Source organism: Streptomyces sp. V3I7 (genome assembly GCF_030817495.1).
GTDB lineage: Bacteria > Actinomycetota > Actinomycetes > Streptomycetales > Streptomycetaceae > Streptomyces.
In genome coordinates, this window is sequence record NZ_JAUSZK010000001.1 from 3,011,333 (window position 1) to 3,066,861 (window position 55,529).

A 55,529-nucleotide genomic window follows, 5' to 3' on the forward strand; every position below is an offset into this window, starting at 1 on the left:
CCGTCGCGGAGGGTGAGGCGCAGCCGGCCGGGGACATGGGCGCGGGCGGCGGCGTCGGCGGCGTTCTGGGCGAGCTCCACGACGAGGCGGTCGCGGTAGCCGCCGAGGACCAGGTCCTCCTCGGCGTTGGCGTCCTCGCGGAAGCGGGCGGGGCTGGTGGCCCAGGCGTCGAGGACCCCGCGACGCAGACGTGCCGTTCCGAAGGGGTCGGCTCCTTCGGCCGCGGGCCGCACGAACTTGCTCACGTTCACCTCTTCATGGTCGCGTGTCGATGACCGTACCGTGCCACTGCGCTCGGCCCACCCACCCGGCCGGTCGGCCGTGCGGTGCCCCCCTGGGGCTGCGCCCCAGACCCCGGACCTTTCTTGCCCACCCACCCGACTCGGCCGGCTGAACAGGAACCACCCCAGGGCTCGGCCCCAGACCCCGCCTCGCCTCGCCCACCCACGACTCGGTTGGCTCGGCAGGAACCCTCCCGGGGCTCCGCCCCCTGCACCGCGCCCCTGGGGGCTTGCCCGACTCGGTGACTGAACGCGAACCCCTCGGTACCCCTGCGGGTTGGGGCGCTCGACTCGGTTGGCCGGATGGGGGACCTTCCCGGGGCTTCGCCTCCAGCACCCGCCGGGATCCCAGGACTCCGCATCCAACAGCCCTGCGGGGTGGGTGCCCACGGTTGGCCGATGCGAACCGCCCCGCGGGCCCCGTCCCGAACCTCGGCGGAGGCCCTGCCTCGAACGCCTGTGCGGGATGGGTGACCACGCTTGGCCGGATGCGAACCCCCAGGGCTCCGCCCCCGATCCCTGCGAGGGCTCCGCCCCCTCACCTGCGGGATGAGCCCCAACTCGGTCAGCCGGGTGCAATCCGCCCGGGCCTCGCCCCTACCCCGGCGCAGGCCCCACCCCCAGCGCCCTCTAACGGGATGGGTGCCCGATTCGGTTGACCGGATGGGAACCCTCCCGGGCTCCGCCCCGAACGCCCCCACCCTGCGGGGCAGGCCGCCCGCCTCAGTCAGCCGGATGCAAACCCCCAGGGCTCCGCCCCCTGCACCCCGAGGCGTGGGTTGCTCGCCTCGGTTCACCCACCCCCCGGCTGCCGACAGAGCGGGCGTCACCCACCCCCCTCCAGCCCGTCCGGCGTTTGAGGACGAGGCCGTTCAGGCCGATGGGCGGGGGCTGAGGGCGGCAGCCCCGGGGGGTAGGGGGGCCAAGCCGCACAAGTAACCGCTCAGCCCGCGGAGCGCTACGCGTGGCCCAGTTCCGCCGTGTCGTCGTCGCTCGTCGTCGGTACCGAGCCCGAGTCCTGGGACGGGCGGAGGGGGAAGGGGTCGAGCCTGGTCTCGTCGATGACCGGGGCCGGGGGCTGGGGCGGCTTGGGCATGACGGCGGCCTCGGAGTGGGCGCCGCAGCCGTAGGCGAGGGAGACCACGCGGCCGTCCGCCGGGGAGAACTCGTTGGCGCAGATGCCGAAGGCCTGGCCGATGGAGCCGCCGAGGGGGACCAGGAAGGCGCAGCTCACGCAGGGCGCGGGGGCCGCCTGGGCCATGGGCGTCGTGGGGCCGAACGCGTCCTCCCAGCGGTCGGCGGCGATGCGCAGGCCGTAGCGGGACAGGACCCGGGCCCGGCGCATGCCGAGTTCCTCCGCCACCGACGCGATCGAGCCGCGGGCCGGCAGCGCCGGGAGCGTGGCCGGGGCACCCGGCGTGACCTCGGCGTCCTCCGCCTCCGCCAGCTCGGTCATCTCGCGCGACACCACGGCGTTCGGCGGCGGCTCGTCCTCGCCGGTGTAGCCGGGCTCCAGGCGCAGGTCCTCCGCCTGGGTGGGCAGCAGGTCGCCGGGGCCGAGGTCGCCGGGGCGCAGACGCTCGCTCCACGGCACCCATTCGGGGGCGAGGAGGGCGTCGGGGCCGGGCAGCAGGACGACCTCGTCGAGCGTCACGATCTTCGCGCGGGAGGCGCGGGTGACCGTCACGGCCCAGCGCCAGCCCCGGTAGCCGAACTCCTTGCACGCGAAGAAGTGCGTGACGACACGGTCGCCCTCCGCCACCGTGCCGATGTGCTCGCCGACGACGCCGGGCGCGGCGGCCTCCTCTGCCGCGGCGCGGGCGAGGTCAACCGCCTCGGCGCACAGGCGGTCGGGGGTGCGGCTTCGCGTTGTCGCTGCGCTCACAGGTATCGCTTCTCTCCTACGCCGTCTCACGAGTGCGCCCCTGTGACGAGGACGAGGCGGACGGAGCGGACCTGAGGGCCGCGTCGACGTCCGCACCCGATCGCGCTCGGGCGCACCTACGCCATCCATTCTGCGGGATGGCCGAGAGGCGCGCGGCCGAGAACGTTCGCCACGGCGCGCTACGCACGCTACCTGTTCACCGGCGTTCGGCCTACACCGACGGGTCGGTTCGCCGCAGTGCGGTGATCTTTTCTCACTGCCCGTGACGGTGCACCGCACACCGAAAGCCACCCGGTTCCGCCCGCTTCGCACCCTCGCCGGGCCCGACTCGCTCCCCCGCAAACCGCACTAGGCACAGGTATCTCGGGGCACTATGAACGTCGTGGCAGCCGCGAGGTCGCCCCTGCGTGCCGCCGGCGGCGGTGCGGGCAGGGTGAACAGGCGAGGTGGCGGTGCGGGCCGCGTTGGCGGTGCCGTCCGTGCGGTGGGGCGTGCCCTGCACCTTCCGCTCACCGGCACGGCCCGCGGGATCCGCAAGGCCACGCACGCGCACGGCGCCGGGGAGTCGGGGCTCGGCAAGCTGATCGAGCTGCACGCCGTCAACGGCGCCGGCGACGTCATGATCACCGTCGCGCTCGCCTCCACGGTGTTCTTCTCGGTGCCGACGGACGAGGCGCGCGGCCGTGTCGCGCTCTACCTCGCCATCACCATGGCGCCGTTCACCGTCCTCGCCCCCGTGATCGGCCCCCTGCTCGACCGGCTGCCGCACGGCCGGCGCGCCGCGATGGCCGGCGCCATGCTCGCCCGCGCGCTGCTCGCGCTGATCATCTCGGGCGCGGTGGCGAGCGGCGGCCTGGAGCTGTACCCGGCCGCGCTCGGCGTGCTCGTCGCCTCCAAGGCGTACGGGGTGGTCCGTAGCGCCGTCGTGCCCCGGCTGCTGCCGCCCCGGTTCTCCCTCGTCAAGGCGAACTCCCGGGTCACGCTGGGCGGACTGCTCGCCACGGGCATCGCCGCGCCCGCCGCCGCGGGGCTCCAGGCCGTCGGCCCCCGCTGGCCGCTCTACGGCGCCTTCGTCATCTTCGTCGGCGGTACGGTCCTGTCCTTCTCCCTGCCGCCGAAGGTCGACTCCGCCAAGGGCGAGGACACCGCGCTGCTCGCCGCCGACGAGCAGCATCTGCACGGGCCGCAGCGCAGGGCGCCGAAGCGTCCGGGGCTGCGGACCGTCGGGACGGCCGTCACCCACGCGCTCGGCGCCAACGCCGCCCTGCGCTGCCTGTCCGGGTTCCTGATCTTCTTCCTCGCGTTCCTGCTGCGCGAGCACCCGCTCGCCGGCCAGAGCGCGGCGCTCTCCCTCGGGATCGTGATCGCCGCGGCCGGCACGGGCAACGCGCTGGGCACCGCGGTCGGGGCGTGGCTGCGCTCGCGGGCTCCGGAGATCATCATCGTGACCGTGGTCGCGGTGGCGCTGGGCACGGCGGTCCTCGCGGCGGTGTTCTTCGGGGCGTTCCTCGTGGCGTGCCTGGCCGCGGTCGCCGGGTTCGCGCAGGCGCTGGCCAAGCTGTCCCTGGACGCGCTGATCCAGCGGGACGTGCCGGAGCAGGTCCGTACGTCGGCGTTCGCGCGCTCCGAGACGCTGCTGCAGATGGCGTGGGTCTTCGGCGGCGCCATCGGCATCGTGATGCCGCTGATCGGCCCGCTGGGGCTGGCGGTGGCCGCCGCGATCGTCGCCGCCGGCTGGCTGACCACCCTGCGCGGGCTGCTGAGTTCCGCCCGGCACGGCGGCCCGGCCCGGCCGCGAGTGGCGTAACGAACCGGGCACGTCTCACCCCACCTGGAGGGCGTGCCGAAGGCGCCCGATAGCCTTCGCCCCATGACCTTGCGATCCGCACCGCGACGCCGCCGCGCCGTCGCCGCCGCCGGCGCCGTTTCCGCCGGACTGCTCGTCCTTTCGGCCTGCGACCAGCCGACGCCGATCTCGACGATCACCGTCGGCTCGAGTTCGGTCAACTCCGAGGCCACCTGCTACGACGACGGCGCCGACCTCAAGACGGCCGACCTCGCGAAGTGCCTGAAGAGCACCGACCTCGCCTCCATCAAGGTGGACCCGGACGAGACCGTGCGCTTCGGCGTCGACCCGGCGATCGCGGACAGCGGCTGGACCATCCTGATGAACGGTCAGCCGCTCACCGACTCCAGCAAGAAGACGTACCGCACCATCCCGGGCAGCGTGTTCTTCAACGCCCAGTACGGCGCGCAGGGCAACACCACCACGGTCTCCATCAAGGAGGGCGAGAAGACCGTCAAGGGTCTGTGGTCCTTCAAGTTCGAGAAGGATGCCTGACACGTTCTCCGTTGGGGTATCCCCTGCTCGAGCGAAGTCGGGAGCTTGGGGAAGCATCCTGGTAGCCACCGCGGTCCCCGCCGAACGGGACGCGGTGGCTCGGGCGTTCGCGCGGCCGGTGCGTGAGCTCCCGCTTCCCGGGGCGATCCTGCACCGGATCACGCTCGCCGACGAGCGGGGAAGCGGCGGCCGGCTCGTCATCGACCTGCTCGCCGCCGGGGTCGGGCCCGCGCTCGCCGCGGCCTCCACCGCGACCGCCCTGACCGCCGCCGCCCTCGACGGCGCCCCCTACGACCTGGCCGTCTCCGCCGGGATCGCCGGCGGTTTCCAGCCCGAGGCGCCGGTCGGCTCCCTCGTCGTCGCCGACGAGATCACCGTCGCCGACCTGGGCGCCGAGACGGCCGACGGCTTCCTGCCCGTCACCGAGCTGGGCTTCGGGACCGTCAGCCACCGTCCGCCCGAGGCGCTGGTGGCACAGGTGGCCGCCGCGACCGGGGCGCGCGCCGGTGCCGTCCTCACCGTCTCCACCGTCACCGGAACGGCCGACCGCGCGGCCGCGCTGCGCGCCCGTCACCCCGGCGCCCTGGCCGAGGCCATGGAAGGCTTCGGGGTGGCCGAGGCCGCGGCGGCGCACCGCGTGCCCGTGCTGGAGATGCGCGCGGTCTCCAACCCCGTCGGTCCGCGCGACCGCGCCGCCTGGCGCATCGGCGACGCCCTCGCGGCCCTCACCGAGGGGTTCGGGAAGATCGGGCCCGTACTGGAGAGTTGGAACACGCATGACCAGTAAGACCAGCAAGGCCAGTAAGACCGGTAAGGCCAGCAAGCCCCTGCAGATCGCCTACTCCCCCTGCCCCAACGACACCTTCGTCTTCGACGCCGTCGCCCACGGCCGCGTCCCCGGCGCGCCCGCGCTGGACGTGACGTTCGCCGACATCGACATCACCAACGGCATGGCCGAGCGCGGCGAGTTCGACGTGCTGAAGGTGTCGTACGCCGTCCTGCCGTACGTCCTCGACGAGTACGCGCTGCTGCCCTGCGGCGGTGCGCTGGGCCGGGGCTGCGGGCCGCTGGTACTGACGCGGGAGCCGGGGGCTGGGGGCACCTCCCACGCTTTCGGCAGTGGGGGACTCACGGGCCGTACGGTCGCGGTGCCGAGCGAGAAGTCGACGGCCTACCTGCTGTTCCGGCTGTGGGCGGCGGACACCCTGCCCGGCAGGGTCGGCGAGATCGTCGTCATGCCGTTCCACGAGATCATGCCCGCCGTGCGCGACGGCAAGGTCGACGCCGGTCTCGTCATCCACGAGGCCCGCTTCACGTACCAGAACTACGGGCTGCACAAGCTCGCGGACATGGGCGAGCACTGGGAGCGCACCACCGGGCTGCCGATCCCGCTGGGCGCGATCATCGCCAAGCGGTCGCTGGGCGAGGAGACGCTGAACCGGCTGGCGGCGTCCATCCGTACGTCGGTGCACGCGGCCTGGGACGACCCCGAGGCCTCCCGCCCGTACGTCATGGAGCACGCCCAGGAGATGGACCCGGCCGTCGCCGACCAGCACATCGGGCTGTACGTCAACGAGTTCACCTCGGCGCTCGGCGACGACGGCTACGCGGCGGTCCGGGGGCTGCTCACGCGTGCGGCGGCCGAGGGACTCGTTCCGCCCCTCGGACCGCAGGCACTGGATTTCCCCTGACGGGGGCTTGACGGGGGCTTGACAGGCCCTAAACGTCCAGCTGGTCGGCGACCGCGCGGAGCAGTCCGGCGATCTTCTTGCCCGAGGCCTTCTCGGGATAACGGCCCTTCTCGAGCATCGGCGTGATGTTCTCGAGGAGGGTCGTCAGATCCTGGACGATGGAAGCCAGTTCGTCGGGCTTCTTGCGCTGCGCGGCGGCGACCGAGGGAGTCGGGTCGAGAATCGTCACGGAAAGCGCCTGATCACCGCGCTGACCCGCGACCACTCCGAACTCCACGCGCTGTCCCGGCTTGAGTACGTCGACTCCGGCGGGGAGAACCGAGGAATGGACGAAGACGTCACCGCCGTCGTCGCGGGAGAGAAAGCCGAAGCCCTTCTCACTGTTGAACCACTTGACTTTGCCGGTGGGCACGTCTGTCCTCGTCCTCGTACTCGTCGGGAAAACTGCTCGGAAACCGCTCTGGATAGCACTGGGGCGGGTCGAGCACGACCCGCCGGTACCAAGGCTAATGGTCTTGGGGCCGGTGACAAGACGTCGCCCGCTTGTTCCTTCGCGCAGGGAACTACCCTGGTCCGGTGCGTGACAAAACCCAAACGAATTCCGCCGCGCCCGGTGACGGACTGATCCGTGCCGGTGTCGTCGTCTTCTTCATCGGCGCCGTGGCCACTCTCGTCACGGTGACCCCGCTGTTTCTCGGGACGACGCCTTTTCCGACGTACATGTTCGGCCTGAGCATGTTGATGGGGATCGGCTTCCTCATCGCCGGCGCGGGTGTGCTGCGCCAGATCTCGGCCGGGCGCCGTCAGGCGCGCGAAGCGGTGCGGTAGCCGTCCAGCCAGGCGGGGAACGCGGAGAGGTCGTCGAGGACGACGTCCGCGCCCGCGGCGCGCAGTTCGTCCGTGTCGCACGGGCCGGTGGCTACCGCCACGGACAGGGCGCCGGCGGTGCGGGCGCCGCGTACGTCGCCGATGTGGTCGCCGACGTAGATCCCGGCCCCGTGCTCGCGCAGCGCCTCCGCCTTCTGCTCGGCCCACAGGTCGCCGACGACCGCGTCGGGCTCGATGCCGAGGTGGGCCAGGTGCAGCTTGGCGTTCGGCTCGTACTTGGCGGTGACGACGATCGCCCGCCCGCCGGCCTCCCGCACCGCGTCGACCGCCTCCCGGGCGCCGTGCATCGCGGGCGTCGCGGCGACGGCGTACGCCGGGTACATCTCGCGGTACTGGTCGGCCATGGCGGGGATGCGCTCGGCCGGGAACCAGTGCGCCAGCTCCTCGGCGAGCGGCGGCCCGAGCCGGGTCACCGCCAGGTCGGCGTCGATGTACGTCCCCGTCCGCGCGGACAGCTCCAGGTAGCAGGCGCGGATGCCGGGCCGGGAGTCGATCAGGGTCATGTCGAGATCGAACCCGACGGTCAGCGCACGAGGAGCCATATGGGCCATTGTGCCCAGGGCGTACGCCGTCCAGCCCGGACGGGGTTGTGACCTCGGCAACCCCGGCGCGCGGGGCGGGCTACCGCTGCACTACCGCTGCCGCTGGGAGCGCCAGACCAGGAACAGCGCCGAGGCGACCGCGGCGCCGCGCACCATCCACGGCCAGGTCTCGGTGAGGGCGGCGCTCATGTGTCCGGCGGCGACGGGGTCGCCCCAGCGGCCCTCGGTCCTGCCCCACAGCCAGGTCACGCCGGTCGCGACGGCGAGGCCCGGGATGCCCATCACGGCCAGCTTGGTCTCCGCCTGGGTGAGCCGGCGGGAGCCGTACGCGATGAGCCAGCCGAGCAGCAGCGCGAACCAGTTGCCGAGCACGGCCCCGGCGACCAGGGCGGCGGCGGCGAGCAGGAGCAGCGGGTTGGTCCAGCCCGTGACGGGCCGGGGCAGGGAGAGGCGGCGGCGCCGGGTGGGGGCGTCGGGCTCCGGAGCGGCCTCGACCGGGGCCTCTTCGCGGCGGGGCTCCTCGGGGTCGCTCTTCGGCGGCGGCGGCTTGAGCAGGTCGGCGATCTCCACGCCGCCGACGAAGCCCGGCACGTTCTCGCCGGGGCCGAGCGGGGTGGTGTCCACGCGCCACCAGTCGCCGTGCGCGCCACCGAGTTCGTCCTGTCCGGCGAGGTGCGGCGGCGAGGGCGCGGGGGCGCTCGGCTCGGCGGGGCGCGGGCGCGGCACGAACCGCTGGAGCCCCTTCGCCGGCGCGGGGCGGGGCGGTTCGGGCTGTACGGGGACGGAGGCGGCCGGGGCCTGCGGGGCAGCGGCGGTGCCGCTCGCGGCCGCGACGACCTCGTCCGGGGTGCCGAGGCCCGCCAGGATGCGGCGGACGGCGGCTGGGCTGTCGACGGTGGCCTTGGCCCGGCTCCGGTCGATCTCGTTCCGCAGCTCCGACACCAGCCGCATCCGGGTGGCCGACGGCAGCTGCCGCTGCTGAGCCACGTCGCCGACGCGGCTCAGGTACTCGTAGACGACCTGGTCGCTCTCAATACCCACGAAGTCCCCTCCGGGGCGCACGCGTTGTCACTCCGCCGCACGCTATCGCAGCCCACACCCACCTGTACCGCCCGCCGCCCGACGCAGACGCATGGGCGGCGGTGAACGATGCCCGGCGCGGCGGCCCCGGGCGGGAGGCCACGGGCAGGAGACCACCGACCGGCGCCGCGCCGCGGGCCGCCGCAGGAGCGCCCCAGGGACAAGGCCACGAACCGGAGGCGTCCCAGGCCGGGCGCCACGGGCAGGAGACCACCGACCGGCGCCGCGCCGCGGGCCGCCGTAGGAGCGCCCCAGGGACAAAGCCACGAACCGGCGGCGTCCCAGGCCGGGCGCCACGGGCAGGAGACCACCGACCGGCGCCGCGCCGCGGGCCGCCGTAGGAGCGCCCCAGGGACAAAGCCACGAACCCGGCGGCGTCCCGGGGCCGGGCGCCACGGGCGGGAAACCACCGACCGGTGCCGCGCCGCGGGCCGCCGTAGGAGCGCCCCAGGGACAAAGCCACGAACCGGCGGCGTCCCGGGGCCGGCGCGCGGGCCCGGGCCGGCCCCGGCCCGGCAAGCGGGTCCGCGCCGGAGGGGCGCAGCCCGTGGACGGGCCGGAGGCAACGAACGGCAGGCCACCGGCCGAAGCCGCCCCGCCGGCCGCCGGTGGAGCGCCCCAGGGACAAAGCCACGAACCGGCGGCGTCCCGGGGCCAGCGCGCGGGCCCGGGCCGGCCCCGGCCCGGCAAGCGGGTCCGCGCCGGAGGGGCGCAAGCCCGTGGACGGGCCGGAGGCAACGAACGGCAGGCCACCGGCCGAAGCCGCCCCGCCGGCCGCCGGTGGAGCGCCCGGGCCAGGGCGACGGACGCGCCGGCACAAGGCCACGGACGACGCACCCGGGCCGACCGGGACGGGCCCCGAAGCCGACGGGACCGCCGACGGCGCAAGCCGGCCACGAACCCCGGGCGTCGGACCCAGGCCGCATCCCAACCCGCAAGGGCCCGCGGCAGAAGGGCGCAGCCCTGGGAGGGGACCCGCTAACGTGGGTCAGATGAGCACCGAGGACCGTCCGGCGCACCGTTCCCTCGCGGAGGCGCTTCGGGCCAGGGACGACGCCTCCCTGGCCGCGCTGCTGCGCAGCCGCCCCGACCTCGTCACGCCCGTCCCCACCGACCTCACCCAGCTCGCCACGCGCGCGGGCACGCGTGCCTCGGTGCTGCGGGCGATCGAGCGGCTGGACCGGTTCACGCTCCAGACGGCCGAGGCGCTGGCCGTGGCGGGGGACCCGGCGACGTACGACGAGCTGCTCGGTCTGATGGCGGGCGACCAGGGGGACGCGGCCGTCGCCGCGGCGCTCCCGGGCGCGCTGGCCGTCCTGCGCGAGCAGGCCCTGGTCTGGGGCGGCGACGACCGGCTGCGGCTGGTGCGCACCGCGCGTGAGCTGCTCTCGCCCTCCGCGCAGCACCCGTCGCCGACCGGGCTCGGCCCGACCGTGCGGGAGGCGACCGCGGGCATGTCGCCGGGCCGGATCCAGGAGATCGTCACCGCCGTCGGCCTGCCCTCCACCCACGACTCGGTCTCCGCCGTGGACGCGCTCACCGCGCTGTTCACGGACCGCGGACGCATGGCGGCCCTGCTCGCCGGGGTTCCCGAGGAGTCGCGGGAGGTGCTCACCCGGCTCGTGTGGGGGCCGCCGTACGGCCAGGTCACCGCCGAACCGGCCGCCCATCTGCGCCGGCTGCTGGACCGCGGCCTGCTGCTGCCGACGGCGCCGGGCACGGTCGTCCTCCCCCGCGAGGTCGCCCTGCACCTGCGCGAGGGCCGCGCCCACCGCACACCCGAGGCCGTACCGCCGCCGGTCGAGGCGGCGACCACGCACCGTCCGGACATGGTGGACGCGACGGCGGCCGGGCAGGCGCACACCGCGCTGGCCACCGTCGAGGAGCTGCTGCGGGAGTGGGACGAGGGCGGGCCGGCGGTGCTGCGGGCCGGCGGGCTGAGCGTGCGGGACCTGAAGCGGACGGCCGTCGCCCTCGACGTACCGGAGCCGATCGCGGCCTTCTGGGTCGAACTCGCCTACGCGGGCGGCCTGCTGGCCGCCGACGCGGAAGCCGACGAGCGCTACGCCGCGACCCCGGCCTACGACGAGTGGCTGGAGCAGCCCCCGGCCGACCGCTGGGCGCGGCTGGCGCAGGCGTGGCTGACGGCGACCCGTACGCCCGGGCTGATCGGCGGGCGGGACGCGAAGGACCGCACGCTGTCGGCGCTGGGGCCCGGTCTGGACCGCTCGGCGGCGCCGGAGGTACGGCACCGGGTGCTGAGCCTGCTGGCCCTGCTGCCGGAGGGCGGCGCGCCGTCGGCCGAGGCCGTGCTGGCCCGGCTGCGCTGGGAGCGCCCGCTGCGCGGCCCGCGCCGGGACGGCGAGGATCTGCGCTCGCGGCTGGCCCGTTGGACGCTGTCGGAGGCGGAGCTGCTCGGGGTGACCGGGCGCGGCGCGCTGTCCGCGCACGGGCGGGCGCTGCTGGGTGCGCCCGCCGAGCCGGTGGCCGCGCAGGCGGCCGAGTCCTCGGGGCCCGGTGACAAGCTCCCCGTGCACCACCGTCCGCACGGCCCGCTCGAACCCCTCTCCCCGACCGAGCAGGCCGTCGCCACCGCCACGGCCGTCCGGCTGCTCGCCCCGCTGCTGCCGCCGCCCCTGGACCATGTGCTGCTCCAGGCCGACCTCACGGCGGTGGCGCCGGGCCCGCTGGAGCGCCCGCTGGCCGACATGCTGGGCGTGCTCGCCGATGTGGAGTCCAAGGGCGGCGCGACCGTCTACCGCTTCACGCCCACCTCGGTACGCCGGGCCCTGGACGCCGGCCGCAGCGCCGTGGACCTGCACGCCTTCCTCGCCGCGCACTCCCGGACCCCGGTGCCGCAGCCGCTGGCGTACCTGATCGACGACGTGGCCCGCAAGCACGGACACCTCCGGGTGGGCGCGGCCTCCGCCTACGTCCGCTGCGACGACGACGCCGTCCTGAACGAGATCCTCGCCGACAAGCGGGCCGCCGCCCTGCGCCTGCGCCGGCTGGCGCCGACCGTGCTCGCGACCCAGGCCGATCCGCCGACGTTGCTCGCGGGCCTGCGCGCGATGGGTTACGCGCCCGCGGCCGAGTCCGCCGAGGGTGACGTCGTGATCGCCCGGGCCCACGCCCACCGCACCCCGCCCCGCACGGCCCCCGAGCCCGTCCCGGAGGGCCCGCCCACCCCGGACGCCATGCTCCTGTCGGCCGCGGTCCGCGCGATCCGGGCCGGCGACCTGGCCGCCACGGCCCCGCGCAAGCCGTCCGGCGACGCGGCCCCCGCGGCGTACGGCGACCTCCCGCGCACCAGCGCCGCCGAGACGCTCGCCACGGTGCAGGCCGCCGTCCTGACCGGCGAGTCCCTGTGGATCGGCTACGTCAACGCCGACGGCGCCGCCAGCCAGCGCGTCATCGCCCCGATCCGCGTGGAGGGCGGCTTCGTGACGGCGTACGACCACACGGCGGACGAGGTCCGCACCTATCCGCTGCACCGGGTGACGGGGGTCGCGGAGCTGGCGGACGACTGACGGGCTGGGCCGGCGACGGGCCGTGATCACCTCCCGGTAAGGCAGACTGGAGGTTTGGCCGAACGAAAGGGTGCCCGCGCGTGAATGGTCCGCTGATCGTCCAATCAGACAAGACCCTGCTCCTCGAGGTCGACCACGAGCGGGCCGACGACTGCCGTCGGGCCATCGCGCCGTTCGCCGAGCTGGAGCGGGCGCCGGAGCACATCCACACCTACCGGGTGTCGCCGCTCGGCCTGTGGAACGCGCGGGCCGCCGGGCACGACGCCGAGCAGGTCGTGGACGCGCTGGTGCAGTACAGCCGCTACCCGGTGCCGCACGCGCTGCTGGTCGACATCGCCGAGACCATGGACCGGTACGGGCGGCTGACCCTGAGCAAGCACCCGGCGCACGGCCTCGTCCTGACCAGCACCGACCGGCCGGTGCTGGAGGAGATCCTGCGCTCCAAGCGGATCATCCCGCTCGTCGGCGCCCGGATCGACCCGGACACCGTGGCCGTGCACCCCTCCGAGCGCGGTCAGATCAAGCAGGTGCTGCTCAAGCTGGGCTGGCCGGCCGAGGACCTCGCCGGGTACGTCGACGGCGAGGCGCACCCGATCGAGCTGGCCGAGGACGGCTGGGCGCTGCGGCCGTACCAGAAGCAGGCCGTGGAGAACTTCTGGCACGGCGGCAGCGGGGTCGTCGTGCTGCCGTGCGGCGCGGGCAAGACGCTGGTCGGCGCCGGGGCCATGGCCGAGGCCAAGTCGACCACCCTCATCCTGGTCACCAACACCGTCTCCGCCCGGCAGTGGAAGCACGAGCTGGTGAAGCGGACGTCGCTGACCGAGGACGAGATCGGCGAGTACAGCGGGACGAAGAAGGAGATCCGCCCGGTCACCATCGCCACGTACCAGGTGCTGACGACCAAGCGGAAGGGCGTCTACCCGCACCTGGAGCTCTTCGACTCCCGCGACTGGGGTCTCGTCGTCTACGACGAGGTGCACCTGCTGCCGGCCCCCGTCTTCAAGTTCACCGCCGACCTCCAGGCCCGCCGCCGCCTCGGCCTGACCGCGACGCTGGTGCGTGAGGACGGCCGCGAGTCGGACGTGTTCTCCCTCATCGGCCCCAAGCGGTTCGACGCGCCCTGGAAGGAGATCGAGGCGCAGGGCTACATCGCGCCCGCCGACTGCGTCGAGGTCCGCGTCAACCTCACCGACACCGAGCGGCTGGCGTACGCCACCGCCGAGGCGGAGGAGAAGTACCGCTACTGCGCGACCACCGCGACCAAGCGGAAGGTCACGGAGGCGCTGGTGCAGCGCTTCGCCGGGCAGCAGATCCTCGTCATCGGCCAGTACATCGACCAGCTCGACGAGCTGGGCGAGCATCTGAACGCCCCGGTGATCAAGGGCGAGACGACCAACGCCCAGCGTGAGAAGCTCTTCGACGCCTTCCGCGAGGGCGAGATCAGCGTGCTGGTCGTCTCCAAGGTCGCCAACTTCTCCATCGACCTGCCGGAGGCGACGGTCGCCATCCAGGTCTCGGGCACCTTCGGCTCCCGCCAGGAGGAGGCCCAGCGCCTCGGCCGCGTGCTGCGCCCCAAGGCCGACGGCCACCAGGCCCACTTCTATTCGGTCGTCGCCCGCGACACCATCGACCAGGACTTCGCCGCCCACCGCCAGCGGTTCCTGGCGGAACAGGGCTATGCGTACCGGATCGTGGACGCGGACGAACTCCTCGCGGAGAGCTGAGGAGCCACCGGCGCCTGCACCGTACTCACCTGCGGTGCAGGCCCACTTCCTCGCCGTACTCGCCGAGGATCACGACGTCGAACGCGGCGCAGGCGTACACCCTGACGGCGCGGAGGGCGTCACCGAGGAGGTGGTGGTGGAGACCGCCGAGGGCTGTCGCGCCGGTCGGCCTCGCGCGGGGGCTGACGGTTGCTGCGCTCATGTCTCCATGATGGGACGCCGGGCACCGGACCGGAACGGATGAGAAATGCCAATCTCGGACATTTCCGCACGGTCGAAAACCATTGGCGCCATCCCGGACTCCTCACTAGAATCCCCGCTCTTGCCCGCCTCCTCCGCGGAGTGCCGCCGTCCGGCCGGTAACCGGACGGCACCCCGGTTCACGTCTCGGCTCACGCCACAGCTCACGTAAAGCGAGGCACTCCCTTGTCCACGCCGTCCGCGCCGTCCGCGCCGTCCGCACCCCTCGACGACCCCCTCGCCCGGGAACGCTCCCACCTCACCCGGTCCCGGGCCGCGCTGCGCGCCATGCGCGAGGACGCCGAGTCGCTCGACATCCGCGACGTCGCCGCGAACTGGGTGAACGCGCAGGTCCTCGCCCGCCAGATCGACGAGCGCATCAAGGCGCTGGCCGACCTCAGCGACACGCCGCTGTTCTTCGGCCGGCTCGACTACCTGCACGCTCCGGGCGCCGACCAGGCGGAGGGCGCCGAGGGCGAGCGCCCGCGGCCGGAGGCCGCTTATCAAACACTGCACATCGGGCGACGGCACGTGCACGACGTCGAGGGCGACCCGATGGTCATCGATTGGCGGGCGCCGGTCTCGCAGCCGTTCTACCGGGCGTCCAAGAAGGACCCGATGGACATCGCGCTGCGCCGCCGCTTCGGCTACACCGGCGGCGACCTCACGGCGTACGAGGACGAGCACCTCTCCGACCCCGCCGAGGCCGCGGCCACCAGCAAGCTGCTCCAGCAGGAGATCGAGCGCCCGCGCGTCGGCCCGATGCGTGACATCGTCGCCACCATCCAGCCCGAGCAGGACGAGATCGTCCGCAGCGGGCTCGGCGGCACAGTGTGTGTGCAGGGCGGCCCCGGCACCGGGAAGACCGCCGTCGGCCTGCACCGCGTCGCCTACCTCCTGTACGCCCACCGCGAGCGGCTCGCCCGCACTGGCACCCTGGTGATCGGGCCGAACAAGTCCTTCCTGCACTACATCGAGCAGGTGCTGCCCGCGCTCGGCGAGCTGACCGTGCGACAGGCCACTGTGGACGACCTGGTCGGCGGGCGGGTGGAGGTGCGCGGCACGGACGAGGCGGACGCCGCGACCCTCAAGGGCGACGCGCGGCTGGCGGAGGTCCTCCGACGTGCCGTCTACGCCCACGTGACGATGCCGACCGAGCCGGTCGTGGTGGTGCGCGGCTCCCGGCGCTGGCGCGTACCGGCGTACGAACTCGAAGGCGCCGTACGGGAGTTGCTGGAGCGCGGCATCCGGTACGGCGCCGCCCGCGAGGCGCTGCCGCAGCGCGTCGCGCACGCCGTGCTGGTGCAGATGGAGCGGGCCGGCGAGGCGCCGGACGACCGGGTGCAGGACGCCGTCGCCCGCAACAGCGCGGTGAAGGCGGCGGTCAAGGAGATCTGGCCGGCGGTCGACCCGGCCAAGCTCGTACTGCGGCTGCTGACCGACGCCGACTTCCTCGCCGAGCACGCGGAGGGGATCCTCACCGGGGAGGAGCAGAAGACGATCCTGTGGGCGAAGCCGGTGCGCAGCGTCAGGTCGGCCAAGTGGTCGCCCGCGGACGCGGTGTTGATCGACGAGGCGGCGGACCTCGTGGAGCGGACGCCGTCCCTCGGCCATGTGGTGCTGGACGAGGCGCAGGACCTCTCCCCCATGCAGTACCGCGCCGTCGGCCGCCGCTGCACGACCGGCAGCGCGACCGTCCTCGGTGACCTGGCGCAGGGCACCACGCCCTGGGCGACCCGTAGTTGGGACGAGGCGCTCACCCACCTCGGCAAGGCGGACGGCGTGGTGGAGGAGCTGACCGCCGGCTTCCGCGTCCCGACGGACGTCATCACGTACGCCTCCCGCCTCCTGCCCCACATCGCCCCCGGCCTCACCCCGGTCGCCTCGGTCCGTGAGAACCCGGGTTTCTTCGACCTCCGCCCGATCACAGATACCGCCGAAGTGGTCGCCGCCTGCGAGGAGTTGCTCCGCAACGAGGGCTCGACGGGTCTCATCGCCGCCGACGCACGGATCCCGGCCCTCGCCGAGGCCCTGACGGCGGCCGGGATCGCGCATCTCGCCCCGGGCGAGGAGACCACCGCGCGGACCCGGCTGACCCTGGTCCCCGCCTCGCTCGCCAAGGGCCTGGAGTACGACTACGTGGTCCTCGACGAACCGCAGGCGGTGGTCGACGGCGAACCGGACGAACGCACCGGCCTGCGCCGCCTGTACGTCGCCCTGACCCGAGCCGTCTCGGGCCTGATCGTGACGCACGCGACCGCGCTGCCGCCGCAGCTCGCGAAGTAGAAGTAGAAGTAGAAGTAAAAGTAGAAGTAGAAGTAGACGACTGCGGCGCCGCGGGCACGCTAGGCGCCGCAGTCCAGTGTCGCCCGCCACCGCGCGACGGCCTGCGCGCAGACCGGTCCCGTCCAGCCGTCGGGACGGGCCGCCCCGCCGATGTGGAAGGCCTCGATCCCGCCGGCCCGCAGCCGCGGCACATGGCCGAGCCGCAGTCCCCCGCCCGCCACGATCCGCTGCTCGTACCCGGGTTCGCCGCCGCGCGCCGCCTCGGCGACCAGCGTGTCGATCCCCAGCTCCACGCCGGACGCCGATCCCGCGGTGAGATAGGCGTCCAGGCCGGGCAGTCCGGCCAGTTGCCGTCGCAGGGCGTCGCGGTCGGCGGCCCGGTCGATCGCGCGGTGGAAGGTCCACCGGCACCCGTCCAGCGCCCCGACGACCCGCTCCACCGCTCCCAGGTCCACCTGGCCGCCGTCGTCCAGGAACCCGAGCACGAACTGATCGGCGCCCGCCTCCCTCAGCTCGCTCGCCACCCCCACCAGCCGCCCCACGTCCCCCGCCGCGAACCCGTCCCCGAGCCGCAGCATCACGCGCAGGTCGATGTCCACGGCCGCCCGGATCGCGGCGACCGTCCGGACCGAGGGACTCAGCCCGTCGGCCGCCATGTCGCGGACGACTTCGAGCCGGTCCGCGCCTCCGGCCCGCGCGGCGACCGCGTCCTCGGCGTCGAGGGCGATCACCTCCAGGAGCGTCTACAGGTCTAGGCCAATTCGCCACCGTACGCCCGTACCCACCGCGCCCGCGAGATCGCCTCGCCGCGCGACAATGACCCCATGGCCGACCTCGACACGTTGCGCACCCGCTGGACCCGCGCCCTGGACGGAGCCCGCGGCTCCGCCGAAGGCCCGGACCCGGCGCCGTACGCCGACCACCTTCTCGACCGCTGGCAGGAGCCGCAGCGGCACTACCACTCGCTCGCGCACCTCACCGCCGTCCTCGACCACGTCGACGCGCTGGCGGAGTACGCGGACGACCCGGACCTCGTCCGGCTGGCCGCCTGGTTCCACGACGCCGTGTACCTTCCCGAGCGCTCCGAGAACGAGGAACGCTCCGCCCGCCTCGCCGAACGCGCCCTCACCGAAGCCGGCGTCCCGGCCGGGAAGGTCGCCGAGGTCGCCCGGCTCGTCCGGCTCACCCGCACCCACGACCCGGCCCCGGACGACCGCAACGGCCAGGTGCTGTGCGACGCCGATCTCGCGATCCTCGCCGCGCCCCCGTCGGCGTACGCGGCTTACACCGTGGCCGTCCGCGACGAGTACCACTTCGTCCCCAACGACGCCTTCCGCACCGGCCGTTCCGCCGTCCTGCGCGAACTCCTCGATCTCCCCCGGCTGTTCAGGACGCCGTATGGCGAGGAGAAGTGGGAGGCGACCGCCCGCTACAACATGAACGCCGAACTGGAAATGCTGTCGACCTCCGACGAGCCGTCCGCATAGGGTGCGGGCCATGCGTGCCATGGGCGGGGAACAGGTCGAAGAGGCGGTCGCGGACTGTACGGCGCTGCTGCGCACCGCGGTGGAGCGGGACTGGCGGGCGGTGAAGGCCGGGCGGCTGGACTGGAGTTGCCGCGAGACGGCCGAACACATCGCGAGCGACCTCATCGCCTACGCCGGCCAGCTCGCCGGGCGCCCCCAGGACGCCTACGTCCCCTTCGAGATCGCCCTCGACGAGGGCACCGGCAACGCGGGGCTGTTGCACGTGATCGAGACGACCGGCGCCCTGCTGGCCGCCGCCGTCCGCACCACCCCGCCCCTCGTCCGCGCCTTCCACCCGTACCCCTTCCGCAGCGCGGACCGCACCGGCTTCGCCGCGATGGGCGTCGCCGAGGCGCTGCTGCACACGCACGACATCGCCGAGGGCCTCGGCCTCTCCTACGCGCCCTCCGACGAGCTCGCCGAGTCCGTGCTCACCCATCTCTTCCCGCACGTCCGGCCCGGCCCGGCGCCCTGGCCGACCCTGCTGTGGGCCACCGGCCGCGGCGAACTGCCCTCCCGCGCCCCGGTCACCGAGTGGCGCTGGAACAACAACCTCGTCATCCCGGCCGAGCGCCTCACCCTGGTCGGGGTGCGCCCCGCCGCCGCGCGCGATCTGCGCATCGGCGGCGACGGCGGGTTCGACTGGATCGAGGACGGGCCGTACGAGGGCACGCGCGACGCCGCCGGCATGACGGTGAAGGCGTACGAAGAGGGCGTCCACCGCCCCGAGTTCGGGATGTTCGCGCTCGTCCGGCACGAGGACGGCCGCGCGGTCGGCGGCATGGGCTTCCACTCGGCGCCGGACGAGGACGGCCGCGTCGAGATCGGCTACGACCTCGCCGAGACCGCCCGCGGCCAGGGCTACGCCACCGAGGGCCTGCGCGCCCTGGCCGACTGGGCGCTGGCGCGAGAGGACGTACGGCAGCTGTTCGCGGTCGTCGAGCGGGCCAACATCCCCTCGCAGGCGGTCGTCCTGCGGGCGGGCTTCCGGCAGGTGGGCGCGGGCGAGGAGTTCCTGACGTACGAACTCCAGGGCGGCGGCGACCAGGTCGGCCAGGGCCTGTCCTAGCCAGGGCCTGTCCTAGGAGTCGCGGCCCGGCACCATCAGTCCCCGTCGGACCAGTCCCTTGGGGCGGCGCAGACCGGCGCGGCGCAACAGCCGTACCACCTCGCGGCTGCTGACCTCCACCGCGCCCGCGGCCACCGCGTCGGCGTACCGGCGTGCGGGGATGTCGTAGTGGTCGCGCTCGAAGGCGCGCCGGGGCACGTCCAAGGCGGCGGCGAACGCGTGCAGTTCGTCGTACGAGACGTCGCTCACGAGGTGCGACCACAGCCGTCCGTGGCCGGGCCAGGAGGGCGGGTCGATGTACACCGTCACGAGCGCCTCACGAGATCGCGCCCCCGCCCGGGGCGCGGCCCGTGGCCTGCCCCAACTCCCCCACCGGCGCGACCTTCACGCCCGCCTGGTGGCACACCCAGTGCGGGTCGGGTCCGAGCTCCGGTTCGACCTCCAGCGCGTGCGGGTCTCCGGAGCCGCACACCGGGCACAGCGGCCAGCGTCCGTACCGGTCGAGCAGCGCGTCCTGCACGTCCTGCGCGACCAGTCCGGCCAGGTACGCCGAACCGTCCGGCCACTGCTCGACCCACCACCGCCGCTGGACGACGGAGTCCTCGACCAGGGAGACGACGTCCGCCTCGGCGACATCACCCGCCATCAGATCGGCGAGTACGAGGGCGCGCGCGGCGTGCAGTGCCAGCTCCAGGGGACTTACGGGCTCCATGGTCCCATTGTGCGCGCTCTTGACCCCGGCACCGAGCCGAAAATATCTTTCACAGGTGACCCAGGACGTGAAGGAAATTTTCGGCACCCCGGGCGGTCCGAGCGCCCCGGGCGCCCCCGGCCCCCACAGCACGCCCCCGGCCCCGGCCGCCCTCGCCGCCAAGGTGCGCACGCTCGCGCCGTCCATGACCCGCTCCATGCAGCGCGTCGCCGAGGCCGTCGCGAAGGACCCGGCGGGCTGCTCCGCCCTGACGGTCACCGGCCTCGCCGAGCTCACCGGCACCAGCGAGGCCACCGTGGTCCGCACCGCCCGCCTGCTCGGGTACCCCGGCTACCGCGACCTGCGCCTGGCCCTGGCCGGTCTCGCCGCCCAGCAGCAGTCCGGCCGCGCGCCCGCCCTCACCACCGACATCGCCGTCGACGACCCGATCGCCGACGTGGTCGCCAAGCTCGCCTACGACGAGCAGCAGACCCTCGCCGACACGGCCGCCGGCCTCGACACCGCGCAGCTCGGCGCGGCCGTCACCGCGCTGACCGGCGCCCGGCGGACCGACGTGTACGGGATCGGGGCCTCGGGACTGGTCGCCCAGGACCTCACCCAGAAGCTGCTGCGGATAGGCCTGATAGCCCACGCGCACAGCGATCCCCACCTCGCCGTGACGAACGCGGTGCAGCTGCGGGCGGGCGACGTCGCCATCGCGATCACGCACTCCGGGTCGACCGGCGACGTCATCGAACCGCTCCGGGTCGCCTTCGAGCACGGGGCGACCACCGTCGCGATCACCGGCCGGCCCGACTCGCCGGTGACGCAGTACGCCGACCACGTGCTGACGACGTCCACCTCCCGCGAGAGCGAGCTGCGGCCCGCCGCGATGTCCTCCCGGACGAGTCAGCTGCTCGTGGTGGACTGCCTGTTCATCGGGGTGGCGCAGCGGACGTACGAGTCGGCCGCGCCGGCTTTGGCCGCTTCTTATGAAGCCTTGGCACACAGGCACCGGAGTTCGCCGCGATAGACCGTAGGGGTAACTGCTGTGTGGATCTGCGGGTCCGATGTGGCTGGTCGGGCAGTTCCCCGCGCCCCTGAGTTGGCTGCACCGACCCGCACTTGAATGCCCACCCGAGAGAGCCGCCCCATGACTTCCACGTCCCACCCTCATGGCCTCCGCGCCGAGTTGGAGTCGCTGACCACCGAGGCGTTCCGGCCCGAGCTCGCCGAGATCGACCGGCTGCCCACCGTCGAGATCGCGCGGCTGATGAACGGCGAGGACACGGGCGTCCCCGCCGCCGTCGCCGCGCGGCTTCCGCAGATCGCGGCCGCCATCGACGCCGTCGCCGCGCGCATGGCCCGCGGCGGGCGTCTGGTCTACGCGGGCGCGGGCACCGCGGGCCGGCTCGGTGTGCTGGACGCCTCCGAGTGCCCGCCCACCTTCAACACCGAGCCCGCCCAGGTCGTCGGCCTGATCGCGGGCGGCCCGCAGGCCCTGGTCACCTCGGTCGAGGGCGCGGAGGACTCCCCGGAGCTGGCCCGGAGGGACCTCGACGGGCTGGGCCTCGACCCCGACGACACGGTGGTCGGCGTCTCCGCGTCCGGCCGCACCCCCTACGCCGTCGGCGCCGTCGTGCACGCCCGCGCCCTCGGCGCCCTGACGATCGGCCTGTCCTGCAACGAGGGCAGCGCGCTCGCGGCGGCCGCCGAGCACGGCATCGAGGTGGTCGTCGGACCGGAGCTGCTCACCGGCTCCACCCGTCTGAAGGCCGGGACGGCGCAGAAGCTGGTGCTCAACATGCTGTCGACGATCACGATGATCCGCCTCGGCAAGACGTACGGGAACCTGATGGTCGACGTGCGCGCCTCGAACGACAAGCTCCGGGCCCGCTCGCGCCGGATCGTCGCCCTGGCCACCGGCGCGGCGGACGAGGAGATCGAGGCGGCCCTCACCGCGACGGGCGGCGAGGTGAAGAACGCGATCCTGATCGTCCTGAGCGGGGTCGACGGCCCGACGGCCGCCCGCCTTCTGGAGGAGAGCGGCGGCCATCTGCGCGCCGCGCTGGCAGCGGCGACCGGCTGAACCGCACCCTCAGGGGGTGCGCACACCGGACAACATGGACAGCAACGACAGCAAGGACAGCCTCACTGCCGAGGCGATCCTCCCCCTCGTCGGCGGCCCCGCGAACGTCGTCTCCGTCGCCCACTGCATGACCCGGCTGCGGCTGGGCCTGCGGGACAGGGGCCTGGTCCGGGAGGAGGCGCTGCGCGCACTACCCGCGGTGCTCGGCGTGGTCGCGGACGACGAGACGTACCAGATCGTGCTGGGCCCGGGGACGGTCGCCCGGGTCACCCCGGCCTTCGAGGCACTGCTCGCGGCGGAGCCGCCCGGGACGGCGGCCGAACTGGCCGCCAAAGGCGCGTACTTGCGAGCGTCCCAGCGTCAGCGCAACGCCACGCCCGGAAAGATCCTCCTCCGCCGCATCGCGAACATCTTCGTCCCGCTGATCCCGGCCCTGATCGGCTGCGGCGTGATCGCGGGCCTGAACGGCCTGCTGGTCAACCTGGGCTGGCTGCCGGGCGTCACCCCGGCCCTCGCCGCCATCGCCTCCGGTTTCATGGTGCTGATCCCGGTCTTCGTCGGCTACAACACGGCGAAGGAGTTCGGCGGGACGCCCGTGCTCGGCGGGGCGATCGCGGCCATCATCGTCTACGCCGGGGTGGCGAAGGTGACGGTGTTCGGCATGACCCCGGCACCCGGCCAGGGCGGCGCGCTCGGCGCACTGGCGGCGGCACTGCTCGGGACGTACGTGGAGCGGTGGATCCGCGGCCGCCTACCGGACGCGCTCGACGTCCTGGTCACCCCGACCGTCACGGTTCTCCTCACCGGCCTGGTCACGCTCTACGGCCTCATGTACGCGGCGGGCGAGCTCTCGGCGGCCATCGGCACGGGGGCGAACTGGCTGCTGGACAACACGGGTGTCCTGGCGGGCCTGATCCTGGGCGGCCTCTTCCTCCCCCTGGTGATGCTGGGCCTGCACCAGGCTCTCATCCCCATCCACACCACCCTCATCGAGCAGCAGGGCTACACGGTTCTGCTGCCCATCCTGGCGATGGCGGGCGCGGGTCAGGTAGGCGCGGCTCTTGCCGTCTACGTCCGCCTGCGCCACGACACCTCGCTGCGTACGACGATCAAGTCGGCGCTCCCCGCAGGGTTGCTGGGCGTCGGAGAACCCCTGATCTACGGCGTCTCGCTCCCCCTGGGCCGCCCCTTCGTCACGGCGTGCGCGGGCGGCGCGGCGGGCGGTGCCTTCGTCGGGTTCTTCTCGATGCTCGGCGACAAGGTCGGCTCCACCGCCATCGGCCCCTCGGGCTGGGCCCTGTTCCCGCTCCTGTCCGGAAACCAGGGCCCGGCCCTCGCCGTCGGGATCTACGCGGGCGGCCTGTTCACGGGGTACGCGGTCGGCTTCGCGGCCACGTACGTCCACCTACAGCCGGGCACGCTCCACCCCTCGGAGCAGGGATGAAGCGCGGTGGCGTCTCAGCTTCTCGGAGACGGCGTCTCAGCCAAGCTGGAACGTGGCCTCGACCGGGTAGTGGTCGCTGGGCGCGTTCGTGTCGGTCTGGCCCTCGGTCCAGCCGCTCTGCGGGTCGAAGTCGGCGACGACGCGGGGAAGCGCGGCCGGGGTGGGACGGCCCGGGGCGTTGAGGTAGCCGATGTAGTCGAGGCTGTCGTGGTAGTCGCGCGGGAAGGACTCGACGCCCGACATGTACTGGCACCACCCGGAAACCCGGCAGTCCATGGTCATCAGGGTCTGGGTCGGGTCGGTGGCCGGAGTGCCGAGCGGCCCGCCGACGGCGCTCTGCGCGTTGGCGTAGTCGCCGCGCGCCTGGCCGCCGTAGTACTCGACGTTGAGGTCGCCGCCGAGGAGAACCGGCGCGGACGTACCGGCGATCCCGTCGACCCAGCTTCGGATCTCACGCAGTTGGGCGAGGCGTGTGGCCTGGGTGGTATCGGTGGAGGCGCTCGACGTCTGGTCGGCCTGGAGGTGGGTGCCGACGACCCAGGACTTCGTGCCGTTCTTGTCGATCTGCGCCAGGACCCCGCCCTTGTTGGCGTTGTAGTCCCACGTTCCGGAGGTGGAGTTGGTGAAGACGTGGGCGTACTGGGCGGTGATCGGGTACTTGGACAGGATCATCGTCCCGCCGTTGAAGACGAGGGGGTTGTTGGAGCAGTCGCCGCTGATCCCGTTCCATCCGCCGCCCGAGCAGACCTGCCCCACGACGGGGGTGCGGTACGGGTAGAGGTCCGCCAGCTTTGCGTTGATGTCGTCGGTGGAGGTGTGGTTGAACAGCTCGTCCAGCACGACGACGTCGGCGTTGTGCTTACGGACGATGTCCTCGATGACGGGTGTGCGCTCCGCGGCCTTCCCCTTGACCGCGGCGTCGACGGCCTCGGGCACGAGGTCGACGTTCCAGGCGAAGACGGAGAGTGAGGAGCCGGCGGTCGCGGCGGGTGCGGCGCCGGCCGTCTGCTGTAGGGGCTGGGCCTGGGCCGACTGGGCGGCGAAGCCGCCTACGAGCAGGGCTGTCGCCGCGAAAGCGGTGGCGAGCCTGAAGCGACGCGTGGTCACATCTGCCTCCTGGGGTGAGGGAAACCCGGGGCCGCGGGTGGGGGCCCACGGGTTTACGGCATACGGACGGTAGCTACGAGTCGGTACGTCGGGGTGAACACCAGGGTGTCGCCGGGCACCGACATGCCCATGACTTGTTCAAACAAGTCATGGGCATGGCGAGTATAGGGAGGGGCAGCGGGGTGGCGGTACTGTCGGTGCCCCATGCGATCGTGGACCCATGAACCACGCACAGCTGACCGCCCTCGGCCGGGCCCTGCGCCTACTCGGCGAGCACGGGGAGACCCTGACCGCCGAGACCCCCGACGCGAAGCTGCACGAGGTCAAGGCGGACCTCAAGCGCGCCCTGGACCTGCTCGACGAAACGGTGACCACGGCCGCACCCACGACCCGCTGCCCCGAGCACCCGGGCGGACCGGTGGACAAGGACGCCCCGGACCTGTGCCTCCTCTGCGAGACCCGCCGCCGCTCCGCCCGCCGCAGCGAGGTCAACGACACCTACGCCCGCCCCCGCGCCCCCGAGTCGGCCGAGCGCACCCAGTCCCGCTACGGCCTCAGCGCCGACCGCCCCCAGCCCCAGCAGCGCTGGCTCCCGGAGGTGTGGAACGGCCAGTCCTGGCAGCTCTGCGGCACCCCCCGCCGAGACCGCCAGGAGGCCGAGCGCTACCTCACCGCCGAGCGCAGAACCCCCCGCTCAGGCATGGCCTACCGGCTGGTCCACGAGTTCACCGACTACGAGGTACTCCGCGTCTGGGGGACGCCGGTGAAGGTGGACATCGAACCGATGGGGAATATGTAGCCGCCCGCCCGGCGGTCACGGCAGCCTGCCCTCCCAGTTGACCCGCCGCACCCGCGCCCGCAGCACGTCCCCCGGCGACGCCTCGCCGAGCGCCTCCGGGGGACAGTCCCACTCACACCCGCCCCCGACGGGCCGCAGTTGCACGTATCCGCCCTCGCGCCCCATGACCTGGCCAAGCCGCCCGTCCCGTACGTCGATCACGTACTCCTCGGTCACGCCTCACCGCCCGCGAGGCCGCGCAGCACGGCGGTCAGTCTCTGCGCGGTGCCGACATTGCAGCGCCCGAGAGAGACCAGGGCGAACGGCTCGTCGCTCGCGCCTGTGACCGGGTCCACGGTCAGCGACGGCAGTACGACGCCGACCCCGGTGAGTGCCGCCCGCAACTCCTCGACCACCTCCTCGGTGGGCCGTACTCGCTTACTCGACGTCATCTCCATCCGCGACCACCTCAACGCTGAGTATTGAAATTCACCACCCAGCGTGTCCGACCCGGCTCTAACCTGGCCAGATACGGCGTTCCAACAACCCTTCCTGTGTGACTGGGAGTTGCCATGCCAGGACCGAAGGACCTCGATCCGTCGTCATCACCGCGCGCCCTGCTGGGTGCCGAATTGCGCCACGCTCGCGAACGGAAGGGGCTCAGCCAGGCCGAACTGGGCGAACCGCTCTTCGTGAGCGGGTCGTTCATCGGTCAGCTGGAGACCGGGACGCGGCGACTCCAGCTCGAACTCGCGGTCCAGATAGACGAGATCCTCGACACGGGCGGCTTCTTCGAGCGCAACTGTCGGGCTCTCGCCAAGAGCAAGTACCCCGACCACTTCGCGGAAGCGGCGGAAGCCGAGGCGGTCGCCACTTCGATCAGGCAGTACGCGCAGCTCCTGATCCCGGGGCTACTACAGACGCGGGCGTACGCGGAGGCGGTGTTCCGCGCGTATCAGCCGACAGCGCCGGACGCCGTCATCGAGACCCTCGTGGTGACCCGACTCGAACGCACACACCTCCTCGACGATCCAACAACCCCCTTGTTGTGGGCGGTCCTGGACGAGGCCGTGCTCCGACGGGAGGTCGGTGGCGGTGCGGTGATGGCGGAAGCCTTGTATCACGTGGCGGACCTGGCGCGCCGGCACCGGATCATCATGCAGGTGCTGTCATTCGGCGCCGGGGCGCACGCAGCAATGCACGGCACTCTGAAACTCATGGAGTTCGAGGATGCGCCCCCGCTTTCCTTCGCCGAGGCGCCTGACATGGGGAAGCTGCTGGACGACCCGGCCACGGTTGCACGTCACCATCTGATGTTCAGCCTCCTCCAGGCAGCCGCCCTTTCACCGCCAGACTCCCTGGCCCTGATCGAGTCGGTGGCGCAGGATTACGAGCATGGAGAACACCACCCATGAATACGAGCTGAGCACGGCCACTTGGTACAAGTCGACGTACAGCGGCGGCGACGGCGGCGACTGCCTGGAAGTCGGCTCCGGCCACCCCACCCTCGTCCCCGTCCGCGACTCCAAGAACCCCCTCGGCCCGAAGCTCGCGTTCCGGGCCGAGGTGTGGACGGCCTTCGTCGAGAACCTCAAGCACGGCTGACCGACCACCGCCCCGAAGCTCAAGCCCCAAGCCCCGAGCCCTCTTTGTTTGGAATGGGCGGTGGGCTTCAACCCACCCACCCTCCCGGCGAGTTGACTTGACGCGACCGGCTTGCCACGCACAGTCACTAGCGGCTAGCGTGCCGCACAAGAACGCCCCCGTCAGGTGCTAGCAACACCTGCGGGGGCTCACCGACAAGATCGAAGGACAATTTCGATCCCATGGCTGTTACCCAGCTTAGTGCTGCCGTCCCTTCCGCGCACGCCCTCCCGCACCCGATGGCCAACCCCGGCTACGGAAAGCGCACGGCACCCGGCCAACTCCCCGGCACCGCGACCGACTTCGCGCACCTCCCACCCCGCGAAGCCGCCATCGCTGCGTACATCGACCGCCTCCCCAACGGCGCCGACGTATCCGTGAAGACGCTGGCCAAGCACCTCCCGTACGGCCAATGCGCCCTGCGCACCGCCCTCAACAACCTTCAGCGGGCAGGCCACTTGCGCCGAGGTCGCGAGCACCTGGCCGACTCGGGCAGCCAGCACTGGATCACCCGAACGTGGTGGTCCCGCACCGCACGCGACGACGGCTGGTGGGCGGCGTTCACCCGGGGCGCCGTACCGCAGGAGCCGCCACCTACCCGGAGGCCCCCTACCCGGTCCCGCGCCTACGTCCTCCTCGCGGCCCTCGGCCGCAGCGCCCCGGTGCTGTCGCTGTCCCATGCCTCCTGCTCGGAACTCGCACCTCTCGTGGTCGAGTGGTTCACCCGAGGTGCCACCGAGGACGACGTACTACGCGCCCTGACCGCCGGCCTGCCCACCCCAGTCCACAGCCCAGCCGCCCTCGTGGCCCGCCGCCTGAAGGACAAGCTCCCACCCGAACCAGAGCCCACCCCACCCCCACCCCTCCGCGTACTGGAGTGCGCGAAGTGCGGAACCCCGGGCCGTCCGGAGGCCCTGCCGGGCGGCATCTGCGGCGTATGCCGGGGCGATACCGCCGCCCTGCCCCGCCCTTCCGCTCTGTCCTCCAAAGCCGTTCGCTCCCACGCCGCCGCGGCCCGCGCAGCCATGGTCGACCGCCGAGAAAGGCCACGCCTATGACCGCTCCAACGGTCGGGAAGCAAACAGCCGGGGCACGATGGTGGGAAGGAGGCGAGCCCACCATGACCTTTGGCACCCGGCACCCGCAGATGTCCCGAGAGGACTTCGAAGAGCAGCGCCACTCGATCACTTCATCGCCCAGGGCGGCGAGTGGGCCGACCCGGATGGCGTTCTCATGGTCGTCGAAGTCACGTCGCGCGACCGCGACACCGACCGGCGCGACCGCGTCGACAAGCCCATCGGCTACGCGGAGGCCGACATCCCGGTGTACCTCCTCATCGACCGGGACCACCTCGCGGTCACCGTGTACAGCGAGCCGAAGGACGGCCGGTACCAGCAGGCCCTCACCTACACCTGGGGCGCGATCGTCGAACTCCCCACCCCCGTGAACATCACCCTCGAAACCGAGACGCTCAAGAAGTACGCCGGCTGACACCCCGAGCACCACAGGGGCGGCGCCCACCGGTCCCGGGGCGCCGCCCACGTACACACAGCACACTCAGCTCAGCGAGCGCAGCGCCCCCGCGTCGTACGCCGCCAGTTCGTCGAAGCGGCCGGACAGGACCTTCGCGGCCCACTCCGGGTCCTGGAGGAGCGCGCGGCCGACCGCGACCATGTCGAACTCGTCGCGCTCCAGGCGGTCCAGGAGGTTGTCGATGTTCGCCGCCGGGGCGCCCTCGCCCACGAAGGCCTTGATGAAGTCGCCGTCGAGGCCGACCGAGCCGACGGTGATGGTGGGCTTGCCGGTCAGCTTCTTGGTCCAGCCTGCCAGGTTGAGGTCGGAGCCCTCGAACTCGGGGACCCAGTAGCGGCGCGTGGAGGCGTGGAAGGCGTCGACGCCGGCGGCGGCGAGCGGGGTGAGGATGGCCTCCAGCTCCTCCGGGGTCTCGGCGAGCCGGGCGTCGTAGTCCTGCTGCTTCCACTGCGAGAAGCGGAAGAGGATCGGGAAGTCGGGGGAGACCGCGGCGCGGACGGCGGCCGTGATCTCCGCGGCGAACTTCGTGCGGGCCACCGGGTCGCCGCCGTAGGCGTCGGTGCGGCGGTTGGTGCCCTCCCACAGGAACTGGTCGAGGAGGTAGCCGTGGGCGCCGTGGAGTTCGACGCCGTCCATGCCGATGCGCTCGGCGGCGGCGGCGGACTCGGCGAACGCGGCGACGACGTCGTCCAGGTCCGCTTGCGTCATGGCCTTGCCGGTCACCTCGGCGCCCGCCTTGAACAGGCCGGAGGGACCGACCGCGGGAGCCTCGGCGAACGGCGGTTCGCCCGCCCTGCGCACCATGCCGACGTGCCACAGCTGCGGCATGATCGTGCCGCCCGCGGCGTGCACCGCGTCGGCGACCTTCGCCCAGCCCGCGAGCTGCTCCTCGCCGTGGAAGCGAGGGACGCGGTCGCTCTGGCCGGCCGAGTCGTGGCCGACGTACGTGCCCTCGGTGATGACCAGGCCGACACCGGCGGCGGAGCGGCGGGAGTAGTACGAGACCACGTCCTCGCCCGGGACGCCGCCCGGGGAGAACTGACGGGTCATCGGGGCCATCGCGATGCGGTTGGGGACCGTGAGTCCGTTGAGCGCTATCGGGCGGGACAGGATCTCCGCGGCGCGGGACGCGGCGGCGGGCGTGGTGACGGTCACGTGGGGGCTCCTCGTGAGTGCGGGGGTTGCGGAGTTAACCGGCGGGTATGTGCGTGCGCATTGTTGCACCCTCTTAAACAAGTTCAACCGCCGGTGCGGTCCCACGCATTCCGCGGCCCGCGCACGTCCCCGTGTGATGCCGGACACGACCCTGACACGACCCCGGACACGCCCGAGGGCGGCACCCCCTGTCCTGTTGGACAGTCAGGGGGTGCCGCCCTCGAAGCGATAAGGACGCCGATCAACCCTCAGGTCGATCAGAAGTCCATGTCACCGCCCGGCATGCCGCCCGGAGCGGCCGCGCCGGCCTTCTCGGGCTTGTCGGCGATGACGGCCTCGGTGGTGAGGAACAGCGCGGCGATGGAGGCGGCGTTCTGCAGCGCGGAACGGGTCACCTTCGCCGGGTCGATGATGCCCTCGGCGACCAGGTCGACGTACTCGCCGGTCGCGGCGTTCAGACCGTGGCCGACGGGCAGGTTGCGCACCTTCTCCACGACGACGCCACCCTCGAGACCACCGTTGACGGCGATCTGCTTGAGCGGGGCCTCCAGGGCGAGCTTCACGGCGTTGGCGCCGGTCGCCTCGTCACCCTCGAGCTCCAGCTTCTCGAAGACCGGGGTGGTCTGCAGCAGGGCCACGCCACCACCGGCGACGATGCCCTCCTCGACGGCGGCCTTCGCGTTGCGGACGGCGTCCTCGATGCGGTGCTTGCGCTCCTTGAGCTCCACCTCGGTGGCGGCACCGGCCTTGATGACCGCGACACCGCCGGCGAGCTTCGCCAGGCGCTCCTGCAGCTTCTCGCGGTCGTAGTCCGAGTCGCTGTTCTCGATCTCGGCGCGGATCTGGTTCACGCGGCCCTGCACCTGCTCCGAGGAGCCGGCGCCGTCGACGATCGTGGTCTCGTCCTTGGTGACGACGACCTTGCGGGCGCGGCCCAGGAGGTCCAGGGAGGCGTTCTCCAGCTTGAGACCGACCTCCTCGGAGATGACCTCGCCGCCCGTGAGGATGGCGATGTCTCCGAGCATGGCCTTGCGGCGGTCACCGAAGCCGGGGGCCTTGACGGCGACCGACTTGAAGGTGCCACGGATCTTGTTGACGACCAGGGTCGACAGGGCCTCGCCCTCGACGTCCTCGGCGATGATCAGCAGCGGCTTGCCCGACTGCATGACCTTCTCCAGCAGCGGGAGCAGGTCCTTGACCGAGGAGATCTTGGAGTTGGCGATCAGGATGTACGGGTCGTCGAGGACGGCCTCCATACGCTCCATGTCGGTGGCGAAGTACGCCGAGATGTAGCCCTTGTCGAAGCGCATGCCCTCGGTGAGCTCGAGCTCGAGCCCGAAGGTCTGCGACTCCTCGACGGTGATGACGCCTTCCTTGCCGACCTTGTCCATGGCCTCGGCGATGAGGTCACCGATCTGGGTGTCGGCGGCGGAGATGGAGGCCGTGGAAGCGATCTGCTCCTTGGTCTCGACATCCTTGGCCTGCTCGAGGAGGGCGGCGGAGACGGCCTCGACGGCCTTCTCGATACCGCGCTTGAGGGCCATCGGGTTGGCGCCGGCGGCGACGTTGCGCAGGCCTTCCTTGACCAGGGCCTGGGCGAGAACGGTCGCGGTGGTCGTACCGTCACCGGCGACGTCGTCCGTCTTCTTGGCGACTTCCTTGACCAGCTCGGCGCCGATCTTCTCGTACGGGTCCTCGAGCTCGATCTCCTTGGCGATGGACACACCATCGTTGGTGATCGTGGGGGCGCCCCACTTCTTCTCGAGGACGACGTTGCGGCCCTTGGGGCCGAGCGTCACCTTGACGGCGTCCGCGAGCTGGTTCATGCCGCGCTCGAGGCCGCGCCGCGCCTCCTCGTCGAACGCGATGATCTTGGCCATGTGAAGTGGTCCCTCCAGGACTGGGGGTGATTACTTCGGACCGCGCCCGCGCCCGCGACGGACGGCTCGCATGCCGCGTGGTTCCTTGCCCCACCCGGCCTGCGGGCCTCACCGACCCGGTCCTTCGTTGTCACTCTCACCTTCAGAGTGCTAACGCAATGATTAGCACTCGGCATGGTCGAGTGCAAGCGGCTATCGGTGTTTGAGGCGCACTCAGTCACGCACCCCGGCGCGTCGGCCGACGGCGGCACGGCAGGGCGGGCACGACGAGGTGGGCACGAGGCGGGCACGAGGCAGGTACGACGAGGCGGGCACGACGAAGGGCCCGCACCCACCCGGGTGCGGGCCCTTCGCGACAAGAATGTTCAGGCGGTGACGCGAACCATGTCGGCCTGCGGACCCTTCTGGCCCTGCGAGATCTCGAACTCGACCCGCTGGCCCTCTTCCAGGGTGCGGTAACCGTCCATCTGAATGGCGCTGTAATGGACGAAGACGTCCGCACCACCGTCGACCGCGATGAAGCCGTAGCCCTTCTCCGCGTTGAACCACTTGACGGTGCCCTGAGCCATGCCTAACTCCCCTATTACTGGCCCTTGCACAGATCCACCCTTCGCGGACCCGGGTCAGACCTCGCCCCCCAATCGGTCGGGGGCGTGCGCCGGAACGCGTCGACCGCGGCTGAATGTATCTGCCCAACTGCCGTCTGCAACAGGTCAATCGGACGAGAATTCTGGACGGACTCGATCCGGAATATGGCGAGAATTCCCTGGAATTCAGGGCAAGTCGGACCCCGCGAAAGTCACAAATGCCGCGAAGAGTAAGTGCAGTTTGGCTGCTTCTTGTCGGGTGTGCGGCAAGAATCCGGGGCTTCTGCCCCGGGCGGGCGGGAGTGCGTTCCCCAACTGTACCGCGCTCAATCACGCGGAATTGCCCCCTCCGTTTCTCTCACGGAGGGGGCAATTCGCCGCACGGCCGGTAACCGGATCAGCCTCCGGCGACGGCGGGAATGATGGACACTCCCGCACCCTCCGGGGTCACCGTCTGAAGGCCCTGCTCGAAGCGCACGTCGTCGTCGTTGACGTACACGTTGACGAAACGGCGCAGCTTGCCCTGGTCGTCCAGGACGCGGGCGGCGATGCCGGTGTGGTTCTTCTCCAGGTCGGCGATGACGTCGCCGAGGGTGGCGCCCTCGGCGGCGACCTCGGCCGCGCCACCCGTGTAGGTGCGCAGGATGGTGGGGATGCGAACGGTCACGCTCATACGAGGCCAGCCTCTCGGAAGGAGTCCAGGTCAGGACGGATCGTCGCGGTGAGCCCCGTGCCGGCCACCGCGTCCAGGGTCTTCAGTCCGTCGCCCGTGTTGAGCACGACGGTGGTCTTCGCCGGGTCCAGCAGGCCGGCCTCGATCAGCTTGCGGGTCACGCCGACCGTGACGCCGCCCGCCGTCTCGGCGAAGATGCCCTCGGTCCGGGCGAGCAGCCGGATCGCGTCGACGACCTGCTCGTCCGTCACGTCCTCCACGCCGCCGCCGGTGCGCCGCACGATGTCGAGGACGTAGGGGCCGTCGGCCGGGTTGCCGATGGCGAGGGACTTGGCGATGGTGTCCGGCTTCTGCGGCCGGACCACGTCGTGGCCCGCCTTGTAGGCGGTGGACACCGGTGAGCAGCCCTCGGCCTGCGCCCCGAAGATCTTGTACGGCCGGTCCTCGACCAGCCCGAGCGCGATCAGCTCCTTCAGCCCCTTGTCGATCTTCGTGAGCTGGGAGCCGGAGGCCACGGGGACGACGATCTGGTCGGGCAGCCGCCAGCCGAGCTGCTCGCAGATCTCGTACGCCAACGTCTTGGAGCCCTCGGCGTAGTACGGCCGCAGGTTGACGTTGACGAAGCCCCAGCCCTCGCCGGCCGGGTCGCCGATCAGTTCCGAGCAGAAGCGGTTGACGTCGTCGTAGTTGCCCTCGATGCCGACGAGGTCGCCGCCGTAGACCGCGGCCATGACGATCTTGCCCTGCTCCAGGTCGTGCGGGATGAACACGCAGGAGCGCAGGCCCGCGCGGGCGGCGGCGGCGCCGACGGCACCGGCGAGGTTGCCCGTGGAGGAGCAGGACAGGGTGGTGAAGCCGAAGGCGCGGGCGGCCTCCAGGGCCTGGGCGACGACGCGGTCCTTGAAGGAGTGCGTCGGGTTGCCGGAGTCGTCCTTGACGTACAGCCCGCCGGTCACGCCGAGTTCGCGCGCCAGGTTGTCGGCGCGGACGAGCTTGGTCCAGCCGGGGTTGATGTTGGGCTTGCCGGCCACGTCGGCGGGGACGGGCAGCAGGGGGGCGTAGCGCCAGATGTCGGCGGGGCCGGACTCGATACGGGCGCGGAGTTCCTCGGTGTCGTACGCCGAGAAGTCGTAGGCGATCTCCAGCGGGCCGAAACACTCCTCGCAGGCGAATACCGATCCGAGCGGTACCCGGTGGCCGCATTCGCGGCAGCTCAGCGCTTCGGCGGGACCGAGGTCGACGGACGATGTGGTGGTCGCGACGGTCTGCACAGCCATAAAGGCGAGGCCCTTTCTCCTCATCTTCCTCACGACGCATCTCGCCGTGAGACGGATTTGGCACCTTCCCTAGCCGGGAGCCTCGCCGCATGAGACGAGTACCGACTGGAGGGTTGCCGGGGCTTCATCGGGCCGTGTCCCTCTGCCCCTCTGGATGAGCTGTATGCGGTTGTGAACGGCGGAGACCCCCGACATGCGATGGTCATCCGCGTTGTTCAAGACTGTAACCGAAGGCCAGGACAGTTGAGATAGTCGTCCGAACCGCGAGATGGATCGCTATGGATCAATGAGATCACCAGGGGGTGATCACGAAAGTGAGGAGGCGCGCACCGTGCTGGAAGAAGTCGAGCGCTGGCTGAGCACCCGCTCCTGGGCCGCGAGCGACCGCCCGCTCCGCCACCTCCTGGCGGCGAAGCAGCGCACGGGCCAGACGGTGTCCGTCGTGCTGCCCGCGCTCAACGAGGAGGAGACGGTCGGCGACATCGTCGCCGTGATCCGGCACGACCTCATGGAACAGGTCCCGCTCGTCGACGAGATCGTCGTCGTGGACTCGGGGTCGACCGACCGCACCTCGGAGGTGGCGGCCGAGGCCGGGGCCCGGGTCGTGCACCGCGACGAGATCCTGCCGCGCATACCCGCCGTCCCGGGCAAGGGCGAGGTGCTGTGGCGCTCCCTGCTGGTCACCGGCGGGGACATCGTCTGCTTCATCGACGCCGACCTGAAGGAGTTCTCCTCCGAGTTCGTCTCGGGGATCGTGGGCCCGCTGCTGACCGAGCCGGACGTGGGCCTGGTCAAGGCGATGTACGACCGTCCGCTCGGCTCGGCTGCCGGGCAGGGCGGCCGGGTCACCGAGCTGATGGCCCGTCCGCTGCTGAACCTGCACTGGCCGCAGCTGGCCGGTTTCGTGCAGCCGCTCGGCGGCGAGTACGCGGCGCGCCGCTCGCTGCTCGAACAGCTGCCGTTCCCCGTGGGGTACGGGGTGGAGCTGGGCATGCTGGTCGACGCCCTGCACCTGGCCGGCCTCGACGCGCTGGCCCAGGTGGACGTCGGGGTGCGCAAGCACCGGCACCAGGACGGGCAGGCGCTGGGCCGGATGGCCGCCGCGATCTACCGGACCGCGCAGCTGCGGCTGGCCCGCGGGCATCTCGTCCGTCCCGCGCTCACCCAGTTCGAGCGGGGCGAGGAGGGCTTCGAGCCGCGCACCTACTCGGTGGACACCGAGGAGCGGCCGCCGATGGTGGAGATCGCGGAGTACGCCTCGCGCCAGGTGGCCTGATCGCCGACGAGCGGCCGTATACGAGTTTGAGGGTTTACGGGCCGGGCTAGGTTGACGCGTATGGCTTCAACGCACGGTGCCGAGGTGCTGGTCGCGTCCAACCGCGGCCCGGTTTCGTACACGCTCGAGGAGGACGGCTCGCTGCGGGCCAGGCGGGGCGGGGGCGGACTGGTCTCCGGCCTCTCCACGATCGGGCCGGACGCGGACGCGCTGTGGGTGTGCGCCGCGCTGAGCGAGGGCGACCGCGAGGCGGTGCGGCGCGGGGTGTCCGAACCCGGCGTACGGATGCTGGACATCGACGCGGCGGTGTACGACGACGCGTACAACGGCATCGCCAACTCGGTGCTGTGGTTCGTGCACCACATGCTCTACCAGACCCCGCTGGAGCCCGTCTTCGACGCGGAGTTCCGGCGGCAGTGGGCGTCGTACGAGGCCTACAACCGGGCGTTCGCCGAGGCGCTGGCCGAGGAGGCGGCCGAGGGGGCGGCGGTCCTCGTGCAGGACTACCACCTGGCGCTGGTCCCCCGGATGCTGCGGCGGCTGCGTCCCGATCTGCGCATCGGCCACTTCTCGCACACCCCGTGGGCGCCGCCGGACTACTTCCGGATGCTGCCCGACGACATCGCGGCCGAGCTGCTCGGCGGGATCCTCGGCGCGGACCGGGCCGCCTTCCTCACGCACCGCTGGGCGGACGCGTTCACCGACTGCTGCCACGCCGTCCTCGGCCCCGGCATCCCCTCGGGCACCCGGATCGGAGTGCATGGGCTGGGCGCGGACGCGGAGTTCCTGCGCGAGCGGGCGCACCGGCCGGACGTGATCGAGCGGATGGCGGCGCTGCGGGCGGAGATCGGCGAGGGGCGGAAGGCGATCGTCCGGGTGGACCGGACCGAGCTGTCGAAGAACATCGTGCGCGGGCTGCTGGCGTACCGGCGGCTGCTGGAGGACCACCCCGAGTGGCGCGGGCGGGTGGTGCACGTCGCCTTCGCCTACCCCTCGCGGCAGGACCTGGCGGTGTACCGCAGGTACACGGACGAGGTGCAGCGGGTCGCGGACGAGATCAACGCCGAGTACGGGACGCCGGGTTGGACCCCGGTCGTGCTGCACGTCAAGGACGACTTCGCGCGCTCGCTGGCCGCGTACCGGATGGCGGACGTGGCGCTGGTGAACCCGATCCGGGACGGCATGAACCTGGTCGCCAAGGAGGTGCCGGTCGTCTCCGACGAGGGGTGCGTGCTGGTGCTGTCGCGGGAGGCCGGGGCGCACGAGGAACTGGGCGAGGACGCGATCACCGTCAACCCGTACGACGTCCAGGGCACGGCGGACGCGCTGCACCGGGCGCTCGGCATGCCGGCCGGCGAGCGGGCGGAGCGGACCAAGCGGCTGGCCGCCGCGGCGACCGCACTGCCGCCGGCCCAGTGGTTCCTGGACCAGCTGCAGGCGCTGCAGGACGACGGCAGTCAGCCCAGCTGACCGGCGAGCGGCTGCGGCTTGCGGATTGCGGATTGCGGATTGCGGATTGCGGCTTGCGGCTTGCGGCTTGCGGCTTGCGGCTTGCGGCTTGCGCAGGCGTACGCCACGCATGCCCTCGACGCCGGGCCGGTCAGCCCAGCTCATCCACCAGCGCCTTGAGCAGGCGTACGTCCCTTTCCGGCCAGAGCCCCCACGGGTCGACGGCCGGCGGCCACCCCACCTGCCGCATGCCTCGCCGCCGGTCAGCTCAACTGATCCGCCAGCGCCGCGAGCAGGCGTACGACTCCTGCCGGGCCGTCCACCACCAGGTCGGCGCGTTCGGCGAGTTCGGCCACCTCGGAGCTGCCGCTGCACACGAGCAGTCCGGGGACGCCGTCGGAGCGGAGCTTGTCGACGGCGGCGTAGGCGGGGAGGTCGCCGAGGTCGTCGCCGGCGTACAGGACGCACTCGGCGCCGATCTCGCGGGCGTACTCCAGCAGGGCGACGCCCTTGTCCATGCCGGGCGGGCGCAGTTCGAGGACCATACGGCCCGGCTCGACGATCAGGCCGTGCCGGGCGGCGAGGTCGGCGAGCGGTCCGCGCAGCGCCTCGAAGGCTGCCTGCGGGTCCTCGGCGCGGCGGGTGTGGACGGCGACGGCGCGCCCCTTCTCCTCGATCCAGGTGCCGTGCCAGGCGCCGATGCGGTCGAGGAAGCCGGGCAGTTCGGCGCGCACGGAGGCGACGCCGGGGTGCGGGGCGGGGGCGCTGACGGTGCTGGTGACGGCGTCCCAGCGCTCGGCGCCGTAGTGGCCGAGGACGACGAGGTGCTCCAGGCCCGGCACGCCCGCGAAGCCGCCGTTGCGCACGGCGACCCCGGCCGGGCGGCCGGTGACCACGGCGACGGAGGCCACCTTCGGGGCGAGCGCGGCGAGTGCTGGTACGGCGTCGGGGTGGGCGCGGGCCTGGTCGGGGTCGGCCACGATCGGCGCCAGCGTCCCGTCGAAGTCGAGCCCGATCACCGCGCGCCGCGGCCTGGCGAGCAGGGCCGCGAGGCCCTCCCGCCCTGCCTGGGTCACCGGTGTGGGCAACGGGTCCTTGCGGCCGGTCGAGTCCGTCGTATGGCTACCCATACGCCGACCCTATCCACCCCGAGCCCCACACACGCATGCCACGACGGGACTGGCCCGTGCCGGGCCGAGTGACGCCTGCCCGGCTGCGGCACCTCTGCCGGGAGGCGGCTTCCGCGCTGCGCGATCCGCACCGGCGGTCTGCCCTCGGCGTCCGGGCCGGGCGGGAGACTTCCGGACGCGAGGACCCGGGATCGCGGCGCGCGTCGGCGCTCGGGGCGGTGGGGCGGGCCGAGTGACGCGGACCCGGCTCCGCGCTGCACGCGTCCCGCGTCAGCGTTCCTCGCGGCGCTTGTGGCGGATGCGGCGTAGGCGGTTGATCGTGACCGGGTCGTGGGCGAGGGCGCGTTCGTCGTCCAGGAGGGCGTTGAGGAGTTGGTAGTAGCGGACCGGGGCCAGGCCCAGTTCCTCGCGTATCGCCCGCTCCTTGGCGCCGGGGCCCGCGAAGCCCCGGCGTTCCAGGGCGAGGATGTCCCGTTCGCGCCGGGGGAGGTCCCGCGGCCGGTGCCCTTCGTCCCGTTCCATGTCCTGAACGGTAACGCCGGGCACCGACAGCCGGCTCAGGACGCCGGGGCCGAGGCGCCGCGCGAGCGGCTGTCCGCGGCGGACGCGTCCGCCTGGAGGTCGCTGAGGACGGCGGCCGGGCCGGCCTTCGGGCCGACCGCGCGGCCGATGTTCTTCTTGATCTCGGCGCTGGTGTCCGCCCAGCTGGTCTTGCCCGCCGGGTAGAACGCGGCGATGGAGAGCTGGTCGAGGAAGGGGCGCAGGGCCTTGTCCTGAGGGGCGACGGACATGGCGTCGGAGCCCGCGATGGTGACCGGCAGCAGGCCGGAGCGGCGGGAGAAGTCCAGGACGTTCTTCTCGCTGTAGACGAAGTCCAGGAAGTCGCCGACCTGCGCGGTGTGGTCGTCCTCCTGCTTGAAGGCCATCATCCAGTCGCAGACGCCCAGCGTCGCCGCGGCCTTCCCGGTGCGCCCCGGCATGGGCACGGTGCCGAACTTCACGCCGTGCGCGGCGGCCTGCCGCATCAGCCCGGGGTGTCCGTCGATCATGCCGACCTGGCCCTTGGCGAAGGCGGCGAAGGCGTCGGCGCGGTTGAGCTCGCCCGGCGCGACGGGACCGGTCAGCCCCTTGCCGACCAGGTTGTCCTTGAGCCAGGTGAGGGTCCGGACGTTCTGCGGGGCGTCGATCGCGTAGGTGCCGATGTCGTTGGTGTAGCCCGGGCTGCCGCCGCCGAGCAGCCACTGGAGGGTCTCGGCCTGGGCCTCCTCGGGGCCGAGCGGCAGCGCGTACGGGTAGGGCACACCCTGGCCCTTGAGCGCCTCGGCGTCGGCGGCCAGGTCGTTCCAGTCGGTGGGCGGGGTGATGCCGGCCTTGCTGAAGAGGGACTTGTTGTAGAAGAGCACGCGGGTGGAGGCGGCGAACGGGAGGCCGTACTGCGCGTGGTCCACCTCACCCGCCGCGGCGAGCTGGGGCAGGAAGTCGGCCTGCACGGGGATGGACAGCAGGTCGGAGACGGGGTACAGCTTGCCCGTGGCCGCGTAGTCCGCGTACGAGCCGATCTGTGCGAGGTCGGGGGCCTCGCCGGCGTCGACCATCTCCCGGACCTTGCGGTCGACCTCGTTCCAGGAGTAGACGCTCACATCGACCGTGACGCCGGGGTGCTTGGCCTGGTACTCACGGGCCAGGTGGTCCCAGTACTTCCTGGTGCTGTTGGCGGGCGAGTCGCCATAGTCGGCGGCGACCAGTCTGAGGGTCACATCGGACGACGCGTCCGCGCTGCCGCAGCCCGTGAGGCCCACCGTCATGCCGAGCGCGGACACCGCCGCGATCATTCCTGCCCTGCGTCGAGCCACCGTTGCCGCCCCACCCTGCTTTTCTTTACGACTAAACCAAAGGCACTCTAAAGGTCTGCACCAAGAACGCCAAGAAAGTGGACTAGACCTCTTCGGGTCGGCGGTCCACACTGTCCCCGTGAGACATGTCATCGCTCTCGACGTGGGCGGCACGGGGACGAAGGCCGCCCTGATCGGTCCGGGCGGCGAACCGCTGCACCAGGACCGGCGGCCGACCGGACGCGAGCACGGACCCGACGCGGTGGTCGACGGCATCCTCCAATTCGCCGGTGACCTGAGCGCGTTGGGCGCGGAGCGGTTCGGCGAGCCACCGGCCGCCGTCGGCGCGGCGGTGCCCGGCATCGTCGACGAGGTCCGCGGCGTCGCCGTCTACTCGGCCAACCTGGGCTGGCGCGACGTCCCCCTGCGCGACCTGCTCGGCGAGCGGCTCGGCGTGCCGGTGGCCCTCGGCCACGACGTACGCACCGGCGGGCTCGCCGAGGGCCGCATCGGCGCCGCCAGGGACGCGAGCCGCTTCCTGTTCGTCGCGCTCGGCACCGGGATCGCCGGCGCCATCGGCGTGGACGCCCGGGTCGAGGCGGGCGCGCACGGCTTCGCGGGCGAGATCGGCCACATCGTCGTACGCCCCCGGGGCGCCCCGTGCCCGTGCGGTCAGCGCGGCTGCCTGGAGCGGTACGCGTCCGCCGCCGCGGTCGGCGAGGCGTGGGCGCGGGCCTGCGGGGACCCGGAGGCGGACGCGGCCGACTGCGCGCGGGCCGCCGCCTCCGGCGACGCCGACGCCGTACGGGTCTGGGGCGAGGCCGTCGACGCGCTCGCCGACGGGCTGGTCACCGCGCTCACCCTGCTGGACCCGGGCACGCTCGTGATCGGCGGCGGGCTGGCCGAGGCGGGCGAGACCCTGTTCACCCCGCTGCGCGAAGCCGTCCGGCGGCGCGTCACCTTCCAGCGGGTCCCGTCGATCGTCCCCGCGGCCCTCGGGGACGGCGCCGGCTGTCTGGGCGCGGGCCTCCTCGCCCGGGATCTCCTGACCCGTACTTCTACGACCGCGGAGGTAACCCCCTGATGGCCATCGAGCGAGAGCGCCGCACCCCGGGCGAGGACGCCCCGTGGATCCTGACCGGCGCTCAGGTGGTGCTGCCCACGGGGGTCGTGCCGGGCGGGCAGGTGATCGTCGACGGCAGCCGCATCGCGGACAGCGCCCCGCCGGGCGCCGCGACCCTCGACGTCAGCGGGCACTGGCTGGTCCCCGGCTTCGTCGACCTGCACAACCACGGCGGGGGCGGGGCCTCGTTCAGCTCGGGCACCGCCGAGGAGGTCCTGCACGGCATCCGCACCCACCGCCGTCACGGCACCACCACCCTGGTCGCCTCCACCGTCACCGACGACATGGACATCCTGGCCGCCCAGGCGGGCCTGCTCTCCGAACTGGCCGAGCAGGGAGACCTCGCCGGCATCCACTTCGAGGGGCCGTTCATCTCCCCGTGCCGCAAGGGCGCGCACGCCGAGCGCCTGCTGCGCGACCCGGACCCGGCGCTGGTGCGCAAGCTGATCGACGCGGCGCGCGGCCAGGCCCGGATGGTCACCCTCGCCACCGAACTGCCGGGCGGCATCGACTCCGTACGGCTGCTGGCGGAGCTCGGGGTCATCGCCGCCGTCGGGCACACGGACGCGACGTACGAGCAGACGGTGGCGGCGATCGACGCGGGCGCGACGGTGGCGACGCACCTGTTCAACGCCATGCCGCCGCTCGGCCACCGCTCCCCCGGCCCGATCGCCGCCCTCCTCCAGGACGAGCGGGTCACCGTCGAGCTGATCAACGACGGCACCCATCTGCACCCGGCCGCGCTGGAGCTGGCGTTCCGTCACAAGGGCGCGGAGCGGGTCGCGTTCATCACCGACGCGATGGACGCGGCCGGCGCCGGGGACGGCCGCTATCTGCTCGGCCCGCTGGAGGTCGAGGTCCGAGGCGGCGTGGCGCGGCTGGTGGACGGCGGCTCCATCGCGGGCTCGACGCTGACGCTGGACCGCGCCTTCCAGCGGGCGGTGACCGTCGACGGGCTCGCGGTCGAGGAGGCGGTGGCCGCGCTCTCCGCCACCCCGGCCCGGCTGCTGGGACTGGACGACCGCGTGGGCTCGCTGGAGCCCGGCAAGGACGCCGACCTGGTGCTCCTCGACGAGCACTTCGGCCTCAAGGGCGTGCTGCGGCACGGGAGATGGGTGGTCGATCCCCAACTGACCTGATCCGTACCCCTTCCGGGACACGGTGGCCGATCCTGGGTCTGGGCCGGTCGCCGTGTCTTTGGCATGATCGGGGCCCGAACGCGCGGCAAAGCGCACGCAATCCAGGGAGGTCGGACCGGGTGATCCTCACGGTCACACTGAACACCGCTCTCGACCTCACCTATCGGGTGCGCGCCCTGCGGCCCCACACCACGCACCGCGTCACCGAGGTCGTCGAGCGGCCGGGCGGCAAGGGCGTGAACGTGGCCCGGGTGCTCGCGGCGCTCGGCCACGCGGTGACCGTCACCGGGTTCGCGGGCGGCGGCACGGGCCGGGCGCTGCGGGAGGGTCTGAGCGGGATCTCCGGAGTGGTCGACGCGCTGGTGCCGGTCGTCGGCGCGACGCGGCGGACGGTGGCGATCGTGGACGAGCGCACCGGCGACACCACCCAGCTCAACGAGCCCGGACCGCAGATCGCCCCGGCCGAGTGGGCCGCCTTCCAGCGGACGTACGAGGATCTCCTCGGCCCGGCCTCGGCGGTGGCGCTGTGCGGCAGCCTGCCGCCGGGCGTGCCGGTCGGCGCGTACGCGGGACTGGTGCGGACCGCGCGGGCGGCCGGGGTCCCGGTGCTGCTGGACACCAGTGGGGAGCCGCTGCGGCGCGGGGTCGCTGCGCGCCCGGACATCGTGAAGCCGAACGCCGGGGAACTGGCCGAACTCACCGGATCCCACGAGCCGTTGGGCGCGACGCAGGACGCGCGGCGCCGGGGTGCGCACGCCGTGGTGGCGTCGCTGGGCGCGGAGGGTCTGGTGGCCCGTACCCCGGAGGGCCGCTGGCGGGCCGTCCCGCCCGGCCGGGTGCGCGGCAACCCGACGGGGGCCGGCGACTCGGCGGTGGCGGGACTGCTGTCGGGCCTGGTGGAACGCCTGTCCTGGCCCGACCGGCTGATCCGCGCGGTCGCGCTGTCGGCGGCGACCGTGCTGACGCCCACGGCGGGCGAGTTCGACCAGGCGGCCTACGAGGAACTGCTGGGCCGGGTCGCGGTGACCGGCGAGGTCAGCGCGGCCTGACCCCGCCCGGGGTCAGGACTTGGGCCAGCCCTTCACCAGCCAGAGCCGGTCGATGAGGGCGTCGCACTGGTTGCCCTGCTCGCAGGAGAGCTTGATGGTGTTGGTGCCCTTGTTGAGCTGGACGTAGTTGTAGGTCTTCGTCCAGCCCTTGGCGTAGTCGCCCGCGGGGGCCTGCGCCCAGTTCTTCAGGTTGACCGGCGTGGTGGAGGGCGTGCCGTTGACCGAGAGGGTGGCGGTGGCGTCCGTGCCGGGGACGCTGTAGCCGACGTACACCGTGTACTTGCCGGACTTGGGGATGCCGTTGACGTTCCAGGTGAGCGAGGCGCCGGGCGCGTTGAAGCCGTTGACATAGGTGCCGCCCTCGGCCTGGGCGCCCTTGACGTCGGAGGCGGGGACCGCGCCGCCGCCCAGGGTCAGCGCCTTGGCGTCGGCCTTCGGCAGCTTGTCGGGCGCCTTGGCGCCGGTGGGATCGCTCGGCTCGTCGCTCTGCGACTGCGCCGCCGGCGTGGTCGGCTGGTCGCCGGCATCGTCGCTGTCGGAGTTGCCGTTGAGCATGGCCACGCTGATGCCGATGACGACCGCGGCGACCACCGCGATGGCGCCGATCAGCAGACCCTTGGTGTTGGGGCCGCGGCCACGGCCGGCGCCCCGCCCGCCGCCCGGCATCGGCTGGTGGGCCGTCGGGGCGCCACCCGGCATCGTCTCCGGAGCCTGGTAGTGCGCGTTCGGCTGGCCGAAGGCGCCCTGCTGCTGCGGGACGGACTGCTGGCCGTACTGGCGCTCGCCGACCGCCCGCACCCTGCTGACCGCGTTCGGGTAGCCGTAGCCGCTGGACGGCGGCTGGGCTCCTCTGGCCTGCCCGTCGGCGTACAGATAGCCGAACGGGTCCTCGTCCTCGGGCGTGCTCGCGCCGTTGTTGCCGGGCGTCATCCCTAGGTACTCCTCAACAGTGCGGGCCGATGCGTTGTACGTGCGGAAGGGCGAGCCTACCCGCTCTCCGTGGCCCAAACGGGTGACCCAGATCGCTTCAGCCCGCTGACCTGCGGATCATCCGGCGCGACGATGTTGTTTGGGACGAGATCGTTTCTCGACGTACATCCGCTCGTCAGCGGATTTCAACACTTCGTCGGCCGTCATGCCGCAGTGCGCCCAGCCGATGCCGAAGCTGGCGCCCACCCGGACGGCCCGGCCCTCGGCCTGGATCGGCTGGATGATCTCGCCGCGCAGCCGTACGGCGAGATCCTGGGCGTCGGCCTTGCCGAGCCCGTCGGCGAGGATCACGAACTCGTCGCCGCCGAGCCGGGCGACCGTGTCGCCGTCCCGTACGGCCCGCGACAGGCGCCGGGCCACCTCGATGAGGACCGCGTCGCCCGCGTTGTGCCCGAAGCGGTCGTTGATCGACTTGAAGCCGTCGAGGTCGCAGAAGAGCACCGCGAGGCCCTTGGTGCCGTCGTCGCGGTCGCCCGCGGGGGCGACCACGTGCACATGGTGGTCGAAAGTGTCGTACGTCTCCGGGCCGGACGCGAAGTCGAAGCCGTGGCCGTCGGCGGTGTGGACGGGATGGACGGGGTGCCCGTAGGCGGCGTCCAGGGTGTCGACCGCGCCGGCGAGGGCAGCGCGGCGGCAGATGCGGCCCGACAGGCGCGCGCGCAGTTCGGCGGAGTTCGGCAGGCCGGTGAGGGAGTCGTGGGAGGCGCGGTGGGCGAGCTGGAGCTCGCGGCGCTTGCGCTCCTCTATGTCCTCGACGTGGGTGAGCAGGAAGCGGGGCCCGTCGGCGGCGTCGGCGACGACGCTGTTGCGCAGGGAGACCCAGACGTAGCTGCCGTCGCGGCGGGCGAGGCGCAGCTCGGCGCGGCCGCCCTCGGCGGAGGTACGGAGCAGGGTGCTCACGTCCTCGGGGTGGACCAGGTCGGAGAAGGAGTAGCGGCGCATCGCGGCGGCGGGGCGGCCGAGGAGCCGGCACAGGGCGTCGTTGGTCCTCAGGATCCGGCCGTGCTGGTCGCCGCCCATCTCGGCGATCGCCATGCCGGAGGGGGCGTACTCGAAGGCCTGGCGGAAGCTTTCCTCGCTGGCACGCAGGGCCTGCTGGTCCCGCTCCAGGCGGACCAGGGCGCGCTGCATGTTGGCGCGCAGACGGGCGTTGCTGATCGCGATCGCGGCCTGGAAGGCGTACATCTGGAGCGCCTCGCGCCCCCAGGCGCCGGGGCGCCGGCCGTTGCGCGGGCGGTCCACGGACAGCACGCCGAGCAGTTCGCCGCAGGTGCCGCCCTGGCCACCCGGGGTGTACATGGGTGCGTAGAGCCGGTCGGCGGGGTGCCACTCGTCCTCGAAGCGGGGCGCGGGCCCGTCGGTGTACCACTGGGGGACGTCGTCCTCGGCGAGCACCCAGCCCTCGGTGTGCGGGATGAACCGCAGGTCGCCCCAGGCCTCGCCCATGGTCAGGCGGCGCTCCCAGGAGGCGCGGGAGCCGACCCGGCCGGTGATGAGGGACTCGGCGGCGGAGTTGCCGGCGAACGCGGCGACGACGAGGTCGCCGTCGTGGCGGACGAGGTTGACGCAGGCGATCTCGTAGCCGAGGGCGTCGACGACGCCGTTGGCGACGGTCTGCAGCGTGTCCGCCAGGCTGCGTGCCGTGTTCATGTCCGCCATGACCTGGTGCAGCTGCCGCAGGGAATCAAGACGGACGTAGGGCTCCGACTCGGTCTCCATGCTCGCCCTCCCCCCGAGACCTCGCAGCGAATCAAGGGTTCTCTTCGGCGCTGGTGTCCGGTGGTGCAGTCGCGGTGTTCAGGTTCCCCGCCACTGAATCACAGCGCGCTGCCCACTCGGTACACAGGGTCAACAATTCATGGCTCTTGTGACTCAAGTCACAGCAGAACATGAACAATTGAGGGGAGATTCTGCATTTTCCTGCCCATTCTCCGAACGCAGAATTTGCGCGTGTGCGGACTTTCCGTGCGCTCGTTCCCTGGGCCTAGGACCCGTCTCGGCCAGAGGCCCGATGCGGTTCCCTCGGCCCGGGGATTAGCGTTTTCGGCGTGCTGAACCCTTCCGCTTCCCTCCCCGCTCCCCCTGCCGTGGCCTCCCTCGCGCAGGGGGACGCGCCCTCCGGGCATGCTGTGGGGGTGAGCAACGACAAGTTCCGGGCCGCCATGTCCCGGCTGGCCGGGGGCGTGGTCCTGGTGACCGCGCAGGAGCCGCCGCTGGACCCGGACGACCCGGGGGCACCGGCCGGCGAGGACGCCGGCATGACCGCGACCGCCTTCATGTCGGTCTCGCTGGACCCGCCCCTGGTCCTGGTCAGCCTGCGGGAGGGCTCCCGCATGGACGATCTGCTCGCCGAGCAGCCCCTGTGGGCCGTCTCCGTCCTGTCCGAGAACCAGCGCCAGATCGCGGGCCGCTTCGCCATGAAGGGCCGCATCAGCGACCGCCTGCTCTTCGCGGACATCCCCTACGTCCGCGGCGAGGCCTCCGGCGCCCCTCTGGTGGACGGCGCGCTGGCCACCCTGGAGTGCCGCACGGAACAGCGGGTGCCGGCGGGCGACCACACCCTGGTCATCGGCCACGTCCTCACCGCCGGCCTGCCGAGCGGCAGCGCGGATGGTGGCCCGCTGCTGTACTTCCGCGGGCGCTACCGGCAGTTGAGCTGAGCCCCCGCCTGAGCAGTCACCGGGCTCAGCCCCAGTCCCGGCCCGAGCGGCCCCTCTTGGTGTCGGAGCGCTGCTTCTTCTCGCGCAGGCGGCGCTCGTTGATGCCGCGGGGGATGCGGGTGGCCCGGCGCGGCTTGGGTGGGGGCGCGGTCGCCTCGGCGAGCAGCGCCGCGAGGCGTACGGCGGCGGTCTCGCGGTTGCGCCACTGGGAGCGGTGCTCGGAGGCGCGGACGGTGACGACGCCGTCGACGAGCCGCCCGCTCAGCCGCTCCAGCGCGCGCCGCTTCCACACCTCGGGCAGCGCCTCGCTCCGCGCGAGGTCGAACCGCAGCTCCACCTGCGAGTCACTGGTGTTGACGTGCTGTCCGCCGGGCCCGGAGGACCGGGAGAAGCGCCACATGAGCTCGGCCTCGGGGAGCGAGACGGAGCCGCGGATGACGTGGGGACCGGACATGTCGTCCATGGTCCCGCATCACCGTGTCCCGTGTCGCCCCGTTATCCACCCGGGAGCCGCACGGGTAAAAAAGGTAAAGGAACCCGGAACCCGAAGGACCCCCGTCGGCGTTGTGCCGGGTGAAGGTAGCTTCGTCCCCAGTGCGAAGCCCGTACGTATCGAACGATGTGCGTACACAACGAGGGAAGGAACTCCCAACAATGGCTGTAAGCCTGTCCAAGGGTGGCAACGTCTCGCTCACCAAGGAGGCTCCGGGCCTGACCGCCGTCACCGTGGGCCTCGGCTGGGACGTCCGCTCCACCACCGGCACGGACTTCGACCTCGACGCCTCCGCCATCGCGGTCAACGGTCAGGGCAAGGTCGCCTCGGACGCCCACTTCGTCTTCTTCAACAACAAGCAGACCCCGGACAGCACGATCGTCCACACCGGCGACAACCGCACCGGCGAGGGCGCCGGCGACGACGAGGCGATCAACGTCAACCTCGCCGCCCTGCCCGCCGACATCGAGAAGGTCGTCTTCCCGGTCTCCATCTACGACGCCGAGAACCGCGGCCAGAACTTCGGCCAGGTCCGCAACGCCTACATCCGCATCGTCAACCAGGCCGGCGGCTCCGAGATCGCCCGCTACGACCTCTCCGAGGACGCCGCCACCGAGACCGCCATGATCTTCGGCGAGCTCTACCGCAACGGCGCCGAGTGGAAGTTCCGCGCGGTCGGCCAGGGCTACGCCTCCGGCCTGGTCGGCATCGCCCAGGACTTCGGCGTCAACGTCTGAGTCGCCGTATGACGCCCGCACCCCCGGCCACCGGGAACCGGCCGGGGGCTTCGGGCCGCCCGAGGCGGAGCGGACCGCCCGCAGGACGTCAGCTCCCGTCCGAAGAACGGGTGTTCGCCTTACCGTGCCCCCGTGATTCTCCAGCCCCTCACCGTCGCCCCCGGTCACGACATCCCGGCCCCGCTCCTCACCGAGCTCACCGCCCTCTACGCCTCCAACCGGGCCTTCCATGCCCTCAGCGGCGACTTCCCGGACCCGGACGACGTGACGCCCCAGCAGGTGGCCGTGGCGCTGGCCGGCGAACTGGCGCACCCCGGCGCGGAGGTGCTGCTGGCGCGCAGCATGGGCATGAGGCGGCTGGTCGGCGTGGTGATCACGCTGAGCCGGCATCCCGATCCCGCCGACCCCGATCCCTGGATCGGGCTGCTGATGGTGGACACGGCCGTGCAGCGGCAGGGATACGGACGGCGCATCGCCGAGGCCGTCGAGGACCGCTTCCGCGCGCAGGGCCGCAGCGCCGTACGCCTCGCCGTGCTCGACGACAACACCCAGGGTCTCGCCTTCTGGACCGCCCTCGGCTACGAGGCCATCGGCCATCGCACGGACCGTCAGCTCGGCCGCCCCTGCTCCGTGTTGCGCAAGACCACGATCATGTAAATTCTTGACGACGCTCTGTCAAACTCCGGTCGTGGATGCCACTCTCTTCTCGCTCGCCGCAACCTGTGCATCCCCTTTGCCCGTCTGAGCCTCACCCAAGAGGCCAGTCAAGAGGAGACCGAGTGAGACAGCAGGCCCGCTCCACCCGCACTTCCCGCACGACCGCCGTACGCGCCGCCGCGCTCGTCGGCTCGGCGGCGATGGTCGTCCTGGCGCTCCAGAGCGGCGCTGCCGCCACCGCCGCCCCCGAGCGCAGCCCCGGCGCCATCGCCGCCCCGCTCTCCGCCTCCGCCCGCGCCGCCGCCCTCAAGTCCGCCCAGGACGAGGCCGGTTCGACAGCCGCGAAGCTCGGGCTCGGCGCGCAGGAGAAGCTGGTCGTCCGGGACGTCGTGAAGGACGCGGACGGCACCGTGCACACCCGCTACGAGCGGACGTACGCCGGACTGCCCGTCCTCGGCGGCGACCTGGTCACCCACTTGTCCAAGAGCGGCGCGCTCAAGGGCGTGACCAAGGCGGCCAAGGCCCGGATATCCGTGGCGTCGACCGACGCCGCCGTCTCGTCCGCGGCCGCCCGGAAGAGCGCCCTCGGGGCCGCCGACTCCACCAAGGCGACCGTCACCAGCGCCCGCAAGGTCGTCTGGGCGGCCGGCGCCAAGCCGGTCCTCGCCTACGAGTCCGTCGTCAAGGGCGTCCAGAAGGACGGCACCCCGAGCGAACTGCACGTCATCACCGACGCCACCACCGGCAAGCAGCTCTACTCGTACGAGGGCATCGACACCGGCACGGGCGCCAGCGAGTACAGCGGCACCGTCACCCTCGGCACCACCGCCTCCGCGGGCGGCGGCTTCGACCTGATCGACGGCGGCCGCGGTGGCCACAAGACGTACGACCTGAACGGCGGTACGTCCGGCACCGGCGCCCTCTTCCACGACGCCGACGACGCCTGGGGCGACGGCACCCCGGCCAACCGCCAGACCGCCGGCGTCGACGCCGCCTACGGCGCCGCCGTCACCTGGGACTTCTACAAGTCCGCCTTCAACCGCAACGGCATCGCGGGCGACGGCAAGGCCGCCTACTCCCGTGTCCACTACGGCAACGCGTACGTCAACGCGTTCTGGTCGGACAGCTGCTTCTGCATGACGTACGGCGACGGCAACGGCAACGCCCACCCCCTCACCTCGCTCGACGTCGCCGGACACGAGATGAGCCATGGTCTGACCGCCGCCACGGCCGGCCTCAACTACCGCCGTGAGTCGGGAGGTCTGAACGAAGCGACCTCCGACATCCTCGGGACCTCGGTGGAGTTCTACGCCAACAACACCGCCGACCCCGGTGACTACCTCATCGGCGAGAAGATCGACATCTACGGCAACGGCAAGCCCCTGCGCTACATGGACCAGCCCAGCAAGGACGGCAACTCCGCCGACTACTGGTCCAAGACGGTCGGAAGCCTCGACGTGCACTACTCCTCGGGCGTCGCCAACCACTTCTTCTACCTGCTGAGCGAGGGCAGCGGCGCGAAGACGGTCAACGGGGTGGCGTACAACTCCCCGACGTACGACGGCTCCACGGTCACCGGCATCGGCCGGACCAAGGCGTACCAGATCTGGTACAAGGCCCTGACCACGTACTTCACCTCGTCGACCGACTACGCGGGCGCGCGCACCGGGACGCTCCAGGCGGCGAGCGACCTGTACGGAGCGGGCAGCGCGGAGTACAACGCGGTGGCGGCGGCCTGGAAGGCCGTGAACGTCAACTGACCGTACCCGTAAGACATTCGGCCGGGCCGTCCGTGATCCGTCACGGGCGGTCCGGTCTGCCGTCGCCGTACAGCCAGTCGTCCCAGATCCCGCGGAAGTCCTTGTCGGGCGCCGACTTCTCGACGTACGCGGTGAACTCGGCGGTGCTCGCGTTGCCGTAGCGGTGCTCGGCGACCCAGCCGCGGGCGATGCGGAAGAAGGCGTCGTCGCCGGTCTTCTGCCGGATCTTGTGCAGGACCATGGCGCCCCGGTGGTAGACGGGATCGTCGGAGATGTGCGCCGCGTCGGTCGGCTCAGCGGGCGGGAAGGCCCACAGGTCGCCGTAGTTCCGCTCGCCGTGGTCGTAGTACGCCTGGAACGTCTGCTCGGCGCTGCGCCCGCCGTGGTCCTCCCGCCACAGCCACTCCGCGTACGTCGCGAAGCCCTCGCTGAGCCAGATGTCCCGCCAGGTCCTGGGGGTGACCGAGTCGCCGTACCACTCGTGGGCGAGTTCGTGGACGACGAGGAGGGTGTCGGGGGCGCCGGGGAAGACAGGGCGGCTCTGGGTCTCCAGCGCGTAGTCCGCGTCCCCGCCGCGCTCGACGATCGCGCCGGTGGAGGCGAAGGGATAGGGGCCGAACTTCTTCTCCGACCAGGCGAGGATCTCGGGGATCCGCGCCAGCGCCGTCCTGCTCGCGCTGCTCTGCGTCGGGTCGACGGCCGTGTACACCGGCAGCCCGTCGGGCGTCCTGGAGCGCGTGACGTCGAAGCGGCCGACGGCGACCGTGGCGAGGTAACTGGCCATCGGCCGGCCGGTGTGCCAGGTGAAGGACGTCCGCCCGCCGGAGTCGGTCCGCCGCGTCAACTCCCCGTTGGACACGGCCTCCAGACCCTTGGGCACGCTCACCGTGATGTCGTACGTCGCCTTGTCGGAGGGGTGGTTGTTGCCCGGGAACCAGGCCATCGACCCGACGGGCTGCCCGAGGGCCACCGCCCCGTCCGCCGTGCGCAGCCAGCCCTCGCGGGAGCCGTCGGTGTCGGTGATCGTCCTCGGCACACCGGCGTAGCGCACGGTGGTGCGGAAGGTCTGCCCTGTGTCCAGGTCGCGTTTCGGGCGGACGGTCAGTTCCTGCCCGGCCCGGTTCCAGCGCGCGTCGTCGCCGTCGACACGGACCGACTCGACGTCCAGGCCCTCGAGGTCGAGGTCGAAGGCGGACATGTCCTGGGTGGCACGGGCGGTGATCACCGCCTCGCCGGTGAGGTGGTGGGTGTCCGGGGTGTAGGAGAGGTCCAGGTCGTAGTGGGTGACGTCGTAGCCGCCGTTGCCCGCCTTGGGGAAGTACGGATCGTGCACGCCCGCACCGCCGGGAGTCCCGTACACCCCCGAGGCGCACCCCGTGAGCGTGAACGCGAGCAGCAGGGCCGCGGGCGGCACAAGGCGCGCGGATCTGGACATGTCAGCAATCCTAGGGCGCGGGCCCGGCCACCGCGCGGGAGCGAGAGGGCGCGGGCCCGGCCACCGCGCGGGAGCGAGGGCCCCCCGCGCGTGACACCATCTCGTACGTGCTCGACATCGGTTACGCCCTCTCCAACCGCTTCCCGGACCCGCCGCAGACGGACTACCGGCGTGCGGACGTGCGTGCCCTGCGGCACGACCTGTTCTGCGGGGACGTCTACCTCGCGGAGACCAAGTCCGACCGGGAGTTGTCCACAGCCTGGGGATGGGTGCCGGTGCTCGACTTCGCGTGGGCGCTGTGCGACATCGTGGAACAGCTGGACCAGGACCCGGCGGGCTCCCGCGCCTCCCGGCCGCAGCGGGCGGAGCTGGACTTCACCGAGTCGACCGACCGCATGCTCTTCGAGCGCCGCTTCGGGTGGGTGGACGTCGAGGCCGACTGGATGCCCGCCGAGGAGCCCCCGCTCACCTTCTCCCACGCCGAGCTGCGCCGCGAGGCGCGGGACTTCCTGCACGACGTGATCGCCGACCTGACCGACATGCACGAGGGCCTCGCGGACAACCCGGCGATCTGGGCCCTCCAGGCCCGCTTCCCGCGCGTGCCGTGACGGAGGGCGCGCCGGCGGTTCGCGGCCGGGCAGGCCCGCGTCCTGGGCGCGCGGCTGACCTTCCGCAACGCCCGGCCCGCCGACGCCCCCAGCGCCTCACTCCACCCGGATCCCCAGCGCGCCCGCCAGCGCCGGGGCCAGGTCGAGCAGTTGGGCGGGGCTGACCACCGCCCCCGCCAGCCGCTCCACGCCCCGTGCGATCTCCAGCGGCGCGGCGCCTCGCAGGTCCACGTCCGTGAGCGTCGCCCCGCCGAGGTCCGCCCCCTTCACCGCGCAGTCGGCGAACTCGACCCGCTCCAGGCGCGCGCCCGCGAAGTCCGGCTCGAGAAGGACGCAGCCCTCGAAGACGACGTCCTTCAGCCGCGCCTTGCGCAGGTTCAGGTAGTCGATCTTGCCGCCGCGGATGAGCACCCGCTCCAGCACGGCCCCGTGCAACTGCGTGCCGCCGAGGCGGGCGTCGGTCAGCTCGACATCGCGCAGGGTGGCCCCGGCGAGGTCGGTGCCGACGCCGCGTACGCCGGTGAGCACGGTGTCGAGGAAGCGCGCGTCGCGCAGCCGGGTCTCGTCCAGCACGCAGTCCACCAGCGCGCAGTCCATGAAGCGCGCGCCCGCCCCGCCCTGCCCGGCGAGGTCCGCGTCCCGGAACTCCACGCCGTCGTAGTCCCCGTCCGGCTCCAGTTCCCGCCCGCCGTACGGCTCCAGCGCGGGCAGCCGCACCTCCGGTCGCCGTGCCGCCCGCCGCGTCCTGGCCCCTCCGGCTGCGCCGGTCCGTGTCGTCCTCACCATGCCGTCATGCTGCACCCCGGCACTGACAGTCCCGGGATGCGATGCCTGCCGATCCATGGTCTTCTGACCGAATGAGTCTCACCCGAAAAGGTGAACCCTCTGTGCCCTGCGCAACGGCCGGACACCGCCGCTGGTGGGGACTGGTGATCATCGCCCTCGCCCAGCTGATGGTGGTCCTGGACGCGACGATCGTGAACATCGCGCTCCCCTCCGCCCAACGCGCCCTCGGCATGACGGACGGCAACCGGCAGTGGGTGATCACGGCCTACACACTCGCCTTCGGCGGCCTGCTCCTGCTCGGCGGCCGGGTCGCCGACCTGGTGGGCCGAAAACGCACCTTCGTCTTCGGACTGATCGGCTTCGCGGCCGCCTCCGCGCTGGGCGGCGCGGCCACCGGCCCGGCGATGCTGTTCGGCGCCCGCGCCCTGCAGGGCGCCTTCGCCGCCGTCCTCGCGCCCTCCGCCCTGAGTCTGCTGACCACGACCTTCACCGACCCGCGGGAGCGCGGGAAGGCCTTCGGTGTCTACGGCGCCCTCGCGGGCAGCGGTTCGGCGATCGGCTTCGTCCTCGGCGGCCTGCTCACCGAATACCTCAACTGGCGCTGGTGCCTGTACGTCAACGTCCCCATCGCGGCCGTCGCGGTGTGCGGTGCCTTCGCCCTGCTCCACGACCGGCCCGGCCACGCGGACGCGCGACTCGACGCACGCGGCGCGGTGCTCGGCTGCGGCGGACTCGTCGCGATCGTCTACGGCTTCAGCGAGGCGGAGCCGCGCGGCTGGACCGACCCCGCGGTGCTGGCGCTGCTCGCCGCTGGCGTACTGCTGCTCGCCGCCTTCGCCCGGTGGCAGGCCCGCGCTCCGATGCCGCTGCTCCCGCCGCACATCGTCCGGGACCGCACCCGCGCGGGCTGCTTCCTGACCATGGGGCTCGCCGTCATGGGCATGTTCGGCCTGTTCCTGTTCCTGACCTATTACCTCCAGGTCGTCCTGGGCTACTCGCCGGTGCGCACGGGGCTGGCCTTCCTCCCCCTCACCGCGTCGATCATCATCGGCTCGACCCAGATATCCGCCCGGCTGCTGCGACGCGTCGCCCCGCGCGTGCTCATGGTCCCCGGCCTGCTCCTCGCGGCGACCGGCATGCTGATCCTCACCGGCATGACGGTGCACTCCTCGTACGCCTCCGACATCCTGCCCGGCCTGATCCTGCTGGGCCTCGGCATGGGGACGACGTTCATGCCGGTCTTCGCCACGGCCACCGCGGGCATCGCCCCGCGCGACTCCGGTGTCACCTCGGCGACCGTGAACACGGCGCAGCAGGTGGGCGCCTCGATCGGTACGGCCCTGCTCAACACGATCGCCACCACCAGCAGCACCGCCTACATCGCCGCCCACCTGCACTCCCCCGCCCAGCGGGCGGCCGTGGTCCCGGTCGGCGTCGTGCACGGCTACACGGTCGCGATGTGGTGGGCGGCCGGCCTGCTGCTCCTCGCGGCCCTGACCGCGGCGCTGCTGGTCCGGGCGAAGGCGCCGGGCCCCAGCGCCCCGGCCGAGGCCCCGGTGCCCGAGTCAGTGGGCTGAGCGGCCCAGCTCCGCCAGCGGCCCGTCGGTGAGCCGGTACACCGTCCACTCGTCCTGCGGGCGGGCGCCGAGGGACTCGTAGAAGCCGATCGCGGGCCGGTTCCAGTTCAGCACCGACCACTCCAGCCGCTCGTACCCGCGCTCGACGCAGATCCGCGCCAGCCCGGCGAGCAGCGCCCGCCCGTGCCCGCCGCCGCGCGCCTCGGGCCGGACGTACAGGTCCTCCAGATAGATCCCGTGCACCCCGCGCCAGGTGGAGAAGTTAAGGAACCACAGCGCGAACCCGACCGGCTCCCCGCTCCCCTCCTCCACCGCCAGGTGCGCGAAAGCCGCCGGCCGCGTGCCGAACAGCGCCTCCCGCAACTGCTCCTCGCCCGCCCGGGCCTCGTCCAAGGCCTTCTCGTACTCGGCCAGTTCACGGATCAGGGCATGGATGACGGGAACGTCGACGGGCGTCGCGGCACGAATCATGAGGGGGAGGGTAGCCAGTGGCTCCCCTCCCCCTGTCACCCGGTGTCCGGCCGGATCAGGCGACGACCACGCCGGTCGGCGCGCTCAGCGCGAAGCCCTCCTTGTAGCCGGTGCGATGGGCGGTCACCTTCACGGTGATCTTCTTGCCCTTCTGGGCCGTCGTCAGCGCCACCGCGGACTTCGAGGCGCGGGGGATGGCCTTGCCGTCCGCGTACCACTGGTACGAGTACCAGCTACGGCGCGAGGGCGAGCGGGGCACACGGCGGATCGTCGGCGCGCGCCGGCGCGGCCCCGGTCAGGGATGTCAGTGAGGTGAGCAGCGAGACGAGTACGGCGACTGCGGTGAGCCGCCCGGGTCTCGCCGCCGTACTGGAGTCGCCGGACAACGGATCCCCCTGGATCAACGGACGTTGGTG

The 55,529-nt window shown here is 72.4% G+C and carries 55 protein-coding genes, 1 pseudogene and 1 riboswitch (1 of these 57 cut by a window edge); of the genes and pseudogenes, 29 read left to right on the forward strand and 27 right to left on the reverse strand.

From position 1 onward, the window contains the following. Positions 1-245, reverse strand: partial view of a sacsin N-terminal ATP-binding-like domain-containing protein gene (locus tag QFZ74_RS13865; protein WP_307624145.1) — the 5' end (the start) only. It extends 2,905 nt beyond the left edge of the window; the window shows 245 of its 3,150 coding nt (coding positions 1-245); it begins with the start codon at positions 243-245; its stop codon lies off the left edge, out of view. Positions 246-1,239: 994 nt separating this feature from the next. After that, positions 1,240-2,166, reverse strand: coding sequence for a DUF3027 domain-containing protein (locus QFZ74_RS13870; RefSeq protein WP_307621133.1), 927 nt, complete (start codon positions 2,164-2,166; stop codon positions 1,240-1,242). 382 nt (positions 2,167-2,548) lie between these two features. Between QFZ74_RS13870 and QFZ74_RS13875 the strand changes: the two genes are divergently transcribed. The 4 genes from QFZ74_RS13875 (at position 2,549) to QFZ74_RS13890 (ending at position 6,198) form a co-directional block, all read left to right on the forward strand. After that, a complete protein-coding gene (locus tag QFZ74_RS13875) occupies positions 2,549-3,973 on the forward strand; it encodes an MFS transporter (RefSeq protein ID WP_307621134.1) in 1,425 nt (474 codons plus the stop codon). A gap of 63 nt (positions 3,974-4,036) precedes the next feature. Then, positions 4,037-4,507 carry a DUF2771 domain-containing protein gene (locus QFZ74_RS13880; RefSeq protein ID WP_307621135.1) on the forward strand — a complete coding sequence of 157 codons (471 nt, stop codon included), beginning with the start codon at positions 4,037-4,039 and terminating at the stop codon, positions 4,505-4,507. 55 nt (positions 4,508-4,562) lie between these two features. Further along, on the forward strand, positions 4,563-5,294 hold the full coding sequence (locus tag QFZ74_RS13885; protein ID WP_307624146.1) for a futalosine hydrolase: 732 nt from the start codon (positions 4,563-4,565) through the stop codon (positions 5,292-5,294). Next, positions 5,284-6,198, forward strand: coding sequence for a 1,4-dihydroxy-6-naphthoate synthase (locus QFZ74_RS13890; protein WP_307621136.1), 915 nt, complete (start codon positions 5,284-5,286; stop codon positions 6,196-6,198). The genes QFZ74_RS13885 and QFZ74_RS13890 overlap by 11 nt, the downstream gene beginning before the upstream one ends. Before the next feature lie 28 nt (positions 6,199-6,226). Here QFZ74_RS13890 and QFZ74_RS13895 read toward each other — a convergent pair whose 3' ends face one another. Then, positions 6,227-6,610 (reverse strand): cold-shock protein, encoded by a 384-nt coding sequence (locus QFZ74_RS13895; protein WP_307621137.1) that lies wholly within the window; start codon positions 6,608-6,610, stop codon positions 6,227-6,229. Between the two features lie 164 nt (positions 6,611-6,774). Between QFZ74_RS13895 and QFZ74_RS13900 the strand changes: the two genes are divergently transcribed. Next, entirely contained in the window at positions 6,775-7,026 is a 252-nt protein-coding gene (locus QFZ74_RS13900) for a hypothetical protein (protein ID WP_307621138.1), read from the forward strand. Here QFZ74_RS13900 and QFZ74_RS13905 read toward each other — a convergent pair. Together QFZ74_RS13905 and QFZ74_RS13910 are read right to left on the reverse strand one after the other, a co-directional pair. Continuing rightward, positions 7,002-7,637 (reverse strand): HAD family hydrolase, encoded by a 636-nt coding sequence (locus QFZ74_RS13905; protein ID WP_307621139.1) that lies wholly within the window; start codon positions 7,635-7,637, stop codon positions 7,002-7,004. The genes QFZ74_RS13900 and QFZ74_RS13905 overlap by 25 nt on opposite strands. An 81-nt stretch (positions 7,638-7,718) precedes the next feature. After that, positions 7,719-8,669, reverse strand: a complete 951-nt coding sequence (locus QFZ74_RS13910) for a hypothetical protein (RefSeq protein WP_307621140.1) — start codon at positions 8,667-8,669, stop codon at positions 7,719-7,721. A 1,031-nt stretch (positions 8,670-9,700) separates the two neighbouring features. Between QFZ74_RS13910 and QFZ74_RS13915 the strand changes: the two genes are divergently transcribed. Together QFZ74_RS13915 and QFZ74_RS13920 are read left to right on the forward strand one after the other, a co-directional pair. Further along, the gene (locus tag QFZ74_RS13915) at positions 9,701-12,238 is read left to right on the forward strand and encodes a helicase C-terminal domain-containing protein (protein ID WP_307621141.1); all 2,538 of its coding nucleotides are present in this window, start codon (positions 9,701-9,703) and stop codon (positions 12,236-12,238) included. 80 nt (positions 12,239-12,318) lie between these two features. Next, positions 12,319-13,962, forward strand: a complete 1,644-nt coding sequence (locus tag QFZ74_RS13920; protein ID WP_307621142.1) for a DNA repair helicase XPB — start codon at positions 12,319-12,321, stop codon at positions 13,960-13,962. Positions 13,963-13,987: 25 nt separating this feature from the next. Here the strand turns inward: QFZ74_RS13920 and QFZ74_RS13925 are convergent, their stop codons facing one another. Further along, on the reverse strand, positions 13,988-14,164 hold the full coding sequence (locus tag QFZ74_RS13925) for a hypothetical protein (RefSeq protein WP_307621143.1): 177 nt from the start codon (positions 14,162-14,164) through the stop codon (positions 13,988-13,990). A 224-nt stretch (positions 14,165-14,388) separates the two neighbouring features. Here QFZ74_RS13925 and QFZ74_RS13930 point away from each other — a divergent pair, with 224 nt between their 5' ends. Then, entirely contained in the window at positions 14,389-16,488 is a 2,100-nt protein-coding gene (locus tag QFZ74_RS13930) for a UvrD-helicase domain-containing protein (protein WP_307621144.1), read from the forward strand. Between the two features lie 59 nt (positions 16,489-16,547). Here QFZ74_RS13930 and QFZ74_RS13935 read toward each other — a convergent pair whose 3' ends face one another. Then, entirely contained in the window at positions 16,548-17,219 is a 672-nt protein-coding gene (locus QFZ74_RS13935) for a copper homeostasis protein CutC (RefSeq protein ID WP_307621145.1), read from the reverse strand. A 93-nt stretch (positions 17,220-17,312) separates the two neighbouring features. Here QFZ74_RS13935 and QFZ74_RS13940 point away from each other — a divergent pair, with 93 nt between their 5' ends. Next, entirely contained in the window at positions 17,313-17,975 is a 663-nt protein-coding gene (locus QFZ74_RS13940) for an HD domain-containing protein (RefSeq protein ID WP_307621146.1), read from the forward strand. Between the two features lie 10 nt (positions 17,976-17,985). Continuing rightward, entirely contained in the window at positions 17,986-19,083 is a 1,098-nt protein-coding gene (locus QFZ74_RS13945) for a GNAT family N-acetyltransferase (RefSeq protein WP_307621147.1), read from the forward strand. A 12-nt stretch (positions 19,084-19,095) separates the two neighbouring features. Here QFZ74_RS13945 and QFZ74_RS13950 read toward each other — a convergent pair whose 3' ends face one another. Next, positions 19,096-19,392: a DUF4031 domain-containing protein gene (locus QFZ74_RS13950; RefSeq protein WP_307621148.1), complete on the reverse strand. Its 297-nt coding sequence runs from the start codon at positions 19,390-19,392 to the stop codon at positions 19,096-19,098. 7 nt (positions 19,393-19,399) lie between these two features. Further along, a complete protein-coding gene (locus QFZ74_RS13955) occupies positions 19,400-19,795 on the reverse strand; it encodes a hypothetical protein (RefSeq protein ID WP_307621149.1) in 396 nt (131 codons plus the stop codon). Positions 19,796-19,850: 55 nt separating this feature from the next. On the opposite strand from QFZ74_RS13955, the gene QFZ74_RS13960 reads away from it, so the two are divergent. From QFZ74_RS13960 to QFZ74_RS13970, 3 genes are all read left to right on the forward strand, one after another. Further along, positions 19,851-20,807, forward strand: coding sequence for a MurR/RpiR family transcriptional regulator (locus QFZ74_RS13960; protein WP_307621150.1), 957 nt, complete (start codon positions 19,851-19,853; stop codon positions 20,805-20,807). Between the two features lie 120 nt (positions 20,808-20,927). Then, complete coding sequence (gene murQ / locus QFZ74_RS13965; RefSeq protein WP_307621151.1) at positions 20,928-21,863, forward strand: N-acetylmuramic acid 6-phosphate etherase; 936 nt, start codon at positions 20,928-20,930, stop codon at positions 21,861-21,863. Between the two features lie 34 nt (positions 21,864-21,897). Beyond that, complete coding sequence (locus tag QFZ74_RS13970; RefSeq protein ID WP_307624147.1) at positions 21,898-23,307, forward strand: PTS transporter subunit EIIC; 1,410 nt, start codon at positions 21,898-21,900, stop codon at positions 23,305-23,307. 36 nt (positions 23,308-23,343) lie between these two features. On the opposite strand, the gene QFZ74_RS13975 is transcribed toward QFZ74_RS13970, so the two are convergent. Continuing rightward, complete coding sequence (locus QFZ74_RS13975; protein ID WP_307621152.1) at positions 23,344-24,414, reverse strand: sphingomyelin phosphodiesterase; 1,071 nt, start codon at positions 24,412-24,414, stop codon at positions 23,344-23,346. Positions 24,415-24,634: 220 nt separating this feature from the next. Between QFZ74_RS13975 and QFZ74_RS13980 the strand changes: the two genes are divergently transcribed. Beyond that, positions 24,635-25,213 (forward strand): hypothetical protein, encoded by a 579-nt coding sequence (locus QFZ74_RS13980; protein WP_307621153.1) that lies wholly within the window; start codon positions 24,635-24,637, stop codon positions 25,211-25,213. A gap of 15 nt (positions 25,214-25,228) precedes the next feature. On the opposite strand, the gene QFZ74_RS13985 is transcribed toward QFZ74_RS13980, so the two are convergent. Further along, a complete protein-coding gene (locus tag QFZ74_RS13985) occupies positions 25,229-25,429 on the reverse strand; it encodes a hypothetical protein (RefSeq protein ID WP_307624327.1) in 201 nt (66 codons plus the stop codon). Further along, complete coding sequence (locus QFZ74_RS13990) at positions 25,426-25,644, reverse strand: hypothetical protein (RefSeq protein ID WP_307621154.1); 219 nt, start codon at positions 25,642-25,644, stop codon at positions 25,426-25,428. Before QFZ74_RS13990 ends, QFZ74_RS13985 begins: the two co-directional genes overlap by 4 nt. Positions 25,645-25,764: 120 nt before the next feature. Between QFZ74_RS13990 and QFZ74_RS13995 the strand changes: the two genes are divergently transcribed. The 4 genes and pseudogenes from QFZ74_RS13995 to QFZ74_RS14010 form a co-directional block, all read left to right on the forward strand. Next, positions 25,765-26,607: a helix-turn-helix transcriptional regulator gene (locus QFZ74_RS13995; protein ID WP_307621155.1), complete on the forward strand. Its 843-nt coding sequence runs from the start codon at positions 25,765-25,767 to the stop codon at positions 26,605-26,607. Further along, entirely contained in the window at positions 26,588-26,797 is a 210-nt protein-coding gene (locus QFZ74_RS14000) for a DUF397 domain-containing protein (RefSeq protein ID WP_307621156.1), read from the forward strand. Before QFZ74_RS13995 ends, QFZ74_RS14000 begins: the two co-directional genes overlap by 20 nt. A 221-nt stretch (positions 26,798-27,018) precedes the next feature. Further along, positions 27,019-27,894, forward strand: coding sequence for a hypothetical protein (locus QFZ74_RS14005; RefSeq protein ID WP_307621157.1), 876 nt, complete (start codon positions 27,019-27,021; stop codon positions 27,892-27,894). 115 nt (positions 27,895-28,009) lie between these two features. Further along, a pseudogene (locus QFZ74_RS14010) lies at positions 28,010-28,327 on the forward strand (Uma2 family endonuclease); the annotation flags it as partial. 66 nt (positions 28,328-28,393) lie between these two features. On the opposite strand, the gene QFZ74_RS14015 reads toward QFZ74_RS14010, so the two are convergent. The 5 genes from QFZ74_RS14015 to thrC all read right to left on the reverse strand — a co-directional run bounded on the left by QFZ74_RS14015 (position 28,394) and on the right by thrC (position 33,941). Further along, positions 28,394-29,524: an NADH:flavin oxidoreductase gene (locus tag QFZ74_RS14015; RefSeq protein WP_307621158.1), complete on the reverse strand. Its 1,131-nt coding sequence runs from the start codon at positions 29,522-29,524 to the stop codon at positions 28,394-28,396. A gap of 257 nt (positions 29,525-29,781) precedes the next feature. Then, on the reverse strand, positions 29,782-31,404 hold the full coding sequence (gene groL, locus QFZ74_RS14020; protein ID WP_307621159.1) for a chaperonin GroEL: 1,623 nt from the start codon (positions 31,402-31,404) through the stop codon (positions 29,782-29,784). A 365-nt stretch (positions 31,405-31,769) separates the two neighbouring features. After that, a complete protein-coding gene (locus QFZ74_RS14025; protein ID WP_004986573.1) occupies positions 31,770-31,973 on the reverse strand; it encodes a cold-shock protein in 204 nt (67 codons plus the stop codon). Positions 31,974-32,388: 415 nt separating this feature from the next. Beyond that, positions 32,389-32,664, reverse strand: a complete 276-nt coding sequence (locus QFZ74_RS14030; RefSeq protein ID WP_307621160.1) for a MoaD/ThiS family protein — start codon at positions 32,662-32,664, stop codon at positions 32,389-32,391. Continuing rightward, a complete protein-coding gene (gene thrC / locus QFZ74_RS14035) occupies positions 32,661-33,941 on the reverse strand; it encodes a threonine synthase (protein ID WP_307621161.1) in 1,281 nt (426 codons plus the stop codon). The genes QFZ74_RS14030 and thrC overlap by 4 nt, the downstream gene beginning before the upstream one ends. Before the next feature lie 17 nt (positions 33,942-33,958). Next, positions 33,959-34,102, reverse strand: a riboswitch (SAM riboswitch). Positions 34,103-34,272: 170 nt separating this feature from the next. Between thrC and QFZ74_RS14040 the strand changes: the two genes are divergently transcribed. Both QFZ74_RS14040 and QFZ74_RS14045 read left to right on the forward strand, forming a co-directional pair. Then, complete coding sequence (locus QFZ74_RS14040; RefSeq protein WP_307621162.1) at positions 34,273-35,217, forward strand: glucosyl-3-phosphoglycerate synthase; 945 nt, start codon at positions 34,273-34,275, stop codon at positions 35,215-35,217. A 60-nt stretch (positions 35,218-35,277) separates the two neighbouring features. Beyond that, positions 35,278-36,687 (forward strand): trehalose-6-phosphate synthase, encoded by a 1,410-nt coding sequence (locus QFZ74_RS14045; protein WP_307621163.1) that lies wholly within the window; start codon positions 35,278-35,280, stop codon positions 36,685-36,687. A gap of 242 nt (positions 36,688-36,929) precedes the next feature. On the opposite strand, the gene otsB is transcribed toward QFZ74_RS14045, so the two are convergent. From otsB to QFZ74_RS14060, 3 genes are all read right to left on the reverse strand, one after another. Next, on the reverse strand, positions 36,930-37,796 hold the full coding sequence (gene otsB, locus QFZ74_RS14050) for a trehalose-phosphatase (protein ID WP_307621164.1): 867 nt from the start codon (positions 37,794-37,796) through the stop codon (positions 36,930-36,932). A gap of 270 nt (positions 37,797-38,066) precedes the next feature. Next, positions 38,067-38,318, reverse strand: coding sequence for a DUF3263 domain-containing protein (locus QFZ74_RS14055; protein ID WP_307621165.1), 252 nt, complete (start codon positions 38,316-38,318; stop codon positions 38,067-38,069). A 35-nt stretch (positions 38,319-38,353) separates the two neighbouring features. Continuing rightward, positions 38,354-39,628 (reverse strand): extracellular solute-binding protein, encoded by a 1,275-nt coding sequence (locus QFZ74_RS14060; RefSeq protein ID WP_307624148.1) that lies wholly within the window; start codon positions 39,626-39,628, stop codon positions 38,354-38,356. Positions 39,629-39,767: 139 nt separating this feature from the next. On the opposite strand from QFZ74_RS14060, the gene QFZ74_RS14065 reads away from it, so the two are divergent. The 3 genes from QFZ74_RS14065 to QFZ74_RS14075 all read left to right on the forward strand — a co-directional run bounded on the left by QFZ74_RS14065 (position 39,768) and on the right by QFZ74_RS14075 (position 42,939). Beyond that, a complete protein-coding gene (locus tag QFZ74_RS14065) occupies positions 39,768-40,712 on the forward strand; it encodes an ROK family protein (protein WP_307621166.1) in 945 nt (314 codons plus the stop codon). After that, positions 40,712-41,890: an N-acetylglucosamine-6-phosphate deacetylase gene (gene nagA, locus QFZ74_RS14070; RefSeq protein WP_307621167.1), complete on the forward strand. Its 1,179-nt coding sequence runs from the start codon at positions 40,712-40,714 to the stop codon at positions 41,888-41,890. Before QFZ74_RS14065 ends, nagA begins: the two co-directional genes overlap by 1 nt. A gap of 119 nt (positions 41,891-42,009) precedes the next feature. After that, positions 42,010-42,939, forward strand: coding sequence for a 1-phosphofructokinase family hexose kinase (locus tag QFZ74_RS14075; RefSeq protein WP_307621168.1), 930 nt, complete (start codon positions 42,010-42,012; stop codon positions 42,937-42,939). Positions 42,940-42,951: 12 nt separating this feature from the next. Here QFZ74_RS14075 and QFZ74_RS14080 read toward each other — a convergent pair whose 3' ends face one another. Together QFZ74_RS14080 and cdgB are read right to left on the reverse strand one after the other, a co-directional pair. After that, positions 42,952-43,869 (reverse strand): CBM35 domain-containing protein, encoded by a 918-nt coding sequence (locus tag QFZ74_RS14080; protein ID WP_307621169.1) that lies wholly within the window; start codon positions 43,867-43,869, stop codon positions 42,952-42,954. Between the two features lie 117 nt (positions 43,870-43,986). Then, the gene (gene cdgB / locus QFZ74_RS14085) at positions 43,987-45,648 is read right to left on the reverse strand and encodes a diguanylate cyclase CdgB (protein WP_307621170.1); all 1,662 of its coding nucleotides are present in this window, start codon (positions 45,646-45,648) and stop codon (positions 43,987-43,989) included. 329 nt (positions 45,649-45,977) lie between these two features. On the opposite strand from cdgB, the gene QFZ74_RS14090 reads away from it, so the two are divergent. Further along, positions 45,978-46,589: a flavin reductase family protein gene (locus QFZ74_RS14090; protein WP_373462383.1), complete on the forward strand. Its 612-nt coding sequence runs from the start codon at positions 45,978-45,980 to the stop codon at positions 46,587-46,589. A 25-nt stretch (positions 46,590-46,614) separates the two neighbouring features. On the opposite strand, the gene arfB is transcribed toward QFZ74_RS14090, so the two are convergent. Then, positions 46,615-47,052, reverse strand: coding sequence for an alternative ribosome rescue aminoacyl-tRNA hydrolase ArfB (gene arfB, locus QFZ74_RS14095; RefSeq protein WP_307621171.1), 438 nt, complete (start codon positions 47,050-47,052; stop codon positions 46,615-46,617). A gap of 191 nt (positions 47,053-47,243) precedes the next feature. On the opposite strand from arfB, the gene QFZ74_RS14100 reads away from it, so the two are divergent. From QFZ74_RS14100 to QFZ74_RS14110, 3 genes are all read left to right on the forward strand, one after another. Beyond that, positions 47,244-47,819 carry a TerD family protein gene (locus QFZ74_RS14100; RefSeq protein ID WP_307621172.1) on the forward strand — a complete coding sequence of 192 codons (576 nt, stop codon included), beginning with the start codon at positions 47,244-47,246 and terminating at the stop codon, positions 47,817-47,819. A gap of 132 nt (positions 47,820-47,951) precedes the next feature. Then, positions 47,952-48,476, forward strand: a complete 525-nt coding sequence (locus QFZ74_RS14105; protein WP_307621173.1) for a GNAT family N-acetyltransferase — start codon at positions 47,952-47,954, stop codon at positions 48,474-48,476. 200 nt (positions 48,477-48,676) lie between these two features. Next, positions 48,677-50,236: a M4 family metallopeptidase gene (locus tag QFZ74_RS14110; protein WP_307624150.1), complete on the forward strand. Its 1,560-nt coding sequence runs from the start codon at positions 48,677-48,679 to the stop codon at positions 50,234-50,236. A 40-nt stretch (positions 50,237-50,276) separates the two neighbouring features. On the opposite strand, the gene QFZ74_RS14115 is transcribed toward QFZ74_RS14110, so the two are convergent. After that, a complete protein-coding gene (locus QFZ74_RS14115) occupies positions 50,277-51,671 on the reverse strand; it encodes a M1 family metallopeptidase (protein WP_307621174.1) in 1,395 nt (464 codons plus the stop codon). A 107-nt stretch (positions 51,672-51,778) separates the two neighbouring features. On the opposite strand from QFZ74_RS14115, the gene QFZ74_RS14120 reads away from it, so the two are divergent. Next, on the forward strand, positions 51,779-52,279 hold the full coding sequence (locus QFZ74_RS14120; RefSeq protein WP_307621175.1) for a hypothetical protein: 501 nt from the start codon (positions 51,779-51,781) through the stop codon (positions 52,277-52,279). Positions 52,280-52,375: 96 nt separating this feature from the next. Here the strand turns inward: QFZ74_RS14120 and QFZ74_RS14125 are convergent, their stop codons facing one another. After that, positions 52,376-53,065 carry a pentapeptide repeat-containing protein gene (locus tag QFZ74_RS14125; protein ID WP_307621176.1) on the reverse strand — a complete coding sequence of 230 codons (690 nt, stop codon included), beginning with the start codon at positions 53,063-53,065 and terminating at the stop codon, positions 52,376-52,378. 71 nt (positions 53,066-53,136) lie between these two features. Here QFZ74_RS14125 and QFZ74_RS14130 point away from each other — a divergent pair, with 71 nt between their 5' ends. Then, positions 53,137-54,642, forward strand: a complete 1,506-nt coding sequence (locus tag QFZ74_RS14130; protein ID WP_307621177.1) for an MFS transporter — start codon at positions 53,137-53,139, stop codon at positions 54,640-54,642. Here the strand turns inward: QFZ74_RS14130 and QFZ74_RS14135 are convergent. Together QFZ74_RS14135 and QFZ74_RS14140 are read right to left on the reverse strand one after the other, a co-directional pair. Next, a complete protein-coding gene (locus tag QFZ74_RS14135) occupies positions 54,631-55,113 on the reverse strand; it encodes a GNAT family N-acetyltransferase (protein WP_307621178.1) in 483 nt (160 codons plus the stop codon). The genes QFZ74_RS14130 and QFZ74_RS14135 overlap by 12 nt on opposite strands. 55 nt (positions 55,114-55,168) lie before the next feature. Further along, the gene (locus QFZ74_RS14140; RefSeq protein WP_307621179.1) at positions 55,169-55,372 is read right to left on the reverse strand and encodes a glycoside hydrolase Chb; all 204 of its coding nucleotides are present in this window, start codon (positions 55,370-55,372) and stop codon (positions 55,169-55,171) included. Positions 55,373-55,529: the final 157 nt, after the last annotated feature.

What these genes read in the sequence shown, in the direction of transcription:
- QFZ74_RS13880 (WP_307621135.1), top strand. Translation starts at nt 4,037, where the DNA reads ATGACCTTGCGATCCGCACCGCGACGCCGCCGCGCCGTCGCCGCCGCC.
- QFZ74_RS13890 (WP_307621136.1), top strand. Translation starts at nt 5,284, where the DNA reads ATGACCAGTAAGACCAGCAAGGCCAGTAAGACCGGTAAGGCCAGCAAG.
- QFZ74_RS13905 (WP_307621139.1), bottom strand. Translation starts at nt 7,637, where the DNA reads ATGGCCCATATGGCTCCTCGTGCGCTGACCGTCGGGTTCGATCTCGAC.
- QFZ74_RS13915 (WP_307621141.1), top strand. Translation starts at nt 9,701, where the DNA reads ATGAGCACCGAGGACCGTCCGGCGCACCGTTCCCTCGCGGAGGCGCTT.
- QFZ74_RS13925 (WP_307621143.1), bottom strand. Translation starts at nt 14,164, where the DNA reads ATGAGCGCAGCAACCGTCAGCCCCCGCGCGAGGCCGACCGGCGCGACA.
- QFZ74_RS13940 (WP_307621146.1), top strand. Translation starts at nt 17,313, where the DNA reads ATGGCCGACCTCGACACGTTGCGCACCCGCTGGACCCGCGCCCTGGAC.
- QFZ74_RS13945 (WP_307621147.1), top strand. Translation starts at nt 17,986, where the DNA reads ATGCGTGCCATGGGCGGGGAACAGGTCGAAGAGGCGGTCGCGGACTGT.
- QFZ74_RS13955 (WP_307621149.1), bottom strand. Translation starts at nt 19,795, where the DNA reads ATGGAGCCCGTAAGTCCCCTGGAGCTGGCACTGCACGCCGCGCGCGCC.
- murQ (WP_307621151.1), top strand. Translation starts at nt 20,928, where the DNA reads ATGACTTCCACGTCCCACCCTCATGGCCTCCGCGCCGAGTTGGAGTCG.
- QFZ74_RS13970 (WP_307624147.1), top strand. Translation starts at nt 21,898, where the DNA reads ATGGACAGCAACGACAGCAAGGACAGCCTCACTGCCGAGGCGATCCTC.
- QFZ74_RS13980 (WP_307621153.1), top strand. Translation starts at nt 24,635, where the DNA reads ATGAACCACGCACAGCTGACCGCCCTCGGCCGGGCCCTGCGCCTACTC.
- QFZ74_RS13990 (WP_307621154.1), bottom strand. Translation starts at nt 25,644, where the DNA reads ATGACGTCGAGTAAGCGAGTACGGCCCACCGAGGAGGTGGTCGAGGAG.
- QFZ74_RS13995 (WP_307621155.1), top strand. Translation starts at nt 25,765, where the DNA reads ATGCCAGGACCGAAGGACCTCGATCCGTCGTCATCACCGCGCGCCCTG.
- QFZ74_RS14000 (WP_307621156.1), top strand. Translation starts at nt 26,588, where the DNA reads ATGGAGAACACCACCCATGAATACGAGCTGAGCACGGCCACTTGGTAC.
- QFZ74_RS14005 (WP_307621157.1), top strand. Translation starts at nt 27,019, where the DNA reads ATGGCTGTTACCCAGCTTAGTGCTGCCGTCCCTTCCGCGCACGCCCTC.
- groL (WP_307621159.1), bottom strand. Translation starts at nt 31,404, where the DNA reads ATGGCCAAGATCATCGCGTTCGACGAGGAGGCGCGGCGCGGCCTCGAG.
- QFZ74_RS14025 (WP_004986573.1), bottom strand. Translation starts at nt 31,973, where the DNA reads ATGGCTCAGGGCACCGTCAAGTGGTTCAACGCGGAGAAGGGCTACGGC.
- QFZ74_RS14030 (WP_307621160.1), bottom strand. Translation starts at nt 32,664, where the DNA reads ATGAGCGTGACCGTTCGCATCCCCACCATCCTGCGCACCTACACGGGT.
- thrC (WP_307621161.1), bottom strand. Translation starts at nt 33,941, where the DNA reads ATGGCTGTGCAGACCGTCGCGACCACCACATCGTCCGTCGACCTCGGT.
- QFZ74_RS14045 (WP_307621163.1), top strand. Translation starts at nt 35,278, where the DNA reads ATGGCTTCAACGCACGGTGCCGAGGTGCTGGTCGCGTCCAACCGCGGC.
- otsB (WP_307621164.1), bottom strand. Translation starts at nt 37,796, where the DNA reads ATGGGTAGCCATACGACGGACTCGACCGGCCGCAAGGACCCGTTGCCC.
- QFZ74_RS14055 (WP_307621165.1), bottom strand. Translation starts at nt 38,318, where the DNA reads ATGGAACGGGACGAAGGGCACCGGCCGCGGGACCTCCCCCGGCGCGAA.
- QFZ74_RS14060 (WP_307624148.1), bottom strand. Translation starts at nt 39,628, where the DNA reads ATGATCGCGGCGGTGTCCGCGCTCGGCATGACGGTGGGCCTCACGGGC.
- nagA (WP_307621167.1), top strand. Translation starts at nt 40,712, where the DNA reads ATGGCCATCGAGCGAGAGCGCCGCACCCCGGGCGAGGACGCCCCGTGG.
- QFZ74_RS14080 (WP_307621169.1), bottom strand. Translation starts at nt 43,869, where the DNA reads ATGACGCCCGGCAACAACGGCGCGAGCACGCCCGAGGACGAGGACCCG.
- cdgB (WP_307621170.1), bottom strand. Translation starts at nt 45,648, where the DNA reads ATGGAGACCGAGTCGGAGCCCTACGTCCGTCTTGATTCCCTGCGGCAG.
- arfB (WP_307621171.1), bottom strand. Translation starts at nt 47,052, where the DNA reads ATGGACGACATGTCCGGTCCCCACGTCATCCGCGGCTCCGTCTCGCTC.
- QFZ74_RS14100 (WP_307621172.1), top strand. Translation starts at nt 47,244, where the DNA reads ATGGCTGTAAGCCTGTCCAAGGGTGGCAACGTCTCGCTCACCAAGGAG.
- QFZ74_RS14110 (WP_307624150.1), top strand. Translation starts at nt 48,677, where the DNA reads ATGGTCGTCCTGGCGCTCCAGAGCGGCGCTGCCGCCACCGCCGCCCCC.
- QFZ74_RS14115 (WP_307621174.1), bottom strand. Translation starts at nt 51,671, where the DNA reads ATGTCCAGATCCGCGCGCCTTGTGCCGCCCGCGGCCCTGCTGCTCGCG.
- QFZ74_RS14125 (WP_307621176.1), bottom strand. Translation starts at nt 53,065, where the DNA reads ATGGTGAGGACGACACGGACCGGCGCAGCCGGAGGGGCCAGGACGCGG.
- QFZ74_RS14130 (WP_307621177.1), top strand. Translation starts at nt 53,137, where the DNA reads ATGAGTCTCACCCGAAAAGGTGAACCCTCTGTGCCCTGCGCAACGGCC.
- QFZ74_RS14135 (WP_307621178.1), bottom strand. Translation starts at nt 55,113, where the DNA reads ATGATTCGTGCCGCGACGCCCGTCGACGTTCCCGTCATCCATGCCCTG.